Annotated in this window: 58 protein-coding genes and 1 tRNA gene (2 of these 59 only partly in view); 39 read left to right on the top strand and 20 right to left on the bottom strand. The window is 69.8% G+C overall.

Going from position 1 to position 54,412, the window contains the following annotated elements:
* Positions 1–260: the beginning of an ATP-binding protein gene (locus AMK58_RS01605; protein ID WP_059398519.1), read on the bottom strand. Its footprint begins 1,120 nt before the window's first position; the window shows 260 of its 1,380 coding nt (coding positions 1–260); it begins with the start codon at positions 258–260; its stop codon lies off the left edge, out of view.
* 2 nt (positions 261–262) lie between these two features.
* Positions 263–988 carry a response regulator gene (locus AMK58_RS01600; RefSeq protein ID WP_035669580.1) on the bottom strand — a complete coding sequence of 242 codons (726 nt, stop codon included), beginning with the start codon at positions 986–988 and terminating at the stop codon, positions 263–265.
* 186 nt (positions 989–1,174) lie between these two features.
* On the opposite strand from AMK58_RS01600, the gene AMK58_RS01595 reads away from it, so the two are divergent.
* Entirely contained in the window at positions 1,175–1,747 is a 573-nt protein-coding gene (locus tag AMK58_RS01595; protein ID WP_035669583.1) for a Spy/CpxP family protein refolding chaperone, read from the top strand.
* A gap of 75 nt (positions 1,748–1,822) precedes the next feature.
* On the opposite strand, the gene AMK58_RS01590 is transcribed toward AMK58_RS01595, so the two are convergent.
* Positions 1,823–2,845, bottom strand: a complete 1,023-nt coding sequence (locus tag AMK58_RS01590; RefSeq protein WP_035669587.1) for an NAD(P)/FAD-dependent oxidoreductase — start codon at positions 2,843–2,845, stop codon at positions 1,823–1,825.
* Between the two features lie 211 nt (positions 2,846–3,056).
* Here AMK58_RS01590 and AMK58_RS01585 point away from each other — a divergent pair, with 211 nt between their 5' ends.
* The 5 genes from AMK58_RS01585 (at position 3,057) to addB (ending at position 8,897) form a co-directional block, all read left to right on the top strand.
* Complete coding sequence (locus AMK58_RS01585; RefSeq protein WP_059398518.1) at positions 3,057–3,482, top strand: hypothetical protein; 426 nt, start codon at positions 3,057–3,059, stop codon at positions 3,480–3,482.
* 32 nt (positions 3,483–3,514) lie between these two features.
* The gene (gene tsaE, locus AMK58_RS01580; RefSeq protein WP_059398517.1) at positions 3,515–4,012 is read left to right on the top strand and encodes a tRNA (adenosine(37)-N6)-threonylcarbamoyltransferase complex ATPase subunit type 1 TsaE; all 498 of its coding nucleotides are present in this window, start codon (positions 3,515–3,517) and stop codon (positions 4,010–4,012) included.
* On the top strand, positions 4,009–5,022 hold the full coding sequence (locus tag AMK58_RS01575) for an aminoglycoside phosphotransferase family protein (protein WP_035669609.1): 1,014 nt from the start codon (positions 4,009–4,011) through the stop codon (positions 5,020–5,022). The genes tsaE and AMK58_RS01575 overlap by 4 nt, the downstream gene beginning before the upstream one ends.
* Positions 5,023–5,024: 2 nt before the next feature.
* A complete protein-coding gene (locus tag AMK58_RS01570) occupies positions 5,025–5,804 on the top strand; it encodes a nucleotidyltransferase family protein (RefSeq protein ID WP_035669612.1) in 780 nt (259 codons plus the stop codon).
* Between the two features lie 114 nt (positions 5,805–5,918).
* Complete coding sequence (addB, locus tag AMK58_RS01565; protein ID WP_059398516.1) at positions 5,919–8,897, top strand: double-strand break repair protein AddB; 2,979 nt, start codon at positions 5,919–5,921, stop codon at positions 8,895–8,897.
* 39 nt (positions 8,898–8,936) lie between these two features.
* Here addB and AMK58_RS01560 read toward each other — a convergent pair whose 3' ends face one another.
* Positions 8,937–9,752 (bottom strand): hypothetical protein, encoded by an 816-nt coding sequence (locus tag AMK58_RS01560; protein WP_035675581.1) that lies wholly within the window; start codon positions 9,750–9,752, stop codon positions 8,937–8,939.
* A 266-nt stretch (positions 9,753–10,018) separates the two neighbouring features.
* Here AMK58_RS01560 and addA point away from each other — a divergent pair, with 266 nt between their 5' ends.
* Both addA and trxA read left to right on the top strand, forming a co-directional pair.
* Positions 10,019–13,489, top strand: a complete 3,471-nt coding sequence (gene addA, locus AMK58_RS01555) for a double-strand break repair helicase AddA (RefSeq protein ID WP_059398515.1) — start codon at positions 10,019–10,021, stop codon at positions 13,487–13,489.
* A 211-nt stretch (positions 13,490–13,700) separates the two neighbouring features.
* Complete coding sequence (trxA, locus tag AMK58_RS01550; protein ID WP_035669691.1) at positions 13,701–14,024, top strand: thioredoxin TrxA; 324 nt, start codon at positions 13,701–13,703, stop codon at positions 14,022–14,024.
* 185 nt (positions 14,025–14,209) lie between these two features.
* On the opposite strand, the gene ccmB is transcribed toward trxA, so the two are convergent.
* Together ccmB and ccmA are read right to left on the bottom strand one after the other, a co-directional pair.
* Positions 14,210–14,875 (bottom strand): heme exporter protein CcmB, encoded by a 666-nt coding sequence (ccmB, locus tag AMK58_RS01545; protein ID WP_014238686.1) that lies wholly within the window; start codon positions 14,873–14,875, stop codon positions 14,210–14,212.
* A complete protein-coding gene (gene ccmA / locus AMK58_RS01540) occupies positions 14,872–15,561 on the bottom strand; it encodes a heme ABC exporter ATP-binding protein CcmA (RefSeq protein ID WP_035669693.1) in 690 nt (229 codons plus the stop codon). The genes ccmB and ccmA overlap by 4 nt, the downstream gene beginning before the upstream one ends.
* 410 nt (positions 15,562–15,971) lie before the next feature.
* On the opposite strand from ccmA, the gene AMK58_RS01535 reads away from it, so the two are divergent.
* From AMK58_RS01535 to AMK58_RS01505, 7 genes are all read left to right on the top strand, one after another.
* A complete protein-coding gene (locus AMK58_RS01535) occupies positions 15,972–17,651 on the top strand; it encodes a putative transporter (protein ID WP_035669696.1) in 1,680 nt (559 codons plus the stop codon).
* Between the two features lie 71 nt (positions 17,652–17,722).
* Positions 17,723–19,402, top strand: coding sequence for a putative transporter (locus tag AMK58_RS01530; RefSeq protein ID WP_104675362.1), 1,680 nt, complete (start codon positions 17,723–17,725; stop codon positions 19,400–19,402).
* Positions 19,403–19,565: 163 nt separating this feature from the next.
* Positions 19,566–20,372 (top strand): ABC transporter ATP-binding protein, encoded by an 807-nt coding sequence (locus AMK58_RS01525; protein ID WP_035669699.1) that lies wholly within the window; start codon positions 19,566–19,568, stop codon positions 20,370–20,372.
* 121 nt (positions 20,373–20,493) lie between these two features.
* Positions 20,494–21,327: a transporter substrate-binding domain-containing protein gene (locus AMK58_RS01520; RefSeq protein ID WP_035669702.1), complete on the top strand. Its 834-nt coding sequence runs from the start codon at positions 20,494–20,496 to the stop codon at positions 21,325–21,327.
* A 68-nt stretch (positions 21,328–21,395) separates the two neighbouring features.
* A complete protein-coding gene (locus AMK58_RS01515; RefSeq protein WP_035669705.1) occupies positions 21,396–22,100 on the top strand; it encodes an ABC transporter permease in 705 nt (234 codons plus the stop codon).
* A gap of 3 nt (positions 22,101–22,103) precedes the next feature.
* Positions 22,104–22,793, top strand: a complete 690-nt coding sequence (locus tag AMK58_RS01510; RefSeq protein ID WP_035669708.1) for an ABC transporter permease — start codon at positions 22,104–22,106, stop codon at positions 22,791–22,793.
* Positions 22,794–22,876: 83 nt separating this feature from the next.
* Entirely contained in the window at positions 22,877–23,914 is a 1,038-nt protein-coding gene (locus AMK58_RS01505; RefSeq protein WP_035669711.1) for a DMT family transporter, read from the top strand.
* A 141-nt stretch (positions 23,915–24,055) separates the two neighbouring features.
* Here the strand turns inward: AMK58_RS01505 and AMK58_RS01500 are convergent.
* A tRNA-Ala gene (locus tag AMK58_RS01500) sits at positions 24,056–24,131 on the bottom strand.
* 206 nt (positions 24,132–24,337) lie between these two features.
* Between AMK58_RS01500 and AMK58_RS01495 the strand changes: the two genes are divergently transcribed.
* Genes AMK58_RS01495 through modD form a run of 5 tightly spaced genes read left to right on the top strand, consistent with a single transcriptional unit; the run spans position 24,338 to position 27,715 of the window.
* Entirely contained in the window at positions 24,338–24,622 is a 285-nt protein-coding gene (locus AMK58_RS01495; RefSeq protein ID WP_014238675.1) for a YggT family protein, read from the top strand.
* Complete coding sequence (locus tag AMK58_RS01490; RefSeq protein ID WP_035669713.1) at positions 24,622–24,981, top strand: DUF167 domain-containing protein; 360 nt, start codon at positions 24,622–24,624, stop codon at positions 24,979–24,981. Before AMK58_RS01495 ends, AMK58_RS01490 begins: the two co-directional genes overlap by 1 nt.
* Positions 24,974–25,882 (top strand): bifunctional methylenetetrahydrofolate dehydrogenase/methenyltetrahydrofolate cyclohydrolase FolD, encoded by a 909-nt coding sequence (gene folD / locus AMK58_RS01485; RefSeq protein ID WP_035669716.1) that lies wholly within the window; start codon positions 24,974–24,976, stop codon positions 25,880–25,882. Before AMK58_RS01490 ends, folD begins: the two co-directional genes overlap by 8 nt.
* Positions 25,879–26,868: a magnesium transporter CorA family protein gene (locus AMK58_RS01480; protein WP_035669719.1), complete on the top strand. Its 990-nt coding sequence runs from the start codon at positions 25,879–25,881 to the stop codon at positions 26,866–26,868. The genes folD and AMK58_RS01480 overlap by 4 nt, the downstream gene beginning before the upstream one ends.
* A gap of 19 nt (positions 26,869–26,887) precedes the next feature.
* Positions 26,888–27,715 (top strand): ModD protein, encoded by an 828-nt coding sequence (modD, locus tag AMK58_RS01475; RefSeq protein ID WP_035669722.1) that lies wholly within the window; start codon positions 26,888–26,890, stop codon positions 27,713–27,715.
* Between the two features lie 21 nt (positions 27,716–27,736).
* On the opposite strand, the gene AMK58_RS01470 is transcribed toward modD, so the two are convergent.
* Positions 27,737–28,039, bottom strand: coding sequence for a 4a-hydroxytetrahydrobiopterin dehydratase (locus AMK58_RS01470; RefSeq protein ID WP_014238670.1), 303 nt, complete (start codon positions 28,037–28,039; stop codon positions 27,737–27,739).
* Between the two features lie 224 nt (positions 28,040–28,263).
* On the opposite strand from AMK58_RS01470, the gene AMK58_RS01465 reads away from it, so the two are divergent.
* Positions 28,264–28,617, top strand: a complete 354-nt coding sequence (locus tag AMK58_RS01465; protein WP_014238669.1) for a metallopeptidase family protein — start codon at positions 28,264–28,266, stop codon at positions 28,615–28,617.
* A gap of 1 nt (position 28,618) precedes the next feature.
* Here the strand turns inward: AMK58_RS01465 and AMK58_RS01460 are convergent, their stop codons facing one another.
* Positions 28,619–29,218, bottom strand: coding sequence for a uracil-DNA glycosylase family protein (locus AMK58_RS01460; protein ID WP_035669730.1), 600 nt, complete (start codon positions 29,216–29,218; stop codon positions 28,619–28,621).
* Positions 29,215–29,946 carry a Sir2 family NAD+-dependent deacetylase gene (cobB, locus tag AMK58_RS01455; RefSeq protein ID WP_051140001.1) on the bottom strand — a complete coding sequence of 244 codons (732 nt, stop codon included), beginning with the start codon at positions 29,944–29,946 and terminating at the stop codon, positions 29,215–29,217. The genes AMK58_RS01460 and cobB overlap by 4 nt, the downstream gene beginning before the upstream one ends.
* An 82-nt stretch (positions 29,947–30,028) precedes the next feature.
* Between cobB and AMK58_RS01450 the strand changes: the two genes are divergently transcribed.
* Positions 30,029–30,502: a low molecular weight protein-tyrosine-phosphatase gene (locus AMK58_RS01450; RefSeq protein WP_035669855.1), complete on the top strand. Its 474-nt coding sequence runs from the start codon at positions 30,029–30,031 to the stop codon at positions 30,500–30,502.
* 10 nt (positions 30,503–30,512) lie between these two features.
* On the opposite strand, the gene AMK58_RS01445 is transcribed toward AMK58_RS01450, so the two are convergent.
* The gene (locus AMK58_RS01445; RefSeq protein WP_035669733.1) at positions 30,513–30,707 is read right to left on the bottom strand and encodes a DUF1127 domain-containing protein; all 195 of its coding nucleotides are present in this window, start codon (positions 30,705–30,707) and stop codon (positions 30,513–30,515) included.
* A 107-nt stretch (positions 30,708–30,814) separates the two neighbouring features.
* Positions 30,815–31,711: a transcriptional regulator GcvA gene (gene gcvA, locus AMK58_RS01440; protein WP_035669736.1), complete on the bottom strand. Its 897-nt coding sequence runs from the start codon at positions 31,709–31,711 to the stop codon at positions 30,815–30,817.
* 310 nt (positions 31,712–32,021) lie between these two features.
* On the opposite strand from gcvA, the gene AMK58_RS01435 reads away from it, so the two are divergent.
* The 8 genes from AMK58_RS01435 to AMK58_RS01400 all read left to right on the top strand — a co-directional run bounded on the left by AMK58_RS01435 (position 32,022) and on the right by AMK58_RS01400 (position 39,028).
* Positions 32,022–32,741 carry a heme ABC transporter permease gene (locus AMK58_RS01435; RefSeq protein WP_014238690.1) on the top strand — a complete coding sequence of 240 codons (720 nt, stop codon included), beginning with the start codon at positions 32,022–32,024 and terminating at the stop codon, positions 32,739–32,741.
* A gap of 31 nt (positions 32,742–32,772) precedes the next feature.
* Positions 32,773–32,991 (top strand): heme exporter protein CcmD, encoded by a 219-nt coding sequence (ccmD, locus tag AMK58_RS01430; protein ID WP_035669739.1) that lies wholly within the window; start codon positions 32,773–32,775, stop codon positions 32,989–32,991.
* Entirely contained in the window at positions 32,988–33,443 is a 456-nt protein-coding gene (gene ccmE / locus AMK58_RS01425) for a cytochrome c maturation protein CcmE (protein ID WP_035669742.1), read from the top strand. The genes ccmD and ccmE overlap by 4 nt, the downstream gene beginning before the upstream one ends.
* Positions 33,444–33,498: 55 nt before the next feature.
* Positions 33,499–35,490, top strand: a complete 1,992-nt coding sequence (locus tag AMK58_RS01420; RefSeq protein ID WP_035669744.1) for a heme lyase CcmF/NrfE family subunit — start codon at positions 33,499–33,501, stop codon at positions 35,488–35,490.
* A 13-nt stretch (positions 35,491–35,503) separates the two neighbouring features.
* Positions 35,504–36,040 carry a DsbE family thiol:disulfide interchange protein gene (locus tag AMK58_RS01415; protein WP_014238694.1) on the top strand — a complete coding sequence of 179 codons (537 nt, stop codon included), beginning with the start codon at positions 35,504–35,506 and terminating at the stop codon, positions 36,038–36,040.
* Positions 36,037–36,525: a cytochrome c-type biogenesis protein gene (locus AMK58_RS01410; RefSeq protein ID WP_059398514.1), complete on the top strand. Its 489-nt coding sequence runs from the start codon at positions 36,037–36,039 to the stop codon at positions 36,523–36,525. The genes AMK58_RS01415 and AMK58_RS01410 overlap by 4 nt, the downstream gene beginning before the upstream one ends.
* Positions 36,525–37,973 carry a c-type cytochrome biogenesis protein CcmI gene (ccmI, locus tag AMK58_RS01405; protein WP_035669858.1) on the top strand — a complete coding sequence of 483 codons (1,449 nt, stop codon included), beginning with the start codon at positions 36,525–36,527 and terminating at the stop codon, positions 37,971–37,973. The genes AMK58_RS01410 and ccmI overlap by 1 nt, the downstream gene beginning before the upstream one ends.
* A gap of 203 nt (positions 37,974–38,176) precedes the next feature.
* Positions 38,177–39,028 carry a DMT family transporter gene (locus tag AMK58_RS01400; protein ID WP_236778156.1) on the top strand — a complete coding sequence of 284 codons (852 nt, stop codon included), beginning with the start codon at positions 38,177–38,179 and terminating at the stop codon, positions 39,026–39,028.
* Positions 39,029–39,032: 4 nt separating this feature from the next.
* On the opposite strand, the gene AMK58_RS01395 is transcribed toward AMK58_RS01400, so the two are convergent.
* Complete coding sequence (locus tag AMK58_RS01395; RefSeq protein ID WP_035669748.1) at positions 39,033–39,476, bottom strand: YkvA family protein; 444 nt, start codon at positions 39,474–39,476, stop codon at positions 39,033–39,035.
* Between the two features lie 156 nt (positions 39,477–39,632).
* On the opposite strand from AMK58_RS01395, the gene AMK58_RS01390 reads away from it, so the two are divergent.
* From AMK58_RS01390 to AMK58_RS01380, 3 genes are all read left to right on the top strand, one after another.
* Positions 39,633–40,037 (top strand): rhodanese-like domain-containing protein, encoded by a 405-nt coding sequence (locus tag AMK58_RS01390; protein WP_196813082.1) that lies wholly within the window; start codon positions 39,633–39,635, stop codon positions 40,035–40,037.
* Between the two features lies 1 nt (position 40,038).
* Entirely contained in the window at positions 40,039–40,473 is a 435-nt protein-coding gene (locus AMK58_RS01385; protein ID WP_035669751.1) for a VOC family protein, read from the top strand.
* A gap of 184 nt (positions 40,474–40,657) precedes the next feature.
* The gene (locus AMK58_RS01380) at positions 40,658–42,364 is read left to right on the top strand and encodes a methyl-accepting chemotaxis protein (RefSeq protein ID WP_079285293.1); all 1,707 of its coding nucleotides are present in this window, start codon (positions 40,658–40,660) and stop codon (positions 42,362–42,364) included.
* A 78-nt stretch (positions 42,365–42,442) separates the two neighbouring features.
* Here AMK58_RS01380 and AMK58_RS01375 read toward each other — a convergent pair whose 3' ends face one another.
* From AMK58_RS01375 to AMK58_RS01355, 5 genes are all read right to left on the bottom strand, one after another.
* Positions 42,443–43,678: an argininosuccinate synthase gene (locus AMK58_RS01375; RefSeq protein WP_035669763.1), complete on the bottom strand. Its 1,236-nt coding sequence runs from the start codon at positions 43,676–43,678 to the stop codon at positions 42,443–42,445.
* A gap of 119 nt (positions 43,679–43,797) precedes the next feature.
* The gene (locus AMK58_RS01370; RefSeq protein WP_035669765.1) at positions 43,798–44,109 is read right to left on the bottom strand and encodes a hypothetical protein; all 312 of its coding nucleotides are present in this window, start codon (positions 44,107–44,109) and stop codon (positions 43,798–43,800) included.
* A complete protein-coding gene (locus tag AMK58_RS01365) occupies positions 44,109–44,345 on the bottom strand; it encodes a DUF805 domain-containing protein (RefSeq protein ID WP_035669769.1) in 237 nt (78 codons plus the stop codon). The genes AMK58_RS01370 and AMK58_RS01365 overlap by 1 nt, the downstream gene beginning before the upstream one ends.
* Positions 44,346–44,372: 27 nt before the next feature.
* Positions 44,373–45,542: a dual-specificity RNA methyltransferase RlmN gene (gene rlmN / locus AMK58_RS01360; protein WP_035669772.1), complete on the bottom strand. Its 1,170-nt coding sequence runs from the start codon at positions 45,540–45,542 to the stop codon at positions 44,373–44,375.
* 78 nt (positions 45,543–45,620) lie between these two features.
* A complete protein-coding gene (locus AMK58_RS01355; protein ID WP_035669774.1) occupies positions 45,621–46,184 on the bottom strand; it encodes an invasion associated locus B family protein in 564 nt (187 codons plus the stop codon).
* Positions 46,185–46,599: 415 nt separating this feature from the next.
* Between AMK58_RS01355 and AMK58_RS01350 the strand changes: the two genes are divergently transcribed.
* The gene (locus tag AMK58_RS01350) at positions 46,600–47,175 is read left to right on the top strand and encodes a sigma-70 family RNA polymerase sigma factor (protein ID WP_035669778.1); all 576 of its coding nucleotides are present in this window, start codon (positions 46,600–46,602) and stop codon (positions 47,173–47,175) included.
* A complete protein-coding gene (locus tag AMK58_RS01345) occupies positions 47,172–47,858 on the top strand; it encodes a ChrR family anti-sigma-E factor (RefSeq protein WP_035669780.1) in 687 nt (228 codons plus the stop codon). Before AMK58_RS01350 ends, AMK58_RS01345 begins: the two co-directional genes overlap by 4 nt.
* Positions 47,859–47,886: 28 nt before the next feature.
* On the opposite strand, the gene AMK58_RS01340 is transcribed toward AMK58_RS01345, so the two are convergent.
* Complete coding sequence (locus tag AMK58_RS01340; RefSeq protein WP_035669783.1) at positions 47,887–48,471, bottom strand: RNA methyltransferase; 585 nt, start codon at positions 48,469–48,471, stop codon at positions 47,887–47,889.
* 128 nt (positions 48,472–48,599) lie between these two features.
* Here AMK58_RS01340 and AMK58_RS01335 point away from each other — a divergent pair, with 128 nt between their 5' ends.
* The 3 genes from AMK58_RS01335 to AMK58_RS01325 all read left to right on the top strand — a co-directional run bounded on the left by AMK58_RS01335 (position 48,600) and on the right by AMK58_RS01325 (position 51,933).
* Positions 48,600–49,700 (top strand): asparaginase, encoded by a 1,101-nt coding sequence (locus tag AMK58_RS01335; protein ID WP_059398512.1) that lies wholly within the window; start codon positions 48,600–48,602, stop codon positions 49,698–49,700.
* A 56-nt stretch (positions 49,701–49,756) separates the two neighbouring features.
* Complete coding sequence (locus AMK58_RS01330) at positions 49,757–50,608, top strand: AraC family transcriptional regulator (RefSeq protein ID WP_051140003.1); 852 nt, start codon at positions 49,757–49,759, stop codon at positions 50,606–50,608.
* Positions 50,609–50,694: 86 nt separating this feature from the next.
* Complete coding sequence (locus AMK58_RS01325) at positions 50,695–51,933, top strand: class I SAM-dependent methyltransferase (RefSeq protein WP_059398511.1); 1,239 nt, start codon at positions 50,695–50,697, stop codon at positions 51,931–51,933.
* Between the two features lie 90 nt (positions 51,934–52,023).
* On the opposite strand, the gene AMK58_RS01320 is transcribed toward AMK58_RS01325, so the two are convergent.
* Positions 52,024–53,340 (bottom strand): ammonium transporter, encoded by a 1,317-nt coding sequence (locus tag AMK58_RS01320; RefSeq protein WP_035669790.1) that lies wholly within the window; start codon positions 53,338–53,340, stop codon positions 52,024–52,026.
* Positions 53,341–53,888: 548 nt separating this feature from the next.
* On the opposite strand from AMK58_RS01320, the gene glgC reads away from it, so the two are divergent.
* Positions 53,889–54,412 carry the 5' portion of a glucose-1-phosphate adenylyltransferase gene (glgC, locus tag AMK58_RS01315; protein ID WP_035669793.1) on the top strand. 748 nt of this gene lie beyond the right edge of the window, so 524 of the gene's 1,272 nt are visible here — the first part of the coding sequence; it begins with the start codon at positions 53,889–53,891; its stop codon lies off the right edge, out of view.

Genomic DNA, 54,412 nt, shown 5'->3' with positions numbered 1-54,412 from the left:
TCGTCGATCGCCTTGACCAGCCGCCGCCGCTCCGGCGGCGGGGTGCTCTCCACGAGCTGGACGATGGCCGTCACACGCTGGACGAGGACGCGCATGCTGTGAGCCGGCGGTCCCGGAGGGCGGTCGGTCAGATAGACCAGCGCGCTGACCGCCTGGGTCAGCAGAAGCGCCAGCACCACGGTCAGCACCAGCCGCGAGGCAATGCTGTCCGGCAGCCAGCGCCGGGCCACCAGCAGGCGGCTCTTGCGGGCGGTCTCCATCTTCACGCCCCCGTCACCGCCGGGGTGAACAGATAGCCGCCGCCGCGCACCGTCTTGATCATGGTGGGGTCGGCGGGGTCGGGCTCGATCTTGCGGCGCAGCCGGCTGACCTGCACGTCGATGGAGCGATCGAAGGGCACCGCCGAGCGCCCGCGCGCCAGATCGAGAAGCTGGTCGCGGGTCAGCACCCGCTGCGGATGCTCCACGAAGGCGACCAGCAGGTCGTATTCCCCGGCGGAGAGCTGCACCAGCACCCCGTCGGGCGAGCGCAGCTCCCGCTTGGCGAGGTCGAGCGTCCAGCCCTCGAAGCCCAGCGTCTTGCCCACCGCACCGCCGGCCACCGGTGGGCCGGAGGCGCGGCGCAGCACGGCCTTGACGCGGGCCAGCAGCTCGCGCGGGCTGAAGGGCTTCGCCAGATAGTCATCGGCCCCCATCTCCAGCCCGACGATGCGGTCCGTCTCCTCGCCCATCGCGGTCAGCATGATGACCGGCGTCTGCGCCGTCTCCGGGGCGGCGCGCAGGCGGCGGCACAGGCTCAGCCCGTCCTCCCCCGGCATCATCAGGTCGAGCACGATCAGGTCCACGCGCGCGCTGTCCAGCGTGCGCATCATCTCCACCCCGTCCTTGGCCCCGGTGACGCGGAAGCCGTGCCGCGTCAGGAACTGCGACAGGAGGGTGCGGATTTCGCGGTCGTCGTCGACCACCAGCAGGTGAGGGGTGCGGTCCATGGAACGCATGATCCGACGCGCGGGCGCCGGGGTGAAGAAGAAATGTGTAACGCCACGTTACGGGGGGGCCGGCTGTTACACAGCGTTACCAATTCACGGAAGGCCGGACATCAACCGGATACGTTGCCGGCCCATCATCGGGGTCATCGGGAACGCAAGACCCCGTCGATAACAAGGAGCATCCCCATGAAACGCGCTATGATGACCACCGCCGCGCTGGTTCTCGGTCTCGGCCTCGCCGTGCCGGTCTTCGCCCAGCAGCAGCCGGGTCCCGGCGCCGGCCCTGGCCCCGGTCCGGACGGCGGCCGGCATTTCTCCCGGATGTGCGAGGATCAGGACGCCCGGCTGGCCGGCATGCTGGCCTACGCCGAGAAGAAGCTGAACATCACCGACCAGCAGCGCGCCGCCTGGACCAAGTTCGCCGACGCCGCGAAGGCGAGCCAGAAGCCCACCCAGGACCTCTGCGCCAAGTACAAGGACCAGCCGATGCCCGCCGCCGCTCCGGCCCGGCTTGAGCGCATGGAGGCCATGATGTCGGCCCGCCTCGCCCAGCTTCAGCAGGTGCGCCCGGCGCTGACCGACCTCTACGCCCAGCTCACCCCGGACCAGCAGAAGCAGGCCGACCGCTTCCTCGACCGCGCCGGGCACGGCATGATGGGCGGCGGCATGGGCGGCCCGGGCATGCGCCATCACGGCCCCGGCCCCATGCACGGCCATGGCCCCGGTCCGGGTCCCGACAAGGGCCCCCGCGGCGGCTGATCCCTTGCCTCCCGTCAGCCGTTGACGGAGCGGGCCGCCGGTACCCCCGGCGGCCCGTTTCCGTTTTCGGGACGGTCACTCGGCGCCCGGAACGCCCTTGGAGGTCGAGTATTCGAAGTGCAGCGCCTCGCCCGGATGGACCAGCGGGTGGATGGCGTGGGCCGCCTGCGCCGCCTCGGAGAAGCCGCAGAGGATCAGCTTCAGCTTGCCGGGATAGGTCGCGATGTCGCCGATGGCGTAGACGCCGGGGGCGCTGGTGGCGCAGCCGGGAAGGCTGACGCCGATATGGCTGCGCTCCAGGTTCAGGCCCCACTCGGCGATCGGCCCCAGATTCATCGACAGGCCGAAGAAGGCGAGCAGCGCGTCGGCCGGCAGGTCCTTCTCCTCGCCGTCCAGCGTGGCGACGCGCACGGCGGAGAGCTGGCCGTTCTCGCCGACCAGACCGGAGAGCTGGTAGGGCACCACCATCTCCACCTTGCCCTCGCGGACCAGGACGTCCATGCGGGCGACGCTTTCCGGGGCGGCGCGGAACTTGGGCCGGCGGTGGACGACATAGACCTTCTCCGCCACGTCGGCCAGCGACAGCGTCCAGTCCACGGCGGAATCGCCGCCGCCGGCGATGACCACGCGCTTGCCGGCGAAGTCCTGCTTGCGGCGGACCATGTAGAAGACCGACGTGCCCTCATACTGCTCCAGCCCGTCCAGCGGCGGGCGGTTGGGGCCGAAGGCGCCGCAGCCGGCGGCGATGATCACCGCCTGGGTGTCGATCCGCGTGCCGATGCTGGTCTCCACCAGCCAGCGCCCTTCGTCCGTCCGGGTCAGCTTCTCGACCTGCTGGCCCAGATGATAGGTCGGGTTGAAGGGGGCGGCCTGCTCCGCCAGCCGGTCGATCAGGTCGGCGGCCTCGATGGCCGGGTGGGCCGGGATGTCGTAGATCGGCTTTTCCGGGTACAGCGCGGTGCACTGCCCGCCCACCATGTCCAGCGCGTCCACCACATGGCATCGCATCTTCAGCATGCCGCATTCGAACACGGCGAAGAGACCGACGGGGCCGGCGCCGACGATGACGACGTCGGTGCGATGGACGGTGTGCGACATGGGACGCGCTGCCTTGTGCAAACGGGGGGAACGATGACGCCTTCAATTGTCCGGTTTCGCGCCCCCGGTCAACCCCGCCCTGCACGGGGAGGGCGAACGGCGCGCGCAAAATGGGTGCTGCACTGCCGATTTCCTTCTGGGCGTGCGGTCGCGGTGGGGTAGGATTTGCCCGTTTCCCCCGTGCCGGAGCGGCCGCAATGAAGGACTGGCGATGAAGGAGCTGCGCTGCCTCGTGTTCACCGACCAGGAGGTCGTGAAGGCCGTGCTCGACCGCCGCCGCCGGATGAAGGAGCCGCTGCCCAGCGGCACCGTCGGCAAGGTCACCTACCGCCCCGGCCAGCCCGGCGGCGGCGGGGTGGAGACGCTGATCCAGGTCACCGGGGACGAGGGCGACGACCGCAGCATGACCCTGCACGAGTCCGAGGTCGCCGCGGCGCTGGTGTCCTATTGCATGGGCCGCAAGATTCCCCTGCCCGTCGAGTCCGACAAGATGATCCATCTGATCAACGGCGCCCTGACGCTGATGATCACCATGAACTTCAAGAAGCCGCCGCGTCTGGTGGAAGACCGCGTCGAGGCGACGGAGCCGCCCCCCGCTCCTCCCCCGGTGCCGCGCAAGGCCGCCTCCCGCCGTTGATTGCCGCCGTTGATTTGACCGCATCCCGTGACATGATCCAGACTGATTCCCCCAACACGCGCGCCGTCACGCTGCCGAGCGAGGAGGCGACCGCCGCGCTGGCCCGCCGTCTGGCCGCGGCGCTGGCGCCCGGCGACCTCGTGGCCCTGCGCGGCGACCTCGGCGCCGGCAAGTCCGCCCTGTGCCGCGCCCTGATCCGCGCCGTGACGGAGGAGGACGCCGAGGTGCCGTCCCCGACCTTCACGCTGGTGCAGACCTACGACACGGACATCGGCCCGGTCTGGCATTTCGATCTCTACCGCCTGTCCGGCCCCGACGAGGTGACCGAACTGGGCTGGGACGAGGCCCGCGCCGAGGCCGTCCTGCTGGTGGAATGGCCGGACCGGCTGGGTCCGCTGCTGCCCGCCGACCGTCTCGACGTCACGATGAGCTTCGCCGGGCCGACCGAACGCCGCGCCACCCTGACCGGCCACGGCGCCTGGGAGTCGCGCCTGACCACCCTCGACCTTTCCGCACTGGAGCGGCCGTGACCGACCGCGCTTCGCAGATCGCCGCCTTCCTCGCCCGCCACGGGCTGGAGGGGGCCAAGCGGGAGCCGCTGGCCGGCGACGCCTCGGCACGCCGCTACGAGCGCCTGACGACGCCGGACGGCGGCACGCTGATCCTCGTCGACACCCCCGCCCCGGCGGAGGATCTGGTGCCTTTCATCGCCATCGGCGCCGCCCTGGACCGGCTGGGCTTCTCGGTCCCCGCCATCCTGGCGGCGGAGGTGGAGGCGGGGCTCGCCATCCAGGAGGATTTCGGCGACGGCACCCTGACCCGCCTGCTGAACGCGGGGGAGGAGCCGCGCCCGCTCTACGAGCTGGCGACCGATGTTCTGATCGAACTGCACCGCCGCTTCCCCGTGGAGGAGGCAGCCTGCCTGAACCTGCCGCTCTACGACGCGGCCCTGTTCACGCAGCAGGTGGCGCTGTTCGCCGACGTCTACATGCCCGCGGCGACGGGCAAGCCCCTGTCCGACAAGGCCCGGTCCGACTTCGATGCGGCCTGGGCCGCCGTCGTTCCGGGGGCCTGCGCCGGGCCGCAGTCGCTTCTGCTGCGCGATTACCATGTGGACAATGTGATGCGGCTGCCCCGGCCCGGACTGCGGGCGGCGGGGCTGATCGACTACCAGAGCGCCGGGCTCGGCCCCGTCGCCTACGATCTGGTGTCGCTGCTGGAGGACGCCCGCCGCGACCTGCCCGCCGGGCTGGAGGGCGTTCTGCTCGACCGCTACCGGACGGCCTTCCCCGATCGGGACTGGGACGCCTTCCGCCGCTCCTACGCGGTGCTGGGCGCGATCCGGCACACCCGCATCGTCGCCATCTTCGTGCGTCTGGCGTTGCAGCGCCGACGCGGCTATCTCCTTCACCTGCCGCGCGTCTGGCGGCTTCTGGAAGGCCAGCTCGCCAAGCCCGAACTGGCCCCGGTCGCCGACTGGTTCGCCCGTCATCTGCCGCCGGGTACCCGCGCGGAGCTTGTCGTTCCGGAGCCGGATTGATTATGTCGCCTGTCTCGAAGAAGACCCGTACCAAGACGCCGCCTGTGGCGACCGCCCCCGCCAAGGCCATGGTGATGGCCGCCGGGCTGGGCCTGCGCATGCGCCCGCTGACCCTGGAGCGCCCGAAGCCCCTGATCCCGGTGATGGGCAAGCCGATGCTCGACCACGCGCTCGACCGGCTGGAGGAGGCCGGCGTGACCGCCGCCGTGGTCAACAGCCATTACAAGGGCGAAATGATCGCCGCCCATCTGGCGGGGCGGACCACCCCGGCCATCACCCTGTCGCCGGAGGACACGCTGCTGGAGACCGGCGGCGGCGTGAAGAAGGCGCTGCCGCTGCTCGGTACCGACCCGGTCTATGTGGTCAACGCCGACATCCTGTGGCTCGACGGCCCCTCCCCCACGCTGGCGCGGCTGGCCCGCCACTGGAACCCGGACGAGATGGACGCGCTCCTGCTGCTGATGGCGACCACCAAGGCGGTGGGGTACGAGGGGCGCGGCGATTACCACATGGACCCGCTGGGCCGGCTGACCCGGCGCGGCGAGATGGAGATCGCCCCCTTCGTCTACGCTGGCGTCCAGATCGTGAAGCCGGCGCTGTTCGGGCAGGACACCCCCGACGGCGCTTTCTCCACCAACCGCGTCTGGGATCGCGCGCAGGAGGCAGGCCGCCTCTTCGGCCTCGCCCATGACGGGCTGTGGTTCCACATCGGCACCCCCGACGCGCTGGCCGAAACGGAGGAAATGTTGTCGATGAGCGACGTCTCGGTGGTCACCACCTGACCGGCCACCGGACCGCTGCTTTGTGAGAATTTTTGTATTCCTTGACGCTTTGTGGTCTCATTGCCCCACATCTAGTATCCTCGCGCGTCTGACGATACAGCTTCCGGGGCAGGCATGAGCGGCAGGGCGGAGCCCAAGGTCTATTCGATTCCCACCGGCGTGTCCTTCGTGGACCAGCTCGCCGCGGGCATCCTGGACCGCGTGGGGAACGACCCGCTGGCGCTCGCCGGGGTGACCGTCCTGCTGCCGACGCGCCGCTCCTGCCGCTCGCTGCGCGAGGCGTTCCTGCGCCGCTCCGGCGGGCAGCCGATGCTGCTGCCGCGGATGAGCCCGCTGGGCGAGCTGGACGCCGCCTCGCTCAGCCTGACCTCGGCGGAGGAGCTGCCCGGCGTGCCGCTGGAGCTGCCCGACCCGATCAGCGGGCTGAAGCGCCAGATGATGCTGGCCCGGCTGATCCTCCAGGCGACCGGCGTGTCGGCCACCACCGCGCAGGCGGTGCGGTTGGGCGCCGACCTGGGGCGGCTGATCGACGCGGTGTGGACGGAGAACGTCGCCTTCGACCGGCTGGCCTCGCTGGTGCCGGAGGATTACGCCCAGCACTGGCAGGTGACGCTGGAGTTCCTGAAGATCGTCACGGAGCACTGGCCGGCCATCCTCGGCGCCAGCGCGCTGACCGACCCGGCGCAGCGCCGCAACCTCGTGCTCCAGACCCAGGCCGCGCTCTGGCGGGCGGAGCCGCCGCAGGGGCTGGTCATCGCCGCCGGCTCCACCGGCTCCATCCCGGCGTCGGCCGACCTGCTGGCGGTGGTCGCCGCCCTGCCGCAGGGCGCCGTCGTGCTGCCCGGCCTCGACCTGGAGGCCGACGAGGCGAGCTGGGACGCCATCCGCGCCGACGAGGCGCACCCGCAACACGGCCTCGCCCACCTGCTCGACCGGCTGTCGGTCGGCCGCGCCGCCGTGCGCCGCTGGAACGACGCGGAGGAGCCGCGGGCCGCCCGCGCCCGCCTGCTGGCCGAGGCCATGCGCCCCGCCGCCACCACGGAAAGCTGGCGGGAGCTGGAGGGGCTGGACGCCGCGGCCCTGGACGGGCTGACCCGCATCGACGCCCCGACCGCGGAGGAGGAGGCGTCGGTCATCGCCCTCCTGCTGCGCCACGCGCTGGAGACGCCGGGCAAGACGGCGGCGCTGGTCTCCCCCGACCGCAACCTCGCGCGCCGGGTCGCCATGGCACTGACCCGCTGGGGCATCGCGGTCAACGACTCGGCGGGCCAGCCGCTGGTCCACACCGCGGTCGGCACCTATCTGCGGCTGACCGCCGAGCTGGCCGCCAGCCGCGCCCATCCGCTGGCCCTGCTGGCGCTCGCCAAGCACCCGCTGGCCGCCGGTGGGCACGACCCGGCGGAGTTCCGCCGCTCCGCCCGCGCGCTGGAGCGCACCGTGCTGCGCGGCCCTCGCCCGGCGGAGGGCTTCGCCGGGCTGATCGCCGCGCTGAAGGCCGCCGACCGCTTCGACCACCCGGACCAGCAGGCCGCCCTGCTCGGCTGGCTGGAAAATCTCGAAACGCTCGCCGCCCCCTTCATGGAGGCTCTGTTCAGCGAGGCCCCGCTCAGCGACCTCGTCCGCGCGCACGTCGCCTTCGCGGAGGCGCTGGCCTCGCGCACCGACGCGCCGGGGTCGGAATTCCTCTGGCGGCAGGACGACGGCGAGGAGGCCGCGACCTTCGTCCATGAACTGCTGGAGGCGGCGGACGGCTTCCCCGCCGTTCCCGGCAAGGATTATCCGGCGCTGCTCGACGCGCTGATGGCGATGCGCCCGGTGCGCCCGCGCTTCGGCCTGCACCCGCGCCTCTACATCCTCGGCCCCATGGAGGCCCGCCTTCAGCATTTCGACCTGCTGGTCCTCGGCGGGCTGAACGAGGGGACCTGGCCGCCCGACCCCGACGCCGATCCCTGGATGTCGCGCCCGATGCGCCGCGACTTCGGCCTGCCCAGCCCGGAACGCATGGTCGGCCTGTCCGCCCACGACTTCACCCACGCCTGCGGCGCCGAAGAGGTCGTGCTGACCCGCGCGGAGCGGGTGGACGGCACGCCGACCGTCCCCTCGCGCTGGCTGCTGCGGCTGGAGACGGTGCTGCGCGCGCTGGGTCTGGACGGCCGGATCGAGCTGGCCGGGGAGCCCTGGCTGGCCTGGGCGCGCGGGCTGGACGAGCCGGACGCCGTGCGCCCCGTCCTCCCGCCGGAGCCGCGCCCGCCGGTGTCCGCCCGCCCGCGCAAGCTGTCGGTCACCAAGATCGAGAAGTGGATGCGCGACCCCTACGCCATCTACGCCGAGCATGTGCTGAAACTCCGCAAGCTTGATCCCATCGCCGCCGATCCCGGCGCCGCCGACCGCGGCCAGTTCATCCACGCGGCCCTCGACGCCTTCGTGAAGGCCCATCCGGGCCAACTGCCCGACGACGCGCTGCACCGGCTGCTGGCGATGGGGCGCGAGTCCTTCGGCCCGCTGCTGCACAGCCATCCCGACGTCTGGGCCTTCTGGTGGCCGCGCTTCGAGCGCATCGCCGAGTGGTTCGTCGGGCTGGAGCGCGACCGCCGCCGCACCCTGAAGCCGCTCGCCACCGAAGTGTCGGGCGAGCTCGCGCTGAGCGGCCCCGCCGGCCCCTTCCTGCTGACCGCCAAGGCCGACCGCATCGATTCGGGCGGCGAGGGGCTGGTCCTGATCGACTACAAGACCGGCACCCCGCCCTCGACCCGCGAGATCGAGCTGGGCTTCGCCCCGCAGCTCCCGCTGGAGGCCGCCATGGCCGAGGCCGGCGGTTTCGCCGGGGTGGCCAGGAACCGGGTGGCGGAGCTGGCCTTCTGGCGCCTGTCCGGCGGCGACCCGCCGGGCGAGGAGAAGGCGGTGAAGGGCGACCCGGCGACTTTGGCCGCCGAGGCCCGCGCCGGGCTGGAGGAGCTGATCCGCCATTTCGACGACCCCGCCACCCCCTACCGCTCCTGCCCCCGCCCGGCCATGGCCCCGCGCTACACCGACTACGCCCACCTCGCGCGGGTGCAGGAGTGGTCGGCGGGCGGCGATGGGGGTGAGGGGTGATGCGCCTTCAGACCGGCGCCACGTCTGTCGCCGTTCTGCCTACACCAGCACGTTCAGCGACTTCGCCGAAAAAAGGCTGGCCGGCGACTCGTGCGGTGCGCCCCCTTCGAGGCGCCGGTTGAGCGCCGCGATGAGGCGCTGGGTTGCCGAGTCGGTCGCCGACAGGTCGCCCTTGAGTTTCTTCAGCGTGTCGGCCGGCATCCCTTTGAGAAGTTCGGCCAGTTCCCGATCGTCACCATCGTGCATGAACTTTGAGAGCGCCTTGTTGGCCTTGGCGTAGAATTCCGACTCCTCCTCGGGGTTCTTGAAGCCCATCCGTTTGGTGAGCTTGGCCGCGGCGTCGGTGGCGGCCTCCTCGACGCGGTTGTAGGCGCGGTACTCCTCACGCGAGGTCACGTACTTACCGTCGCCAACCCCCCATTGCCTTATGTGGGCGGCGCGTTCGTCCTGGGTTTCGAACGTCGAGGCGACCATGTCCCTCTCAAAGGCTTCGATATCATCAAAGCTGGTGATGGCTTCGGTGCTGGCGCTGCCGGCGATCCCCCCGTAGCGGGTGTCCGCCGGCAGCGCCAATCCGGTCGCGTCGTTGGTGCCACCGGACAGAGTCCGGCCCAGCAGAGCACCCTTCGCGCCACCGATCCCGTATGTCAGTTCCAAAACCTCGCGTCCGTCATCGAGCTTGCGCCCGCTGAGGCTGATCGTGACATCACCATCCTCGGACCTGAATGTTCGTTGCGTCCCGGCAAGCTGGCCCGTCTCCTGATAGGCCTTCTTCACAGCCGCGAATTCGCTCTGGAACTGGCTGCGAAGGGACGCGATCAGCGTGCTTCCCGAACCGGGTGCGGTGATGGACATGATGGTTCCCCCGGGGTGGCGGTCAGACTTCCTCTCGGCATCGCTCGTCCGCAATCATGCCAACAAAAACAACCATTCAGCCTTTTTTTCCTATACAATAACACCTTTAAGGAGAAAAATAAAATGTTTCACATCCCATCGCCAAGCCGTTTCAGCCGGTCGCGGTGGCGATTCGCTCCTCCCGCTTGCACCGGATGCGCAAGCCCAGCGCAAGGATCAACGTTTGGCTCTTGCTTGGCCGTCCCGCGGCAGTCAAGCATGGGCGCATGACCGTCCTCGACTTCCCCATCCGCGACCTGCCGCTGGACCCCAACGTCGCGCAGCGGCTCGCCTCCGACCCGCTGTCGTCGGTGTGGGTGGGCGCCTCCGCCGGGTCCGGCAAGACGAAGGTGCTGACCGACCGCGTGCTGCGGCTGATGCTGTCCGGCACCGCGCCGGCGCGCATCCTCTGCCTGACCTTCACCAAGGCGGCGGCGGCGGAGATGTCCATCCGCATCAACCGCACGCTGGGCATCTGGGCGACTCTGCCCGACGAAGGGCTGGAGGACCGGCTCGCCGACCTCTGCGGCGAGCGGCCGAGCGCCGAGACCCGCACCATCGCCCGCCGGCTGTTCGCCCAGGTGGTGGATTGCCCGGGCGGCATGAAGATCCAGACCATCCACGCCTTCTGCCAGTCGCTGCTGCGCCGCTTCCCGCTGGAGGCCGGACTCGCCCCGCATTTCGAGGTGATGGACGAGCGCACCGCCGCCGGCCTGCTGACCGAGGCGCGGGACGAGGTGCTGCACGCCGGACGCGCCGCCCCCGACAGCCCGCTTGGCAAGGCGATGGCCCGCCTGACCGCCGAGCTGAACGCCGAGGAGTTCGCCGGCATCCTGGCCGAGCTGGCCAGCGAGCGCGGGCGAATCCAGCGCCTGTTCGAGAGCTTCCATGGTCTGGACGGCGCGGTGGACGCGGTTCACGAGGCGCTGGGCGTGCCGCCGGGCATCACCGAGGCGGCCATCCTGCGCGAGGCCTGCGCCGACCACGCCTTCGACGGGACGGGGCTGCGCGACGCCTGCCGGGCGCTGTCCACCGGCAGCAAGACCGATGAGGAGCGCGGAGTCGGCATCCAGAGCTGGCTCGACGCCGCGGAAAACCGCGTGCGCGCCTTCCAGATCTACGCCCGCCATTTCCTGACGGCGGAGGGCGGTGCCCGCAAGACCCTCATCACCAAGAAGCCGGCGACATCCTTCCCCGCCGCCCTGACGGCGCTGGAGCGTGAGGCGGAGCGGCTCGTTTCGCTGATGAAACGGGTTCGCTCGGCCGGAGTCGCCGCCTCCACCACCGCCCTGCTGACGCTGGCCGAGTCGCTTCTGAGCGCCTATGAGGCGAAGAAGAAGGCCAAGGCGCTGCTCGATTACGACGACCTGATCCTGTCGGCCAACGCGCTGCTGCGCGGCAAGGACGGCGTGCCCGCCGTGCCCTGGGTGCTGTTCAAGCTGGACGGCGGGCTGGACCACATCCTGATCGACGAGGCGCAGGACACCAATCCGGAGCAATGGCAGGTCGTCGGCTCCATCGCCGAGGAGTTCTTCGCCGGACTCAGCGCGCGGGACGGCGGCGAGACGACGCGCACCGTCTTCGCCGTGGGCGACGAGAAGCAGTCGATCTTCAGCTTCCAGCGCGCCGACCCCGCCGAATTCGCCCGGATGCGCCGCCATTTCCAGACCCGCGCCAAGGCCGCCGAGCGCGACTGGCACGCGGTGGCGCTGGACATCTCCTTCCGGTCCACCGCCACAGTGCTGCAAACGGTGGACGCGGTGTTCGGGCTGGACGGCGCCAAGGATGGTGTCGCGTCCGAAACGAACCCGGTGATCCGTCACCGCGCCTTCCGCCGGGGTCACGCCGGTCTGGTCGAGCTGTGGCCCCCGGTGAAGCCGGCGGAGGCCGCCGACCCGCCCGCCTGGGCGCCCCCGGTGGAGCGCGAGGCCGCCGATTCGCCGTCGGCCCGGCTGGCCGCGGTCATCGCCGACACCATCCGCGACTGGACCCAGCGCGGCGAGTCGCTCGAGTCGCGCGGTCGGCCGATCCAGCCCGGCGACGTGATGGTGCTGGTCCGCCGCCGCACCGCCTTCGTGACGGAGCTGGTGCGCGCGCTGAAGGACCGCGCCGTTCCGGTGGCCGGTGTCGACCGCATGGTGCTGACCGAGCAGCTGGCGGTCATGGACCTGATGGCGCTGTGCGAGTTCCTGCTGCTGCCGGAGGACGACCTGACGCTGGCCACCGTCCTCAAGGGGCCGCTGATCGGGCTGAGCGAGGACCAGCTCTTCGACCTCGCCCACGGGCGGCGCGGCACGCTGTGGCGGGCGCTGGTGGCCAAGGCGGAGGACGACCCGGCCTATCGCCCGGCCCGCCGCTATCTGGGCGCGCAGTTGGCCCGCACCGACTTCCTGGCGCCCTACGAGCTGTTCGCCGGGCTGCTGGCCGCCCCCTGCCCCGCCGATCCGGACGGGTCGGGCCGCCGCGCCCTCCTGAAACGGCTCGGCCCCGACGCGCAGGACCCGCTGGACGAGTTCCTGGCCGTATGCCTGGCCTTCGAGAAGACCGAGCCGCCCTCCCTCCAGAACTTCCTCGCCTGGCTGGCGGCCAGCGAAGCGGAGATCAAGCGCGAGCTGGAGCAGGGTGGCGGACGCGTACGCATCATGACGGTGCACGGCTCCAAGGGGCTCCAGGCGCCCATCGTCTTTCTGCCCGACACGCTGGGCACGCCGACCCAGAGCCCGCCGATTCTCTGGCCCGACGAGGGCTGCGCCGTGCCGCTCTTCGCCGCCCGCCGCTCGCAGGAAGACGCGCTGTGCGCCGAGGCCCGCGCCCGCGCCAACCGCCGCCGCGACCAGGAGTACAGGCGCCTGCTGTACGTCGCCCTGACCCGCGCAGAGGACCGGCTGTACGTCTGCGGCTATCAGGGCAGGAAGGAGCCGTCCGACGTCTGCTGGTACAAGCTGGTCGAGGCCGCGATGGGCGAGATCGGCGTGCCGCACCCCTTCGACTTCTCCACCCTCTGCCCGGACGGCTGGAGCGGCGAGGGGTGGCGGCTGGCCGACCCGCAGACCGCCGTGCCCAAGCCGGACGGCGCCGGGGCCGGCCGCGTGCTGACGGCGCAGGAAGCCCCGCCCTGGCTGACCGCCGCCGCGCCGGAGGAGCCGGAGCCGTCCCGCCCCCTCACCCCCTCCCGCCCGGATGGCGACGAGCCGGCGATGCGCTCGCCGCTCGGCGAGGACGACGGGGCGCGCTTCAAGCGCGGCCTGCTGATCCACCGGCTGATGCAGACCCTGCCCGACCTGCCGCCCGACGCGCGGGAGGGTGCCGCCCGCCGCTACCTCGCCCGCCCCGGGCATGAGCTGACGGCGGAGCGCCAGGATGAAATCGCATGCGAAACGATGCGCGTCCTGACCGACCCGCGCTTTTCCCGGCTGTTCGGCCCCAATTCCCGCGCCGAGGTGGAGGTGGTCGGTCTGGTCACCGGGCGCGCCCTGTCGGGCCGGGTCGACCGGTTGGTGATCGAGGACGACGCGGTGTGGATCGTCGACTACAAGACCAACCGCCCGCCACCCGTCCGGGCGGAGGATGTGCCGCCGGTCTATGTCCGCCAGATGGAGGCCTACCGCGCGGCGCTGCGCGCCATCTACCCGAACAAGGCGGTGCGCTGCGTCCTGCTGTGGACCGATACCCCCGCTTTGATGGAGTTGCCGGAGTGAGGCGCGCGTGATAGTCCGCCCATGGAACTTTTCACCCCCGGCCGCGTTGCACGGGACGGCGGATTGGGTTGACGAGACCGCATTCGCGCCCCGGCTTGACCAGCAAGGGGGGTCGGTCATACATTTTGGCAAATTCCACCGATGAGGGATGGGTCCGCCGCCGGTGGAAAATCGGCGCGGCGGTGCCCCTGAACCCAGGCATAGAGGTCACATGAGCGATCCCATCAAGGTCACCGACGACAGCTTCGAGCAGGACGTGCTGAAGGCCGACGGTCCGGTCCTGGTCGATTTCTGGGCGGAGTGGTGCGGCCCCTGCAAGATGATTGCTCCCGCGCTCGACGACCTCGCCAAGGAGTATGGCGGCAAGGTCACCGTCGCCAAGCTGAACATCGACGACAACCCCGGCACCCCGACCAAGTACGGCGTGCGCGGCATCCCGACGCTGATGCTGTTCAAGAACGGCAACGTCGCCGCCACCAAGATCGGCGCCCTGCCGAAGACCGCCCTGTTCTCGTGGGTCGACGAGGCTCTCTGAGCCCCGCTCCCCGGACGATCGAAAAGCCCCGCCCCTCCGGCGGGGCTTTTTGTTTGGCACGATACACGTACAGAAGGCACGGTCCCCTCTGTCGAGCCGCTTGTCGGAAAAGCGGCTCATCATCGACATCGGCTTTGCAGTCGCGGGCTGTGCAGTCGCGGGCTGTGCAGTCGTGCCGCCGCTGCTTATTCCACCGCTTGACGCAGGGCGGCGGCGCTGGCCCAGGGAGCGAGCGGCAGGGCGCCGGCCAGAAGGCCGCCCAAAAGCAGCAGATGCGGGCGCGGGGTCAGGCCGTTCAGCGCGGCGTCGATGGCCCCGGCGCCGAAGATCAGCACGGGGATGTAGAGCGGCAGGATCAGCAGCGACAGCAGCACGCCGCCGCGCCGGGCGCCCAGAGTCAGCGCGGCGCCGATGCTGCCGATCAGGCTGAGGATCGGCGTGCCGACCAGCAGGGTCAGCACCAGCACCCCGAACCCCTCCGCGTCCATGTTCAGCAGCAGCGCCAAAAGCGGGGCGGCGGCGATCAGCGGCAGGCCGGTCACCAGCCAGTGGGCCAGCGTCTTGGCCAGAACCACCGCCTCCATCGGCAGGGTGGACAGCGACAGCAGCTCCAGCGAGCCGTCCTCGTAGTCGTTCTGGAACAGCCGCTCCAGCGACAGCAGCGAGGCGAGCAGGGCCGCCACCCAGATCACCCCGGCGGCGATGCGGGCGAGGATGTTCGGCTCCGGCCCGACGCCGAAGGGGAACAGCACCACGCAGAGAACGAAGAACATCACGGCGATGCTGGCGTCAGACCCCTGGCGCAGCGCCAGCCGCAGGTCGCGCCCGATCAGGCGCAGGAAGCGGGTCACGCCGCGTCCTCCTCTTCCAAAACGTCGTCGTCCCCGCCCCCGTCGTCCCCGTCGTGAGGGACGGGGGTGAACTCATCGAGGTGCAGCTCGCCGGCGCCGGGCATGGCGATGTCCACATGGGTGGAGACGGCGACCATGCCGCCGCCGGCCCGGTGCTCCGCGATGATCTCCTCGAACAGGGCGATCGCCGCGCGGTCGAGCGCCACGGTCGGCTCGTCGAGCAGCCACAGGGCGGCGGGGGCGGCGATGATGCGGGCGAGGTTCAGGCGCCGCTTCTGCCCCGCCGACAGGTAGCGCCCCGGCACGTTGGCGATGTGCGGCACGCCCAGCCGGTCCAGCGCCTTCAGCGCGTTGCCCCGCGGGTCGGCGGCGCCGCCCAGCGTGGCCCAGAAGGACAGATTCTCCACCGCGCTCAGCACCGGCTTCACCGCGTCGAGATGGCCGACGTAATGGATGCGGCCGCGGTGGGCGTCGGGATCGTCGGTCACCGGAACGCCGTCCCAGGACAGCTGGCCGCGGATCGGCTTCAGCAGCCCGGCCATGACGCGCAGCAGGCTGGACTTGCCGCTGCCGTTGGGGCCGAGCAGGAACAGCGCCTCGCCCGGCGCGATCCGGAAGTCCAGCCCGGTGAAGACCAGCCGGTCGCCACGGAGGCAGGTCAGCGCGGAACCGGCGAAAACGGGCATGGCGTCGGGCGGGCTCTTGCGGTGGACGGGGCGGGGGGAGCTATAGCACAGCCCGTCCGGGTGCCAAAAAGAAACGGCCTCACAAAAGGTCGGGCCAAACAGAAACGGCCCCAAAAAGAAACGGCCATCGCAAGGGGGTTCTTGCGATGGCCGCCGATCCAGCCGGGGCCTGGCTGGGGGCGCCGGAAAACCGGAGCCCTGATCGTCGCTTAGGGGCCGGGCCGCAGGGGTTCACGGGTCCGGCCAGCCACTTGATGCCGTAAGGCTTCGTCCGGTTTAGGGCCAGAAAGTGGCGAAATTTTGATCCGCGGAATGTCCCTTTCCATTCCAGGGCATTGCCGAGGCGAAGCGGAGCGGGCATTCATAGGCGCCTTCGCCCCCTCAATGCTCAACCGGACCGGGTGCCTGCCATGACCGTGCTGATCGACCTGTTCAACGGCCTTCCCGACATCGCCCGCATCATGCTGATGCTCAGCGTGGTGGCGGCGTCGGGGCTGGCGCTGGGACAGATCAAGCTGCGCGGCGTGGGGCTGGGCATCGGTGGGGTGCTGTTCGCCGGCATCGCCGCGGGGCACGTCGCCAAGGCGCTGGGCCTGACCTTCGACCATCACGTCCTGCATTTCATGCGGGAGTTCGGCCTGATCCTGTTCGTCTACACCATCGGCGTGCAGGTCGGCCCCGGCTTCTTCGCCGCCCTGAAGAAGTCCGGCCTGACGCTGAACCTGCTGGCCGCCTCGCTGGTCGGGCTGGGGGTGCTGGTGGCGGTGGCGATCCACGAGATCGGCGGGGTGCCGTTGCCGGCGGTGCTGGGCATCTTCTCCGGCGCCGTCACCAACACGCCGTCGCTGGGCGCCGCACAGGAGATGCTGCGCGAGGTCGGGGCCTCGGCGGCGGAGATCAACACGCCCAGCCTCGGTTACGCCGTCGCCTACCCCTTCGGCATCGTCGGCATCCTCATCACCATGGGGCTGATCCGCGTCGTCTTCCGCATCGACCCGGCGGCGGAGGCCGAAGCCTTCGAGCGCAAGCGCCGCGCCCAGGTGGAAACCTTGGAGACGCTGGATGTCGCCGTGCGCAACCGGTCGGCGATGGGGCTGCCGCTGCGCGACATGGAGCTCTTCGGCGACCAGGGGGTGATGATCTCCCGCCTGCTGCGCGAGGGGCGGCTCCAGGTGCCGCACCCCGACACCTGCCTGCGCGCCGGCGACGTCGTGCATCTGGTCGGGCCGCGGGTGAAGCTGGAGGCGACGAAGCGGCTGCTCGGCGAAGCGGCGGAGGTCACCCTGACCACCAAGGGCACCGCCATGCGCTGGGACCGGCTGGTCGTCACCAACGAGCATGTTCTGGGCAAGGCCATCGGCCAGCTCGATCTCGCCGACGCCTACGACGTGGTGGTCAGCCGGGTCAACCGGGCGGGCGTGGAGCTGGTGCCGAGCCCGGCGCTGCACCTCCAGTTCGGCGACATCCTGACCGCCATCGGCAAGCCGTCGGACCTCCAGCGGGTGGCGGCGCTGATGGGCAACTCGGCGCGGCGGCTCCAGCAGGTGGAGTTCGTCCCGGTCTTCATCGGCATCCTGCTGGGCGTGCTGCTCGGCTCCATCCCCTTCTACATTCCGGGGATGCCGGCGCCGCTGAAGCTTGGTCTGGCCGGCGGGCCGCTGGTGGCGGCGATCCTGCTGGCGCGCATCGGCCACATCGGGCCGCTGGTCTGGTTCATGCCGCCCGCCGCCAACATGGCGCTGCGCGAGATCGGCATCGTCCTGTTCCTGGCGGTGGTCGGGCTGATGTCCGGCGACCGCTTCGTCGAGACGCTGGTGCACGGCGACGGGCTGCTGTGGATCGGGTGCGGCGTGCTGGTGACGCTGATCCCGCTGCTCGTCGTCGGCGTCGTCGCGCGGGCCTTCACCCGGCAGAATTACCTGACGATCTGCGGCCTGCTGTCCGGCAGCATGACGGACCCACCCGCGCTTGCCTTTGCAAACGCAATGAGCGCATCGGAGGCTCCCGCCCTCGCCTATGCCACTGTTTACCCTATGGTTATGTTTCTGCGTATCCTTGCGCCGCAGTTGATCGTCCTGTTCCTCTGGTAAGGGAGCGACCCAGCGGGGACGCTTCCCACGGGATCGGCGGGCGGTCTGTCCTCGCGTGAGGAGACGCGGCCATGCACGCGCTCATCGACCTCTTCCTGGCCATGCCGCCGATCGCGCGCGTGGTGTTCATGCTGGGCATCACCTCGGCCCTCGGGCTGGCGCTCGGCCACATAAAGCTGCGCGGCGTGGGGCTGGGCATCGGCGGCGTGCTGTTCGCGGGGATCGCGGTCGGCCATTTCGCCAAGCAGGCGGGAGTGACGCTGAACGCCGAGATGATGGAGTTCATCCGCGACTTCGGCCTGATCCTGTTCGTCTACACCATCGGCATCCAGGTCGGCCCCGGTTTCTTCGCGGCGCTGAAGAAGTCCGGGCTGGCGCTGAACGGTCTGGCGCTGCTGATGGTCGGGTCGAGCATCCTGCTGACCGCGGTTCTGGTGCTGTTCGACCTCGTGCCGCTGGGCTCCGGCCTTGGCGTCTTCGCGGGCGGGGTGACCAACGCCCCGGCGCTGGCCGCCTCGCAGCAGGTGCTGAAGGAGGTCGGGGCCGACGCCGCGGTGATGGCCCTGCCCGGCCTGGCCTTCGCCGTCACCTATCCCTTCGGCATCGCCGGCAACCTGCTGGCCATGGCGGCGGTGCGGATCGTCTTCCGCATCGACCCGCAGGAGGAGGCCAGGGCCTTCGAGGCCGCCCGGCGCGCCGAGGTCGCGGCGCTCGACACCATGGACATCGCCGTCACCAACCCGGCCCTGCGCGGGGTGCGGCTGGGCGACCTGACCCTGCTGCCGAGCCTGGGGGTCTGCGCGTCGCGGCTGCTGCGCGGCGGCCAACTCCGCGTGCCCGGCGAAGACACGCGGCTGGAGGAGGGCGACGTGCTGCACGTCGTCGGCCCGCGCCCGAGGCTGGAGCAGGTCCGCCTGCTGATGGGGCGGGAGGCCGACGTCCGGCTGACCACCAAGGGCAGCGACCTGCGGTGGGAGCGCATCGTCGTCACCGCCAACCCGGTGCTGGGCAAGTCCATCGCCGCGCTGAACCTGAAGGGGGCGTGCGACGTGGTGGTCAGCCGCGTCAACCGCGCCGGCGTGGAGCTGGTGCCCAACGCCGCGCTGAAGCTGCAGTTCGGCGACATCCTGACGGTGATCGGCAAGCCCGACGACCTCAAGGCGGCCGCCTGCATCATCGGCAACTCGGAACGGCGGCTGCAGACGGTGGAGATGATCCCGGTCTTCGTCGGCATCACGCTGGGGGCGCTGCTGGGCGCCATCCCGCTGTTCCTGCCGGGCATGCCGGCGCCCTTGCGGCTGGGCATGGCCGGCGGGCCGCTGATCGTCGCCATCGTGCTGGCGCGCATCGGCCACATCGGGCCGCTGGTCTGGTTCATGCCGCCCGCCGCCAACCTCGCCCTGCGCGAGATCGGCATCGTCCTGTTCCTCGCCGTGCTGGGCATCGCGTCGGGCGACCGCTTCGTGGAGACGATGGCGAGCGGCGCCGGGCTGCCCTGGATGGCCTGGGGCGTGCTGGTCACGCTGGTGCCGCTGTTGCTGACCGGGCTGCTGGCGCGCGGAATGATGAAGCTGAACTTCCTCAGCATCTGCGGCGTGCTGGCCGGGGCGCAGACCAACCCGCCGGGCCTTGCCTACGCCAACGCCGTGGTCGCGTCGGAGGCGCCGGCGCTGGCCTACGCCACCGTCTACCCGCTGGCCATGTGCCTGCGCATCCTGGCGCCGCAGCTTCTGGTGCTGATGCTGTGGTGAAAAACCCGCTGGCTTACCCCGTCGCGCGGTTGCCCCAAACCTGTAAAATCCGCGTTGCGGGAGTTTGTCCGGCGGTCTAGCCTAGCGGCACCGTCCAGGGTTGGGCGGTCCAGACCGTTCCCCGCCCCGCTCCCCGCCCCCGCTCGCCGCCGACAAGCCCCGCATGCACCGACACCCGCCCACGAATCCCAACGCCCCCGAAGCCGTCCTCGTCGAGAATGTCCACAAGCGCTTCGGTCCGCTGGAGGTGCTGAAGGGCGTCTCCCTGACCGCGCGCGAAGGCGACGTCATCACGCTGATCGGCTCCTCCGGCTCCGGCAAGAGCACGCTTCTGCGCTGCATCAACATGCTGGAGGTGCCGGACGAGGGGCGGATCGTCATCGGCGGCGAGGCCATCGGCCTGAAAAAGGCGCGCGGCGGCCAGACCGTCCCCGCCGACTCCCGTCAGGTGGACCGCATCCGCACCCGGCTCGGCATGGTGTTCCAGAGCTTCAACCTCTGGACCCACATGACCATCCTGGAGAACGTCATCGAGGCGCCGGTCCATGTGCTGGGCGTCCCGAAGGCGGAGGCGGTGGACCGCGCCCGCAAGCTGCTGGACAAGGTCGGCATCCTGGCCAAGGCCGAGTCCTACCCGGTGCAGCTGTCCGGCGGGCAGCAGCAGCGCGCCGCGATCGCCCGCGCGCTGGCCATGCAGCCCAAGGTGATGCTGTTCGATGAGCCGACCTCCGCGCTCGACCCTGAATTGGTGGGCGAGGTGCTGCTGGTCATCCGCCAGCTCGCCGAAGAGGGCAACACCATGATTCTGGTGACGCACGAGATGGGCTTCGCCCGCGAGGTCGCGTCGGAGGTGGTGTTCCTCCACCAGGGCCGCATCGAGGAGCGGGGGCCGCCCGACCGGGTTCTGGTCAATCCGGAAACGGACCGCGTGCGACAGTTCCTGTCGCGCCACCTGTCCGGCGGCGGCTGAATCGGTCGCGCGGGGACGGCCCGATCAATTCCCTTGACTGGCGCTGTAAAACCGTAAACCTCAGAGCCTGCCCGAGCATAAGAGCCATCCATAAGGGCATCAGAACAGAGGAGGTTTTCCCGTGAAGAAGATCGTTGCGGCGCTGGCGCTCGGCGCCATCGTGGCGGTCGCCGGCACCGCCGCCGAGGCCAAGGACTGGAAGAAGATCCGCATCGCCACCGAGGGCGCCTACGCCCCCTGGAACGCGACGGACCCGTCGGGCAAGCTGGTCGGCTTCGAGCCGGACCTCGCCATGGAACTCTGCAAGAAGATGAAGGCCGAGTGCGAGATCGTCGCCCAGGATTGGGACGGCATGATCCCGGCCATCCAGCAGGGCAAGTACGACGCCATCATGGCGGCGATGTCGATCACCGACGAGCGTGAGAAGGTCATCGCCTTCGCCGGGCCCTACGGCACCGAGCCGTCGATGTTCGGCACCATGAAGGCCTCGCCGCTGACCAAGGTCACGTTCCCCGGCGAGCGCTACGACCTGTCCAAGGACGACCCGAAGGCCGCCATCGCCGCCTTGGCCGACGCGCTGAAGGGCAAGACGGTGGGCGTCCAGACCTCGACCATCCAGGCGAATTTCATGGAGCAGCTTCTGCCGCAGGTGTCGGTCCGCACCTACGACAAGCTGGACAACGCCGGCATCGACATGGCCGCCGGCCGCGTCGACGCCATCTTCGGCGACCGTTCCGCGGTGGACGCCATCATCAAGACGGATGCCGGCAACATGACCCTGTTCGGCCCGGCCTTCGCGCGCGGCGTGCTGGGCAAGGGCGTGGGCGTGGGCCTGCGCAAGGCCGACGGCGACCTGAAGGAACTGTTCAACAAGGCCATCGCCGAGGCCAACCAGGACGGCACCATCACGAAGCTGAGCACCCAGCACTTCGGCTACGACATCTCGATCAAGTAAAGCCCATCACTTAATGGGATGTCCCCCTCTCCTCCGTCGCGGGGGGAGGGGAACCCGGTTCGGAGCCCATGTTCGAACTTCTCTCCTTCGGCCCGAACGGGTGGGGCGGCCAGCTTCTCGGCGGGGCCGCGATGACGGTCGCCGTGTCGGTGTCGGCCTTCGTCCTCGGCCTCGTCTTCGGCTCGCTCGGCGCGTCGGCGAAGCTCAGCCGCAACCTCGCCCTCACCGGCATCGCAGAGGTCTACACCACCGTCGTCCGCGGCGTCCCCGAACTGCTGGTCATCTACCTGCTGTTCTTCGGCGGCAGCGGCGCGGTCATGGCCGTCGGCCGGGTCTTCGGCTACGAGGGCTACATCGAGCTGAACGCCTTCTCCATCGGCGTGCTGGCGGTCGGGCTGATCTCCGGCGCCTATTCGACGGAGGTGATCCGCGGCGCGGTCCAGGCGGTGCCCCACGGCCAGATCGAGGCGGCGCGCGCCTGCGGCATGTCGCGCTGGCTGATCCTGCGCCGCATCCTGGTGCCGCAGACGCTGCGCTACGCCCTGCCGGGGCTGGGCAACGTCTGGCAGCTCACCCTGAAGGACACGGCGCTGATCTCCGTGACGGCGCTGGCCGAGATCATGCGCGTGTCGCATGTGGCGGCGGGGTCGACCCGCCAGCCGTTCCTGTTCTACACCACCGCGGCGGTGCTCTACCTCCTGCTCACCACCGTCTCCACGGTGGCGTTCGAGCGGGCGGAGCGCTACGCCAATCGCGGCGTGCGGAGGGCCTGACCCATGAACTGGGAACTGATGTGGGACAGCGTGCCCACCCTCCTGCGCGGCGTTCCGGTGACCCTGCAGCTGGTCGGGCTGGCGCTGCTGTTCGGCGCGGGCGTTGCCTTCGCGGTGGCGCTGCTGCGGCTCTACGGCAACCGCGTCACCGAGCGGCTGATGGCCGCCTACGTCTTCGTCTTCCGCGGCACGCCGCTGCTCGTGCAGATCTTCCTGATCTATTACGGCATGGGCCAGTTCGAGCTGGTGCGCAGCAGCTTCCTCTGGATCTACCTGCGCGAGCCCTTCTGGTGCGCGATCCTGGCGCTGACGCTGAACACCGGCGCCTACACCAGCGAGATCCTGCGCGGCGCCATCCTGTCGGTGCCGCAGGGGCAGATCGAGGCGGCGCGGGCCTGCGGCATGTCGCGCACGCTGCTGTTCCGCCGGATCGTGATGCCGGTGGCGATCCGCCAGATGCTGCCGGCCTACGGCAACGAGGTGATCCTGATGGTCAAGGCCAGCTCGCTCGCCAGCACCATCACGCTGCTGGAGATCACCGGCATTGCCCGCAAGATCATCGCGCAGAGCTTCGCGGTGTTCGAGGTGTTCATCGTGGCGGGCAGCATCTATCTGCTGCTGAACTTCATCGCCTCGCGCCTGATCCGCTACGCGGAGTGGCGCATGACCCCCTACCTGCGGGCGCGGGGGTAGCCTTCATCCCCTCCCCTGCGAGAGCGGGGGAGGGTTAGGGTGGGGGCAAGGTTTGCCCCACTCAACAGGCGTGCGAGGCTCCCATGCCCCGAACCGGCGCGACGACCGCCATCCTGGCCGCGGTCCTTTTCGGCCTCAGCACGCCGCTGGCGAAGCTGCTGGTCCACGACCTGTCTCCCTGGATGCTGGCGGGCCTGCTCTATCTCGGCTCCGGCATCGGGCTGGGGCTGGTCCGTCTGCTGACAGGGTCGCGAAAACGTGGCGAACGCGGCCTCCGCGGCGCCGAGTGGCTCTGGCTGCTGGCCGCCGTCGCTGCCGGGGGAGTCGCCGGGCCGGTGCTGCTGATGGCCGGCCTGACCGCGACGCCGGCATCGACCGCCTCGCTGCTGCTCAATCTGGAGGGAGTGTTCACCGCCCTGCTGGCCTGGTTCGTCTTCCGCGAGGGCGTCGACCGGCGGCTCGTCGCGGGCATGATCGCCATCGTGGCGGGGGCGGTCGTGCTGTCCTGGGGCGGACCGGTCAGCCTGGACGGCGGTTGGGGACCGGCCGCGGTCGCCGCCGCCTGTCTGATGTGGGCGGTGGACAACAACCTGACCCGAAAGGTGTCGCTGGCCGACCCGGCGGACATCGCCACGATCAAGGGGCTGGTGGCCGGCACCGTCAATGTCGGGATCGCCCTGGCGCTCGGCGATGGTCTGCCTGCCGCGCCGACCGCGGCGGCGGCGATGCTGGTCGGGCTGCTCGGCTACGGCGTCAGCCTCGTGCTGTTCGTGGTCGCCCTGCGCCACATCGGCGCCGCCCGCACCGGGGCCTATTTCTCGACGGCCCCCTTCGTCGGGGGCATCGCCTCCCTGGCGATCTTCGGAGAGCCGCTGACGGTCGGGCTGGCCGTGGCAGCGACCCTGATGGGACTCGGCGTTTGGCTGCACCTGACCGAGGACCACGACCACGAACACGACCATGACGAGATGGAGCACGACCATCCGCATGTTCATGATGAGCATCACCGGCACCATCACGATGGCCCGGTGACCGAGCCGCACACCCACCGGCATCGTCACGTGCGCCTGCGGCACCGGCATGCCCATTTTCCGGATGCCCACCACGTGCACAGGCACTGAGGCTTGGGCCGGATCGACGGACGTTTTAAAAAGAATGGGATGATTCGGCCGACGCCGCGTGCGACAGGGCGGTGTCACACCGCGGGGAATTCCGCCGCTTCCGGGCGAATTTCTGTGTCGCAACACTGTCTTGGGAGTGATTGGTGGAGCCGAGGAGGATCGAACTCCCGACCTACGCATTGCGAACGCGTCGCTCTCCCAGCTGAGCTACGGCCCCACACACCGTCACCGGCGTGCGGCGGATAATGGTGATGCGGAGGGAGCCTGTCAAGCCCTCTGAACGCGCCCGATGGCGGGCATCGGCGGTTGCGCGCAAGGGCATGGCAGGGGGATGGTGGCGGCCCGCCGCGCGGCACTGGACAGCACTCGCCGCTTGTGCTTAGGGTGCCCCGCAAAATCGGACAATAAAGGGACGGGCCGGGCATGATTGCGCTCTACCTGCTGATCGACACCGTTCTCAGCCTCTATGTGTGGCTGCTCATCGCTTCGGCGGTGCTGAGCTGGCTGGTGGCCTTCAACGTCGTCAACACCCGCAACCGCGCGGTCTATGTCATCGGCGACTTCCTCTACCGCATCACGGAACCGGTCCTGCGCCCGATCCGCCGCGTCCTGCCGAACATGGGCGGCCTGGACCTGTCGCCGATCGCGCTGATCCTGCTGATCTTCTTCATCCGTAACCTGATGGCGGAATACTGGCCGCGCTTCTGATGCCGGGACCTTCGGAAGCCGCTCCCTTCGAAGCCGTGGCGGATGGTGTCCGGCTGGCGCTGCGGGTGACGCCCAAGGCGTCGCGCAACGCCATCGCCGGGCTGGCCGCCACCGCGTCCGGAGGAACGGCCCTGAAGGTGACCGTCACCGCCGTGCCGGAGAACGGCAAGGCGAACGAGGCGGTGGTGAAGCTGCTGGCCAAGGCGTGGAAACTGCCCAAGACCAGCCTGACGGTGGTGGCCGGCGCCACCGACCGGAACAAGATTGTCCATGTGGCCGGCGATCCGGCCGACCTGATGCGCCGGTTGACGGCGCTGGTGGAAACAGCAAAGCCTGATACGGGGAAGAGCGATGGCTGAGGCGAAGATCATCGACGGCAAGGCGTTCGCCGCGGGGCTGCGCGCCCGCGTGGCGGAGGGTGTGGCCGCGCTCAAGGCCAGCCACGGCGTCACCCCCGGTCTCGCCGTCGTGCTGGTGGGCGAGGACCCGGCGAGCCAGGTCTATGTCCGGTCCAAGGAGAAGGCCCTGGCCGATCTCGGCATGAACAGCTTCGACCACCACATGCCGGCTGACCTCGGCGAGGCGGAGCTGCTGGCCCTGATCGACCGGCTGAACGCCGACCCGGCGGTGCACGGCATCCTGGTCCAGCTTCCCCTGCCCAAGCACATCGACACCCAGAAGGTTCTGGCCCGCATCGTCCCGGAAAAGGATGCGGACGGCTTCCACGTCGTCAACGCCGGCCTGCTGGCGACCGGCAGCCCCGGCGCCATCGTGCCCTGCACCCCGCTGGGCAGCCTGCTGCTGCTCCGCGACACGCTGGGCGCCGACCTGAAGGGCAAGCGGGCGCTGGTGCTGGGCCGCTCCAACATCGTCGGCAAGCCGATGGCACAGCTTCTGCTCCAGCAGGACTGCACGGTCACCGTCGCCCATTCCCGCACCCAGGACCTGCCCGGCGAATGCCGCTGCGCCGACATCCTGGTCGCCGCGGTGGGCCGTCCGGAGATGGTGCGCGGCGACTGGATCAAGCCGGGCGCCGTGGTCATCGACGTCGGCATCAACCGCGTGCCGCACCCGACCGAGCCGGGCAAGACGAAGCTGGTCGGCGACGTCGCCTACGACGAGGCGGTCAAGGTCGCCGGCGCCATCACCCCGGTGCCGGGCGGCGTCGGGCCGATGACCATCGCCTGCCTGATGCTGAACACGCTGGCCGCCGCCTGCCGCGCCGCCGGCGCTCCGGTCCCCGCCGAGGCCCTTGCATGATCACGGTCCACGCCCGGGTGGGCGGCCGCGTGGTCGAGCAGCCGCTCGCCCTCGGAGAGCCGCTGCCGCCCAACACGGTGTGGATCGATCTTCTCCGTCCCGACGAGGCGGAGCGCGCGCATGTCGGCGCCGTCACCGGCTGCGATCTGCCGACGCGCGAGGAAATGAAGGAAATCGAGGCGTCGAGCCAGCTCTACACCGAGGGGGAGGCCGTCTACCTCACCTCCTCGGTGATCGCGCGGGCCGATTCGCCGATGCCGGAGCAGGGCGAGGTCACCTTCGTCCTGACCCCCCGGCACATGATCACGGTGCGCTTCACCGAGCCGCGCTCCGTCGCCACCTTCGCCGCGCGGACCAGCCGCCAGCCGGAGCTTCTGGCCAGCGCCGAGGACGCGCTGCTGGGCATCCTGGACGCGGTGATCGACCGGGTGGCCGACGTGCTGGAGCTGATCGGCGCCCGCATCGACGGGCTGTCCGCGCGCATCTTCACCGACTCGCTGAACAGCAAGGGGGTCGGAAGCTCCAAGAAGCCGGACGAGCTGCAGGACGTGCTGCGCGGCATCGGGCGGGCCGGCGACCTGACGCACAAGGTGCGTGACAGCCTCGCCGGGCTGGACCGGCTGGTCGCCTTCCTCTCCTCCGTCGCCGCCGGGCGGCTGACCAAGGAGCAGAAGGCCGCGCTGAAGACGCTGACGCGCGACCTGCGGTCCCTGAACGAGCACGCCGGCTTCCTGGCGCACGAGGCGAACTTCCTGCTCGACGCCACGCTCGGCCTGATCAACATCGAGCAGAACGCGATCATCAAGATCTTCTCGGTCGTGTCCGTGGCGCTGATGCCGCCGACCCTGATCGCGTCGGCCTACGGCATGAACTTCCACCACATGCCCGAGCTGGACTGGGACTTCGGCTATCCCATGGCCATCGTGATGATGGTGCTCTCCGCCGTCGTGCCGCTCTGGTACTTCCGCCGCCGCGGGTGGCTTTAACCGGAAAAGGGAACCGCCGATGCTCGTCCTGTCCGATGCCGCGCTCGACGCGCTTCTCGCCCAGGACGTTCCCTACGGCGACCTGACCACCGACTCGCTGGGCATCGCCGCCGCCCCGGCGCGCATCCGGTTCACGGCGCGCGGCGCCATGGTGCTGGCCGGGACGGAGGAAGCCGCCCGCCTGATCGAGAAGGCCGGCGGCACGGTGACGTCCGTCCGGCCCAGCGGCACGGCGGTGGAGGCCGGGGTCCCCTTTCTGGAGGGGCACGGCCCGGCGGGTGCCCTGCACCGCGGCTGGAAGGTGGCGCAGACGCTGGTCGAATACGCCTCCGGCATCGCCTCCCGCGCCCGCCGCATCGTGGAGGCCGCCCCCGGCGTGACCGTCGCCTGCACCCGCAAGAACTTCCCCGGCGCCAAGGACCTGTCGGTCAAGGCGGTGCTGGCCGGCGGAGCGGTGATGCACCGGCTGGGCCTGTCGGAAACGATCCTGGTCTTCCCCGAACACCGCGCCTTCCTGTCCGGATCGCCGGAGACCTGGATTGCCGACCTGCGCCGCCGGGCGCCGGAAAAGAAGATCGTGGTGGAGGTCGACACGGTGGCGGACGCCATCGCCTTCGCCCAGGCCGGGGCCGACGTGCTGCAACTGGAGAAGCGCCCGCCGGAGGAGGCCCGCGCCGTGGTCGAGGCGACGCGCGGCCTGCCGCACCCGCCGGTCGTCGCGGCGGCGGGTGGGGTGACGGAGGACAACGCGGCGGCCTACGCCGCCGCCGGCTGCCCGCTGCTGGTCACCACCGCCCCCTTCTTCGGGCGCCCGGCGGATGTGAAGGTGGTTCTGGAACCGGCGTGACGCCCTCCAGGCGCGCGAGGATCAGCGGTCGCGGTTCGGGGCGATCTGGTCCACCCGGTGGGCGAAATCGACGTCGGCCTGGGTCAGGCCGTCGGCGCTGCGGGTGCACAGGATGATCTCCACCCGGCCCATGTCGTTGAACCATTCCGGATGGTGGTTCGTCCGCTCCGCCAGCAGGGCGACTTGGCTCATGAAGCCCCAGGCGGCGGGGAAGTCGGGAAAATGGTAGGTCTTGCGGATCGCGTCGCGCTCCAGCACCTCCGCCCAGCCATGCAGTTCCTTCAGCGCGGTCTGCCGCTTGGCACCCACCAGCTTGTCCGACATTCCTTCCCCCGTTGTTGGTTGGCCTGAACTTGGTTGGCCTGAACTTGGTTGGCCTGTGCAGGCGTAACGGACACGGATCGATTGTGGATCAAATCGGTGTTCCGGTCCGCCTTCCGGTTTAGCGCCGCTTGGCCTGGGCGGCAAGCAACGCTACCTTCACCGGTATGATGCGCAAACCGGCACACACCCATACCGTTCCCCCCTCCACCCCCGACCTCGAGCGGATGGCCGAGGACGCGCTGGAGACGATTCCGCGGGAACTCCTGGCTCCCATCGCCAATCTGTCGATCCATGTCGAGGATTTCCCCGACGAGGAGACCGAGCGCGAGATGGAGCTGGAAAGCCCCTTCGATCTGCTCGGCCTCTATCGGGGCGTCGATATGACGCGGCAGAGCGTCGCCGACCTGCGCAGCGGGCCGGACATGATCTTCCTCTACCGCCGCCCGATCCTGGACTACTGGTGCGAGACGGGCGAGGACCTGTTCGCCATCGTCCGCCACGTCCTGATCCACGAGATCGGCCACCATTTCGGCCTGTCGGACGAGGATATGGAGCGCATCGAGGCCATGGAGGGGTGAGTCAGCCGTCCAGGGCGCCCAGGGCGCCCGCCACGCGGCGGCGGAGCGCGGGCACCAGCTCCGCGTCGAACCAGGGGTTCTTCTTCAGCCAGGCGGTGTTGCGCCAGCTCGGGTGTGGCAGGGGCAGGTACTCCGGCAGGTAATCCCGCCACGCCGCCACCGTGTCGGTCATCGTCCGCCGGCGGCGGTTTCCCAGATAATGGGCCTGGGCGTAGCTGCCGACCAGCAGGGTCAGCCGCACCCCGGTCAGGGCGGCGCGCAGCGGCGGGTGCCAGAGCGGAGCGCATTCCGGGCGCGGCGGGTAATCGCCGCCCTTCGGCGCCGTGCCGGGGTAGCAGAGCCCCATGGGGACGATGGCGATCCGGCTCTCGTCGTAGAAGGCCGCGCGGTCCATGGCCAGCCACTGGCGCAGCCGGTCGCCGGACGGGTCGTTCCAGGGAATGCCGCTGGCGTGCACCCGCGCGCCCGGCGCCTGCCCGACGATCAGCAGGCGGGCGGACTGGCTGCCGCGCAGCACCGGACGGCAGCCGTGCGGCAACACCCCCGCGCACAGCCGGCAGGCGCGGGCCTGTTCGAACAGGCTCTCCAGGTCACCGCTCAAAGGCTCAACAGCTCGCTCACGAAGGCCGGGACCAGCTCGGTCGCCGGGCCGTTGACGGAGTCCGCGAACAGGCTGGCGCCTGCCGACGGTTCCAGGTTCAGCTCCACCGTCATGGCGCCGGCGTTGCGCGCCTCGGCCACGAAGCCGGCGGCGGGGTAGACGTTGCCGGAGGTGCCGATGGACACGAACAGGTCGCAGGCGCCCAGCGCGCGGTAGATCCGCTCCATCTGGTAGGGCATCTCGCCGAACCACACCACGTCGGGGCGCATGCCGCCCTTGCGGGCGCAGGACGGGCAAACGTCCTCCACCGACAGGTCGTGGGTCCAGTTCTCCACCTTGCTGCGGCAGTGGCGGCAGAAGACCGCGTTCAGCTCCCCATGCATGTGGATCAGCGTGTGCGACCCGGCGCGCTCGTGCAGGTCGTCGATGTTCTGGGTGACCAGCAGCAGGTCGCCTTTCCAGCGACGCTCCAGCTCGGCCAACGCCCGATGGGCGGCGTTCGGCTGCACCGCGGGGTCGCGCAGGCCCCGCCGCCGGTCGTTGTAGAAGCGGTGGACCAGCACCGGGTCGCGGGCAAAGCCCTCCGGCGTGGCGACGTCCTCCAGATCGACCTTGGCCCAGATGCCGTCGGCGCAGCGGAAGGTGTCCAGGCCGGATTCCTTGGAAATGCCGGCCCCGGTCAGGATGACGATGGAGTCGGTCGGTTTGAGATGATTGGCGATGGTCATGGCGGCTTGGCGGGCTCAGGGAACGGCTGCTAGATCTCGGTTGCGGAAAACAATGACCCAAACCAAAGAGGAGGAGACCGGGATGGTCAAGGTCCTGTTCGTGTGCACGGGCAACATCTGCCGGTCGCCCACCGCGGAAGGTGTGTTCCGCGACCGGGTTCGGCAAGCCGGTTTGGCGGGCCGCATCGGCACCGATTCGGCGGGCACCCACAGCTATCATGTGGGGGAGGCGCCCGACCCGCGCAGCCGGCGCGCCGCCAAGGACCGCGGGGTGGATCTGTCGGACCTGCGCGCCCGCAAGGTGACCACGGCGGACTTCGCCGACTTCGATTACATCCTGGCGATGGACGGCGGGCATCTGGCGCAGTTGCGGCGCATGGCCCCGGCGGACAGCCGGGCGACGGTTGCCCTGTTCCTCGACTATGCCCCCGACGCGCCGAAGCGCGAGGTGCCCGATCCCTATTACGGCGAGGGGCTGCACTTCACCGAGGTGCTGGACCTCTGCGAGGCCGGGGCGAAGGGGCTGCTGGAGGCGATCCGGCGGGACCATCTGTAAACCGCGAGCTTCACCGCCATAGCCCTTTGCGCGCCTCGGTGAGGGCGTCGTAGCGGGTGATGCCGATGTCCCGCAACTCGTGATCGGACAGGGACAGCAGTTCGGCGCGCTGGCGGCGCTCCTCCCGGGTGCGGGCGATCCAGGCCAGCAGGGTGCGGAGGCGGGCCTGTGGCGGCCCGGTGCGGGGGAAGACGTGCAGTGTCATGGTTGGCCTCCAGCGGGTGCGAAGAGGCACCAGCATCAGGCCGTCCCCGCCGCTCCGGCAAACGGGACCTTTTCATTGTCGGGTGAGCGGATTTCACCCGAAGCGGCTCATTGCCCCTGGGCGAACTCCGCCCGCATCCACGCCCGGAAGGCGGCGACCTCCGGGCGGCGCAGGCTGTCCTGGGCGGTGACCAGCCAATAGGCGCTTTTCGCGCGCAGACGCGGCCCCATCACCTCGACCAGCTGGCCGGACGCCAGTTCCGGGTCGACGGTCGGGCGCCGTCCGATGATGACGCCCAGCCCACGCACCGCAGCGTCCACCGCCATGTGGATGGCGTCCAGCCGCAACCCGCGCTTCAGCCCGTCGTCCAGCGCCGACGGGGGCAAGCCCGCGGCCGCGGCCCAGGCGGTCCAGTCCTCCGAAACATCGGCGACGTGGAGCAGCGGGACGGTGGCGAGGTCGGCGGGGCAGGCGATGCGCGCCGCCAGGGCGGGTGCGGCCACCGGAACAAGGTCCTCCTCCATCAGCTTCAGCGCGGCCAGACCGGGCCAGTCGCCGCGGCCCAGCCGGATGCCGGCGTCGATGCCGTCGCGGGGGAACTCGACCACCCGGTGGGCGGTGTCCAGCGCCACCGTGATCGCGGGGTGACGCTCCTGGAAGGCGGGCAGGCGGGGAATCAGCCAGCGCAGGGCGAAGGTCGGGGCGGCGCTGACCGACAGCCTTCCGCTGGGCGCGCGGCCCGGCACGCTCTCCGTCGCCAGCGCCAGCGATTGCAGCGCTTCACGGACTCGGGGCAGATAGGCGTGGCCGGCGGGGGTCAGCGACAGGCTGCGGTTGCCGCGCAGGAACAGCTCCACCCCCAGCCACTCCTCCAGCGTCTGGATGCCGTGGCTGACCGCGCTGGGAGTCAGGTGCAGTTCCTCCGCCGCCGCCTTGAAGCTCTGGTGGCGGCCGGCGGCTTCGAACAGGCGCAGGGTGTTCAGGGGTGGCAGTCGGTAGGCCATGGCCCGCGCAGTCTGCGGTGCTTGCGGATGGGCCGCAAGTGGATGTCCAACCGTTGGTGCCGATGGGCCCTCGCCCCTCCCCTCCCCCGGCTTCCCGGTCCGCACGGACTTTTTCACCCGCCCTGCACCAACGTAGCATGGAAAGGCCGCGTCAACCCGTCGTACCGTCAGTGCGACAGGCCGCCGCACCGTCCTGAAAACACCACGGTGTGCGGCCATGTTTCCTGACCAAGATCAAGGCGAAACCCCTCGCGCTGGGGCATCACTGAGCTTATATCGTCCGCAGCACGACCAGAGGCCCATAGGTCCTATGCATCGATTTGCAAATCCTGCCCGCTTCCAGCGCCTGTCGGCGGCGATCCTGCCCTGGACGGCGGGGGCGACCGTGATCCTGCTGATCGTCGGGCTCTACGTCGCGCTGATCGGCTCGCCCCGCGACTATCAGCAGGGCGACACCGTGCGGATCATGTACATCCATGTGCCCGCCGCCTGGATGAGCCTGTTCGTCTACGTCAACATGGCCATCGCCGCCGCCTGCGGGCTGGTGTGGAAGCACCCGTTGGCCGACCTGTTCGCCAAGGCGGCCGCCCCGGTCGGCGCCGGCTTCACCTTCATCTGCCTCGTCACCGGCTCGCTGTGGGGCGCGCCGATGTGGGGGACGTGGTGGGTGTGGGACGCGCGGCTGACCAGCGTGCTGATCCTGTTCTTCCTCTATCTCGGCTACATGGCGCTGGTGAACGCCTTCGACGACCCGCAGCGCGGGACGCGGGCGGGCAACGTGCTGCTTCTCGTCGGCATCGTGAACGTGCCGATCATCAAATTCTCGGTGGACTGGTGGAACACCCTGCACCAGCCGGCCAGCGTCATCCGCATGGGCGGGCCGACCATCGACGGGTCCATGCTGGTCCCGCTGCTGGTCATGGCGCTGGGCTTCACCGCCTACTTCATCACGGTGGTCCTGCTGCGCCTGCGGGCGGAGATCGTGCAACGCAAGATCCAGACGATGCGCCTGACCGAGGCGCAGGGCTGAGGCACGGGAACAGGCGGGGCCGGAGGCAAGGATGGCAGAGTTTTTCGCGATGGGCGGCTACGCCGCGTATGTCTGGTCGTCCTACGCGCTGGCGGCGCTGGTGATGGTCGGCCTGCTGGTCGCCACGCTGAAGGCGCTGCGCGGCGCCGAGACGACCCTGAAGGCGCTGGAAGGCAGCCGCCCGCCGCGGCGGCGCCGGGCGCGCAACGGAGCCGCGGCGTCGCCCGCGGCGGAGGTTGGTGAAGGATGACCCGCAAGAAACGGCGCCTCTACATGCTGGGCCTCGCCCTGCTGGGCCTTGGCGCGGCCACCGCCCTGACGCTGACGGCGTTCGAGGACAACATCGTCTTCTTCTTCAGCCCCACGCAGTTGCAGACCCAGGACATCGGCGACCGCAACTTCCGCCTGGGCGGCCTCGTCGAGGAGGGCAGCGTCAGCAAGATGCCCGACGGGGTGACGACGCGGTTCCGCGTCACCGACACGGTGCACACCGTCGCCGTCAGCTACCGCGGCCAGCTTCCCGACCTGTTCCGCGAGGGTCAGGGCGTCATCACGGAAGGCCGCATGATCAACGGCGTCTTCCAGGCGCGCGAGGTGCTGGCCAAGCACGACGAGAACTACATGCCGCCGGAGGTCGCCGCCGCGTTGAAGGAGGCGGAGCACTTCAAGGCGAACTCGAAGGAGCAGAAGCCCAGCTCGTGACGCTGGCGGCTTCTCCACTCCTCCTCATTCCGTTCTTTTAGGGAGCATCGGGCCCGTGATTCCCGAACTCGGCCATTACGCGCTGGTGCTGGCGCTGTTCGTGGCGCTGGTGCAGTCCGGCGTCCCCCTGGTGGGTGCCGCCACCGGCAACGCCGCCTGGATGGGCGTCGCCCGCCCCGCCGCCATCGCGCAGTTGCTGCTGGTGCTGGTCGCCTACGGCGCCCTGACCTGGGCCCATGTGGTGTCGGACTTCAGCGTGTCGAACGTGGTCCAGAACAGCCACTCGATGAAGCCGATGCTCTACAAGGTGTCGGGCGTGTGGGGGAACCACGAAGGCTCGATGATGCTGTGGGTCGTCATGCTGACGGCGTTCGGCGCGGCCGTCGGCATCTTCGGGCGCAACCTGCCGCCCTCGCTGAAGGCCCGCGTCATCTCCGTCCAGGGCATGATCGGCGTCGGCTTCCTGCTGTTCATCCTGATCACGTCGAACCCCTTCCTGCGCGTGGTGCCGGCGCCGCTCGACGGCAACGACCTGAACCCGCTGTTGCAGGACCCCGGCCTCGCCTTCCACCCGCCCTTCCTCTACGCGGGCTATGTCGGTTTCTCCATCGCCTTCTCCTTCGCGGTCGCCGCCCTGATCGAGGGGCGCGTCGACCCGGCCTGGGCGCGCTGGGTGCGGCCCTGGACGCTGGCCGCCTGGTCGACGCTGACCGCCGGCATCGCGCTCGGCTCCTGGTGGGCCTATTACGAGCTGGGCTGGGGCGGCTGGTGGTACTGGGACCCGGTCGAGAACGCCTCCTTCATGCCCTGGCTGGCCGGCACCGCGCTGCTGCACTCCGCCATCGTGGTGGAGAAGCGCGACGCGCTGAAGACCTGGACCATCCTGCTGGCGATCATCACCTTCTCGCTGTCGCTGATGGGCACCTTCCTGGTGCGCTCGGGCATCCTGACCTCGGTCCACGCCTTCGCGGTGGACCCGGCGCGCGGCGTCTTCATCCTGGTCCTGCTGGCGATCGCCACCGGCGGCTCGCTGCTGCTCTACTCCGTGCGGGCGCCCAGCCTGAAGACCGGCGGCCTGTTCGCCCCGGTCAGCCGCGAGGGCTCGCTGGTGCTGAACAACCTGCTGCTGTCCACCGCGACGGCGACGGTGTTCATCGGCACGCTCTACCCGCTGTTCCTCGACGTGCTCGACCTCGGCAAGGTGTCGGTCGGCCCGCCCTTCTTCAACGCCACCTTCATCCCGGTCGCCATCCCGATGGTGATCGCCATGGTGATCGGTCCCTTCCTGGCCTGGAAGCGCGCCGACCTGCTGGGCGCCCTGACCCGGCTGTGGACGGCCGGCGTGGCGACCGTGGCCTGCGTCGCCATCGCCGCCTACGTCACCAACGGCGGCGGGCCGCTGCTGGCGCTGGTCGGGGTCGCGCTCGCCGCCTGGGCCTTCTTCGGCTCGATCGCCGAGTTCGCCGAGCGCATCCGCCTGTTCCGCATCCCGGTCAAGGACAGCTGGAACCGCGCGGTCAACCTGCCGCGCAGCGCCTGGGGGATGACCATCGCCCACGCCTCCATGGGCATCGCCATCGCCGGCATGACCGGCACCTCGGCCTGGCAGAGCGAGACGATCAAGGCGATGAAGCCGGGCGACAACGCCACGGTCGGCGCCTACGCCGTTCACTTCGATCGCGTCGGCGCGGTGCAGGGGCCGAACTACAGCGCCGAGCAGGGCGTCTTCACCGTCACCCGCGACGGCAAGACCATCGCCACCCTGACGCCGCAGCGCCGCAGCTACCCGGTCACCCGCATGACGACGACCGAGGCGGCGATCCACACCACCTGGCTGTCCGACGTCTACGTGGCGCTGGGCGACCCGACGCAGAACGGCACGGCCTGGACCGTGCGGCTGTACCATCACCCGCTGGTGCCGTGGATCTGGATCGGCTCGCTGGGGATGATGCTGGGCGGGCTGGTCAGCCTGTCCGACCGCCGCTTCCGCGTCGGCGCCCCGGAGCGCCGCCGCGCCGCCAAGGGCAATCTTCAGCCCGCCGAGTAAGGACACGCTTCCGATGCGCCGCCTGATCTATCTGTTGCCGCTGCTGCTGTTCGTCGGTGTCGGCGTGGCCTTCCTGCGCGGGTTCGACCGCGACCCGCGCGACATTCCCTCCGCCCTGATCGACAAGCCGGCGCCGGAATTCTCGCTGCCGCCGCTGCCGGGCCACAAGGAAGGGCTGTCCAACGCGACGCTGAAGGGCGACGTCACGCTGGTGAACGTCTTCGCCTCCTGGTGCATCCCCTGCAAGGCCGAGCACCCGATCATCACCCGGCTCGCCCGCGAGCAGGGCGTGACGGTGCGCGGCATCAACCACAAGGACAAGGCGGAGGACGCCATCGCCTGGCTGAACCGCAACGGCGATCCCTACGCCAGCATCGGCGTCGACCTGGACGGCCGCGTGTCCATCGACTGGGGCGTCTACGGCGTGCCGGAGACCTTCCTGCTCGACCGCCAGGGCCGCATCCGCTTCAAGCATGTCGGCCCCCTGACCCCGCAGGTGGTCGAGGAGCAGATCCTGCCCATGGTCAAGCATCTGCGGAGCGCGTCGTGAGAGCCCTCCTTCTCGCCGTCCTGCTGGCGTTGACCCCGGTCGCCGCCTCCGCCGTCCAGCCCGACGAGGTGCTGAAGGACCCGGCGCTGGAGGGCCGTGCGCGGGAGATCAGCAAGGACCTGCGCTGCCTCGTCTGCCAGAACCAGTCGATCGACGATTCCAACGCGCCGCTCGCCCGCGACCTGCGCGTGCTGGTCCGCGAGCGGCTGACCGCCGGCGACAGCAACCAGCAGGTGCTGAGCTTCGTCACCGACCGCTACGGCGACTATGTGCTGCTGCGCCCGCCCTTCAAGGCGACGACGCTGTTCCTGTGGATCGGCCCCTTCGTGATCCTGGCCATCGGCGGCGTCGTGACGGCCCTGTACCTGCGCGGGCGGAAGGGGGCTGCCGCCGATGGCCCGATGACCGCGGGCGGCGACACCGCCCCGCTGACCGAGGACGAGCGGCGGCGCCTGGACGCCCTGCTCCGCAAGGACAAAGCCTGATGCTGTTCTGGATCGTCGCCGCCGCCCTGACGGCGGCCGTGGTGCTGCTGATCGTGCCGCCGCTGCTGAGGAAGCCCGAGGGCGCCGCCGAGGAGCGCGCCGCCTACGACCTGGAGGTCTACCGCGACCAGCTGGGCGAGCTGGAGCGCGACCAGGGCCGCGGCCTGATCAGCGAGGCGCAGGCCGCCGCCGCCCGCGCCGAGATCGGCCGCCGCATGCTGGCCATCGCCGACCGCGGCAAGGGCCCAGTGAAGAATGGGGCGAAGGACGCGAAGAAGGGCAAGCCCACCGCCGCCCGCACCCCGCGCAGCGCCATGGCGCTGGCCGCCCTGCTGGCCGTCCTGCTGCCGCTCGGCACGCTGGCCGTCTATGGCAAGCTGGGCCGTCCCGAGCTGCCGGCCCAGCCGCTGGCCTCGCGCAATCTCGACCATGAGCGCGGCGGGCCGCCGAAGAACGTGCTGGCGGCGATGGACAAGCTGAAGGCCCAGCTCGCCGAGACCCCCGACGACCCGCAGGGCTGGGCCATCCTCGGCCAGGCCTACGCCAAGATGGGCCGCCTGCCCGAGGCCGCCGACGCGCTGGGCAAGGCGGTGGCCCTGGCCGGCGACGATCTGGAGCTTCTCGGCAGCTATGGCGAGGTTCTGATCTCGGCCAACGGCGGCACCGTGCCGGACGAGGCCCGCAAGACCTTCGACCGCGTGCTGGCGAAGGACCCGACGGAGCCGCGCGCCCGCTTCTACGCCGCGCTGGCCCGCTTCCAGGCCGGCGACAGCAAGGACGCGCTGGAGCGCTGGAGCGCCCTGCTCGCCGAGTCCCACGCCGACGCGCCCTGGGTGCCGATCGTCCGGACGCAGATCGCGGAGGCCGCCAAGGCGCTGAACCTCGACCCGGCCAAGGTGACGCCGGAACCGCTGCCCGCCCAGCAACAGCCGCCGGTCGCCCAAAACCAGGGTCAGGGCCAGGGTCAGGCGCAGGGCCAGACCGAGGGCGAGGACCAGCAGCAGATGATCCGCGGCATGGTCGACGGTCTGGCCGCCCGGCTGGAGGCCAACCCGGACGACGTGGACGGCTGGCTGCGGCTGTCGCGCTCCTACGGCGTGATGGGCGAGTCGGCGAAGGCCATCGACGCCGCCCGCAAGGCGCGGGAACGCGCCCCCCAGCGGCCCGACGTGCTGGTCGCCTACGCCTCCGCCCTGCTGTCGGCGGAGCCGCGGAGCAGCAAGCCCGGCCCGATGCCGGAGGAGGCCGTCGCCTCGCTCCGTCAGGCGCTGGCGGCCGAGCCCGACAACCGCGACGCGCTCTGGCTGCTCGGCCTGAACGCCGCGGGCATCGGCCAGACCACGGAGGCCACCGATCTGTGGACCCGCCTGCTGGCCCAGTTCAAGCCGGAGGAGCCGGAATACACGCTGATTCGCGCCCGCCTCGACTCGCTGAAGGCCGGGGGCTGAGCGTCTTTCGAATGTCTCTTGCAACCCGGTGCGCCTGAAGAGCAGGATGGCGTTGCACGCTGGGGTGGCGCGCCCGAACGGAACGCGCCACCCGCAAGCCGATCCGCCAGGGACGCAACCGATTGCCCACCCACGCGCTTACCGCCAAAGGTCCCGCCACAGGCCCCGGCATGGCGGGAAAGCCGCTGGAGGCGGCATTCTGGATGCTCGGGGCCGCCCTGTTCATCGCCATCGGCAACGCGATGATCCGCCATGTCAGCGGTGAGCTTCATCCCTTCGAGATTGTCTTCTTCCGCAACCTGTTCAGCCTGATGTTCATGCTGCCCTGGCTCGCGGCGGTCGGGCTGGGACGGCTGCGCACCGGGCGGGCCGGGCTCTACGCCTCCCGCTCGGCGACCAGCCTGGTGGCGATGCTGTGCTGGTTCTACAGCGTCACCCATATGCCGCTGCCGGACGCCACGGCGCTCAGCTTCACCATCCCCCTCTTCGTCACCGCCGGGGCCGCGCTGTTCCTGAACGAGACGGTGCGGGCGCGGCGCTGGGCCGCCGTCCTGGTCGGGCTGGCCGGGGTGATGATCGTGGTCCGCCCCGGCGACACCACCCTGGACCCGGCGATCCTGGTCATGCTTCTGCATTGCGTCGCCGCCGCCGCCACCACGCTGCAGGTGCGGGCGCTGGCGACGTCCGACGGGGTGATGGTGGTGGTCGCCTACATGGGGCTGTTCCTGACCCCGATGGCACTGGTGCCGGCCCTGTTCGTGTGGGAGTGGCCGAGCTGGACGGCGCTCGGCTGGCTCGTCCTGCTGGGCGGCGTGCTGACGCTGGGGCAGTTGGCGATGACCCGCGCCTTCAAGCTGGCGCCGGCCTCGGCGATGATGCCCTACGACTACGCCCGCCTGCCCTTCACCGCCCTGCTCGCCTGGCCGCTGTTCGGCGAGGCCATGGACCTGTGGGGCTGGGTCGGCGCCGGGGTGATCGCGGCCTCCGCGCTCTACACCGCGCACCGCGACGCCGCGCAGTCCCGCGCCGAGCGGACGGCCTCCGCCAAGGCGTGAGCCGTCAGCTGTTTCCGGCGGGCTTCATCCCGGAAGCGTCACCCGCGGCAGGCTTCATCTGTTGCTCCTTGCGCAGGGCGGCGCGGGCGCGGTCCTCATGCTCGGGCTTCAGATTGCTGCGCACCGCATGGACGGCCGTGGCCAGCACCGCCGCGTCGTCCACGAAACCGACCGCGATCAGCCAGTCCGGGATCGAGTCGGCGGGCAGCACGAAATAGGCCAGCGCCGCCATCAGGATCGCCTTCGCCTTGAAGGGCGTCTGCGGGTCGGTCGCGCAGAAGAAGGCGGCCAGCGCCTGCTCCAGGAAGGGAATGCGGTGCAGGTTGGCGCGCAGCGTGTTCCAGAAGCGGCGGCGGACGTAGCGCTCGTTCCGCTCCACGCGGACGGGATCGATGACGGCGGGCAAAGCGGCGGCGGCTTCGGTGGGTCCGTCGGTGGCAGTCTGCATGGCTTTCCCTGGGCTCCCCCTGGCCTTACCGCCCTTCCCGGTGGACCGGGCGGGGCGGCCTGTTGCACAGTTGCGTGGAGTGACAACAGCGCAGACGCGCCAATGGTCCCGCCAAGGGTTCGACTACGGCCAAAGGGTCAGAAGGAGGAAAGCGCCATGCCGATGAAGAAGGGCTACAAGGAACTGCTGGCCGAAGCGAACGCCCGCATCCAGGCGATCACGCCACAGGAGGCGCTGTCCCTGCACGGCGACCCCGACGTGGTCTTCGTGGACATCCGCGACCCGCGCGAGCTGACGCGCGACGGCATGATCCCCGGCGCCTTCCCGGCCACCCGCGGCATGCTGGAATTCTGGGTGGACCCGGACAGCCCCTATCACAAGCCGGTCTTCGCGTCGGGCAAGCGCTTCGTCTTCTACTGCGCCAGCGGCTGGCGCTCGGCGCTCGCCACAGACACGGTGCAGTCGATGGGGCTGGAGAACGTCTGCCACCTCGAAGGCGGTTTCAAAGGCTGGAAGGAGGCCGGGCTGCCCATCGCCACGGTCGAACGCAAGGACGGCTGAGATGGAACAGAGAGTCAGCCTGATCACGTTGGGCGTCGCCGACCTCGCGCGCAGCCGCCGCTTCTACGAGGAAGGGCTGGGCTGGACCCCCTCCCCGGTCAGCCAGGACGCCATCACCTTCTACCAGCTGGGCGGCGTGGCGCTCGCCCTGTTCGGGCGGGAGGCGCTGGCCGAGGACGCGCATCTGGCGGAGTCCGGCCCGACCTCGGGTTTCGGCGGCATCACGCTGGCCCACAACCTGCGCAGCAAGGCGGAGGTTGACGCCGTGATGGCCCAGGCCGAACGGGCCGGCGGGCGCATCCTGAAGCCGGCGCAGGACGTCTTCTGGGGCGGCTACAGCGGCTATTTCGCCGACCCGGACGGTCACCCCTGGGAGGTCGCCTGGAACCCCTTCGCCGCGCTGGGCGAGGATGGAAGCTTCAAGCTGGAGGGGTGAGCGGCACATCGCCCACTTGCAATCTTTGCTCGAAGATGTGGTGGAAGCGTTTGCCACCGTCCGGAGCAAGACACCGTCGTGACCCCCATGACAGCGTTGCTCGAAAACGAGGAATGTTACTTTTTGACGAAATATATTTTCGTTAAAATGTAGCTTAATATTAATATGTATCATCCACGATGCGATGACCTGCAACGTCAACGCATCGTGGAACGAGCCGATGTCTACGGTCAAAGCACGCCTTTTGGTTGCCCTCTCTGTTCTGTGCTTCTTTCTTTTCGCGATTGCGGCCACCGGCTGGCTGGCCTTGGGGCAGGCACACCGGGGCATGGAGACGGTGTTCAAGGACCGCGTCGTCCCGTTGCGTGACCTGAAGGTCGTCTCCGACATGTTCGCCGTCAACATCGTCGACACCACGCACAAGGTGCGCGGCGGCGCCGAGACCTGGGAGGGCGGTCTCAAATCCATCGATGCCGCACTGGGCGAGATTGCGACGCGCTGGTCGGCCTTCACGGCCACCTCGATGAACGCCCGCGAAAAGGATCTGGCGAACGAGGCCGAGCGCCACATGGGCAAGGCGCGCGCCGCCGCGACGACCGCGCGCGCGCTGATGCAGGCCAAGGATCAGGCCGCGCTCGACGCCTTCGCGGTGTCCACGCTCTATCCCAGCATCGATCCGGTGGCGGCAGCCGTCGGAAAGCTGGTCGACCTGCAGTTGAAGGAGGCTGAGGCCGAGTATGGGCGGACCAACGCCGCTTACGACACCTCCCGCTGGATTTTGGGGATCGCGGTGCTGCTCGGCGTGCTGGCCGCCGCCTTTGCGGTGACGACGACGCTGTTCCGCGTGGTCGGCCCGCTGCGCGCCATGGCCGAACTCATGCAGCGCCTTGCCAAGGGCGATCTCGGCATCACCGTCAACGGCACGGACCGGAAGGACGAGGTGGGCACGCTCGCCCGTTCGCTGGCCGTGTTCAAGGATTCCGCCGTCGCGAACCGCCGCATGGAGGAGGAGCAGCGCCAGGAACAGGCCCGCAAGGAAGCCCGGCAGGCGCTCGTGGAAAACTACATCGTCGGCTTCGACAGCACGGTGCACGCGACGCTGAAGATGCTGGCCTCCGCCGCCACCGAGATGCGCGCCACCGCAAAGTCCATGTCGTCCACCGCCGAGGAGACCAGCCGGCAGGCGTCGACGGTCGCCGCCGCGTCGGAGCAGGCGACCACCAACGTCCAGGCGGTCGCCGGGGCCACCGAGGAGTTGTCCGCCTCCATCACCGAGATCGGCCGCCACGTCGCGACCTCCACCACCATCGCCGGCAACGCCGTGGATGAGGCGGCCCGCACCGACCGGACGGTCCAGGGGCTGGCGGAGGCCGGTCAGAAGATCGGCGAGGTGGTCGGGCTCATCAAGGCCATCGCCGACCAGACCAACCTTCTGGCGCTCAACGCCACCATCGAGGCCGCGCGCGCCGGGGAGGCCGGCAAGGGCTTCGCCGTGGTGGCCTCGGAGGTCAAGTCGCTGGCCAACCAGACGGCCAGGGCGACCGAGGAAATCGCCACCCAGATCCAGACGATCCAGGGGGTGACCACCGAAACCGTCCGCGCCATCAAGACCATCGGCGGGACGATCGGAGAGATCAACGGCATCGCCACCACCATCGCCGCCGCGGTGGAGGAGCAGGGCGCGGCCACCGGCGAGATCGCCCGCAACGTCCAGCAGGCCGCCCACGGCACGACGGAAGTGTCGGGCAGCATCGTCCAGGTCCATCAGGCCGCGGTGGAGACCGGGTCGGCCGCCTCCCAGGTGCTGTCCTCGGCCGAGGAGCTGAGCCGGCAGGCGGAAACGCTCCGCCTGGAGGTCGAGCGCTTCCTCGTCAACATCCGGGCGGCGTGAGCGCCGCCCCACGGCCATTCCCAAAACGAAACGAGGGGGCCGAAGCCCCCTCGTTCCACATCCGGAATGGTCGCGCGCTTACTTGACGTTGGCGCGGGCCATGGCGCCCAGGCGCAGGCGGAGCGCGTTCAGCTTGATGAAGCCTTCCGCGTCCTTCTGGTTGTAGACGCTGTCTTCCTCGAACGTCACATAGTCCATGCGGTAGAGGCTGTTCGGCGACTTGCGGCCGACGACCGTGACGTTGCCCTTGAACAGCTTCAGGCGGACCACGCCGTTCACCGGCTCCTGGGTCTGGTCGATCAGCGCCTGGAGCGCCAGACGCTCCGGGCTGAACCAGTAGCCGCAGTAGATCAGCTCGGCGTAGCGCGGCATCAGCTCATCCTTCAGATGGCCGGCGCCGCGGTCGAGCGTGATGCTCTCCATCGCGCGGTGGGCGGCCAGCAGGATGGTGCCGCCCGGCGTCTCGTACACGCCGCGCGACTTCATGCCGACATAACGGTTCTCGACGAGGTCGAGGCGGCCGATGCCGTTCTCGCCGCCCAGGCGGTTCAGCTCGGTCAGCAGGGCCGCCGGGGACAGGGCCTTGCCGTCGATCGCCACGGCGTCGCCGCGCTTGAACTCGACCTCGACGTAGGTCGGGGTGTCCGGGGCCTTCTCCGGGGCGACGGAGCGGGTGTACATGTCCTCGAACGGCTCGACCCACGGGTCCTCCAGCGCCTTCCCCTCGTAGGAGATGTGCAGGAGGTTGGCGTCGGTCGAGTACGGGGCCTCGCCGCGCTTGTCCTTGGCGATCGGGATCTGGTTCTTCTCGGCGTAGTCGATCAGCCGGGTGCGGCTGTTCAGGTCCCACTCGCGCCACGGGGCGATGATCTTGATGTCCGGGCGGAGCGCGTAGTAGCCCAGCTCGAAGCGGACCTGATCGTTGCCCTTGCCGGTGGCGCCGTGGGCCACGGCGTCGGCGCCGACCTGGTTGGCGATCTCGATCTGGCGCTTGGCGATCAGCGGCCGGGCGATCGAGGTGCCGAGCAGGTAAGTGCCCTCATAGAGGGTGTTGGCGCGGAACATCGGGAACACGAAGTCCCGCACGAACTCTTCGCGCAGGTCGTCGATGAAGATGTTTTCCGGCTTGATGCCCAGAAGCTCGGCCTTCTTGCGTGCCGGCTCCAGCTCCTCGCCCTGGCCGAGGTCGGCGGTGAAGGTCACCACCTCGCATTGATAGGTTTCCTGAAGCCACTTCAGGATCACCGAGGTGTCGAGGCCGCCCGAATAGGCGAGCACCACTTTCTTGATCTGTTTGCCGGACGCACCGCTCATGGGACTACTCACGCGGGTGGGGAAAAATATCGGTGGCGGACAGTAGCCCTACGACCGATGCGAATCAATCGGTCCCGCTCATAAGTCACCTCTCCCCAGAGGGGAGAGGGTTGGAGCGCTCAATCCGTCCCGGCGTCGGCCGCGACGGTGTTCTCCGCGGCGGGGCGGGCGGGCGCCCGGTCCACGAAGGGCCAGCGGATGTAGGCGTAGAGCCACATCGCCAGGATGTCCGCCCCGTTGATCAGCAGGACCAGCGCCCACAGCGGGCTGCGCCCGCCCTTGGCCAGCACCCAGCCGCCGAAGATCAGCTTCAGCATCAGCAGGATCGCCATGACGAGGTTCGCCGTCCACGGGTCGGTGGACATGATGGCCGCCCAGGGCTGCCAGTAGACGGCGTTGAGCAGGGCGACGATGGACTCGAGCATCTCCATCACGCGGCCCTCCGCGCCTTGCGCGTCCGCGCCGGCCCGTCGACCAGGACGCGCGCCGGCCAGCGCCGCACCGTCAGCAGCCCCAGCACGCCGACCAGCCCGATCACCGGCACGAAGATCACCAACGCCCACCACGGCGAGAAGCCCGCCCGGCGGAAGATGCGCATCAGCGGCCAGACCGCCGCGGCGTTGAACAGGAACAGGATCAGGCCGGGATCGACGGCAAACTCAGGCACGGAGCACTCCCAGGGATAGGTCCGGCCTTATCCGGCCAGCGCCGCGTCCTTCTCGGCCAGCACCTTCTCGATGGCGGCACGGTCGGCGGCGGACAGGCGGACGGACGCGCTCTTCAACTGGCCGCAGGCGGCCATGATGTCCTCGCCGCGGGTGGTGCGGACGGGGCTGGCGTAGCCGGCGTTGTTGACGATGTCGCCGAAGACCTGGATCGCCCGGTCGGTCGAACGCTCGTAGGGGGCGCCCGGCCAGGGGTTGAAGGGGATCAGGTTGATCTTCGACGGGATGCCCTCCAGCAACTTGACCAGGGCGCGGGCGTCCGCCGGGCTGTCGTTGACGCCCTTCAGCATCACGTATTCGAAGGTGATGCGCCGCGCGTTGTTCAGGCCGGGGTAGGTGCGGCAGGCGTCCATCAGCTCCTTCAACGGGTATTTCCGGTTGATGGGCATGATGATGTCGCGCAGTTCGTCGGTCACGGCGTGCAGGCTGACCGCGAGGTTGACGTTCAGCTCCTCGCCGCAGCGCTTCATGGCCGGGACGACGCCGGAGGTCGAGAGCGTGATGCGGCGCTTCGAGATCGATATCCCGTCGCCGTCCATGACGATCTTCAGCGCCTTGGCGACGTTCTCGTAGTTAAAGAGCGGCTCCCCCATCCCCATCATGACGATGTTGGAGATCATCCGCCCGTCCGGCGGCGCCGGCCATTCGCCGAGCGCGTCGCGGGCCAGCATGACCTGCGCCACGATCTCCGAGGCGTCGAGGTTGCGCACCAAACGCTGCGTGCCGGTGTGGCAGAAGCGGCAGGTCAGCGTGCAGCCGACCTGCGAGGAGACGCAGAGCGTGCCGCGGTCCTCCTCGGGGATGTGGACGCTCTCCACCTCCTGCCCGTCGGGCATGCGCAGCAGCCACTTGCGCGTGCCGTCCACCGACTTCAGGTCGCGCACGACCGTCGGGCGGGCCACGGCGTAGCTCTCCGCCAGCGTCTCGCGCACCGGCTTGGCAAGCGTGGTCATCACCGCGAAGTCGGTGGCTCCGCGGTGGTAGATCCAGTGCCAAAGCTGGCGGGCCCGGAATTTCTCCAGGCCGACGGACAGCATTTCGGCTTCCAGCTCGTCGCGGGACAGGCCGACAAGGTTTTTGCGCCCGTCGGCGTCAACAGCCGGCAGGGCAAAGGCAGCAGCATGGTTGGAGGCGCTCATGGCCCCCTAAATAGGGCCACGAGCGTCCGGAGTCAAAAGACGAAACGAGGAGCGACCAAGTGAAAAGAGCAGCGCTGCTCAGCGCTTCACGCCGCAGGCCTGGTTGATCGCGTCGTAAGCCTGGGCGAAGCCGTCGGTGCCGTAGGTGTCGGTGGTCTTCGTGCCGCGGGCCGAAACACCCTTCACCACCATGGACTTGCCCTTGGCGTCGCGCATCGCGGCGGTGACGGCCTTGTCGGTGTCGGCGTCGCGCGCCCAGGCGGTCTCGCCGTCGGTGAACAGCTTGAAGGACTTGCCCCCCACGTCCACCGTGGACTCGCTGTCCTTCTTCAGGGGATAGCCGACGACGACGCTGACGACGTCCAGCGCCTTCTCCGCCGGGCGGTGGGTCACCAGCACATAGATGTCCCCGCGCTTGGCCGCGGCGGGTTCCTTCTTCTTGGGCTGACTGGACAGGTAGCAGACCTTGTGCCCGCCCTCGTCGAAGGCGAAGGCGTTCCAGTCCTTGAAGGTCCCCAGCAGGCGCGGGTCGGCGGCGGCGGCCGTGGTGACGGTGCCCATGGTGACGGCGGCGGCGAGGATCGGACCGGCCAGAAGCAGAGCGGCGCCGGCGGTGCGACGGATGGTGCGGATGGGCAACATCGGTTGGCGAAGGCTCGAATGGTTTCGCGGACGGGTTCGGGAGTGGGGCGGACCCTACCCCAATTCGGTGAAGCTTTCCAGGGCCGCCGCCCTGTCCCGGCGGCGAAGTCACGGGTTGTCCCAACGGCCGGTCCTGCAATCGATCGCTCGATTTCGTATCGAAAGCCGGTGATCCGATGGCCCGCGGGGTGCGTAGAAGACCCATCGAACCTCAAGTCCAACGCCCGACGGAACGTCGCAGCCCCCCATGACACCCTTGGCCGCCCGAGCAGACGACTGCGCACAGGACACGGGGGAGCGCCAAACACGCTTTGCAGCGGGGCGCTCCGCGCACCATGTGTTGCGGGGCTTGCCATCTTGCGCAACGCCCATGCGCGCAGAGACGGCGCCCCCGAAGACGTGCCCGAAGACGTGGATGCAGGATCTTGGTTCCCCAGCCGCCGGCGCCGACCGGACCTTCGAAGAGCTGCTGACCGCGGTCGGGCGGGACCGCGACCGCGCGGCCTTCGCGGCGCTGTTCGGCCATTTCGCCCCGCGGCTGAAGGCCTATCTGCGCCGCCAGGGCTGCGACGCGGGCGGTGCGGAGGAGTTGGTGCAGGACGTGATGCTGTTGGTGTGGCGCCGCGCGGAAACCTATGACCCGACCCAGGCGTCCGCCGGCACCTGGGTGTTCACCATCGCCCGCAACCGGCGGATCGACGCGCTGCGGCGGGAACAGCGGCCCGAGATCGACCCCGCCGACCCCACGCTGGTGCCCGACCCGATGGAGAGCGCCGACGACGGGGTGGCGGCGCGGGAGACCGCCGGACGGCTGCGGGCCGCGCTGAAGACCCTGCCGCCGGAACAGGCCGACCTGCTGCGTCTGGCCTATTTCGAGGACAAGCCGCACAGCCTGATCTCCGCCGAACAGGGCATTCCGCTGGGCACCGTCAAGTCGCGCCTGCGGCTGGCCATGGAACGGCTGCGCAAGGCCATGAGGGACTCCCGATGACCGTGCCCACCCACCATCCCGGCGACACCCTGCTGATCGACTATGCCGGCGGCGCTCTGGGCGAGGCGGCGTCGCTGATCGTGGCGACCCATCTGGCGCTGTGCCCCTGCTGCCGCCTGAACGTCGCCGAGATGGAGGCGGTCGGCGGCGCCCTGCTGGAGAGCATCGAGCCGGAGGAGGTCGATCCCGCCTGCCTGGAGACGGTGCTGGCCCGGCTGGACGACCTGCCGCCCCTGCCCCGCGCACCCCGGCCGAAGCTGGTCTGCCAGCCGGCCGAGGTGCCGCTGCTGCCCGAACCGCTGCGCCGCTACGTCGGCAGCGACCTGTCGCGCCTGCCCTGGAAGCGGCTGATGCGCGGCATGGACTGCTACGACATCCCTCTGGGGTCCGGCTCCGGCTACGATTCCGAACGCCGCGGCAAGGCCCGGCTGATGCGGCTGGCCAGCGGCGTCGGACCGCCCCACCACACCCACCGGGGGATTGAGCTGACGCTGGTGCTCGACGGCGGCTTCACCGACGATCTCGGCCAATTCGCCCGCGGCGACCTGTCCGTCGCCGACGACTCCGTGCGCCACCGCCCGGTGGCCGACGAGGAGGGCTGCCTGTGTCTGGCGGTGACCGACGCGCCACTTCATTTCACCGGCGCGCTGGGGCTAATCCTCAACCCGTTTGTGAAGTTCTGAGCCGGATCACCCCTCGTCGCGGACGGCGTCAGTCATCGTCGCTGACGATCACGGGCTTCTGGATGCCGCGCATGCGGCGGCGGCGCTCCGGGTTGCGCATGATCTGGCGGCCGTGCTGGTGATCGCGCAGCGGCTCGGTCGGGCCGCCGACGCGCACCGGGCGTTCGGCGAAGCGGCCCAGGCTGATCATCCGGTCGTACATCACCAGCGCGCCGGCCACCCCGACGTTGATGCAAAACTTCATCGGGATCTTCACCGTGAAGTCGCAGCGCTCCAGCAGCGGCTCGGACAGGCTGCCGCGCTCCGGCCCCAGCACATAGGCGGCGCGGGTCGGGTGGCGGAAGCTGGGCAGTTCCACCGCGTCCTCGGTCAGCTCCACCCCGACGAGCTGGCAGTCCTTGGGCAGGGCCAGATCGGCCACCCGGTCGTAGACGTAGAGCGGCAGATGCTCCGTGGCACCCGAGGTGTCGACGATGTGGGCCTCGTGCAGGTCGGGTTCCGGGTCGATGGCGAAGAAGAAGGAGGCGCCGAAGGCGTGGGCGGAGCGCATCAGGTTGCCGACGTTGCCCGGCTTGCTGATCCGCTCCACCCCGATGGCGAAGTATCCACGCATGGCTTGCACAATCACTCGTAGTTTCGGCCCGCATACACGGCGGATCGGCCGCGAATCGGCCATGATCCGGCGGGTCCGACGGTGCGACACCTTGCCTCGCGACCCGGAGAGAGGCAAGCTCTCCACCCATGAGCCACGACCATTCCTCCTGCTGCGGCGGCCACGGTGACCACCACGGCCACGCCGACCATAACCACCCCGCCGAGGGGCACGCCGACCTGTCCGGACCGCCGGAGGCGCCGATCCTCGTCGAGGTGACGCGCGGCGGCATGGTGGAATCCGTCCATCGCGGGCGCGCCTGCATCGTCGATTCCGACGGGCGTGTGCTGGCCCAGTGGGGCGACATCCAGGCGCCGGTCTACCCGCGCTCCGCCATCAAGGCGATCCAGGCGATCCCGCTGGTCGAGACGGGCGCGCTCGACGCCTACGAGCTGGGCGACCAGGAGCTGGCGCTGGCCTGTTCCTCCCACCACGGGGAGATCCGCCACACCCGCATCGCGGAGGCCTGGATCAAGCGCATCGGCCTGACCGTGGGCGATTACGAGTGCGGGGCGCATCTGCCGACCGACACCGAGACCGCCCACGAGATGATCCGCCACGGCGAGACGCCGACCGCCTTCCACAACAACTGCTCCGGCAAGCACGCCGGCTTCCTGACCACCGCCCTGCACAAGGGCGAGCCGACCAAGGGCTATGTCCGCTTCGACCATCCGGTGCAGCAGCGCATCCTCGGCGTGATGGAGCAGATGACCGGCCAGGACCTGTCGCAGGCCCCCTGGGGCGTCGACGGCTGCGCCATCCCGACCATCGGCATCCCGCTGGGCGCCATCGCCTACGCCATGGCCCGCATCGGCGACCCCAAGGACCTGCCCGATTCCCGCGCCGAGGCGGTGGCCCGCATCCGCCGCGCCTGGCGGTCGCACCCACACCTGATCGCCGGCAAGGACAGCTTCGACACCGGCATGATGCAGGCGGCGGGCGGCTTGGTGCTGGTCAAGGGCGGGGCCGAGGGCGTAGGCTGCGCCGTCCTGCCCAAGCAGGGGCTGGGCATCGCCCTGAAGATCGACGACGGCACCCCGCGCGCCCGCGAGGTCGCCCTGGCCGCCCTGATCCGCGCCACCAAGGTCCTGTCGGACGAGCAATGGAGGCGAGCCGGCCAGCTCATCAACCAGCCGGTGACCAACCGCAACGGCCTGGAGGTCGGCGTGGTCCGCCCGGCGGAGGGCTGAAGGTCCGCAAGCGCGATCAAGCGGCCCTCGGCTAGGGTGTCGGGCATGGAGGACTCATGACCAAGCCCGACACCCTGCTGGACTACGGCCGCCGCATCGAGCGTGTCATCGACCACATCGCCGCCCATCTGGACGAGACGCTGGAGCTGGAACGGCTGGCCGCCGTCGCCTGCTTCTCGCCCCACCATTTCCACCGCATCTACCGCGCCATGGCGGGGGAAACGGCGGCGGACACGCTGCGTCGGCTGCGTCTGCACCGTGCCGCGGGGGATCTGGTGCGGGGCGGCGACGGCGTGGCGCAGGTCGCACGGCGGGCCGGCTATGGCAGCGTGGAGGCGTTCACCCGCGCCTTCGGGCAGGTCTACGGCTTGAGCCCCGGTGCCTACCGGCGGCAAGGCCGTCTGGTTCCTCCACCCGACCAACCACCGGACGAGGAGCGAAACATGCACGACGTCACCATCCGCGATCTGCCGCCGCTGCGCGTGGCCGCCATGGCTCACCAAGGCCCCTACATGGATATCGGCACGACCTTCGAGCGGCTGTACGCCTGGGCCGCAGGCCGCGGCCTCGTGGGACCGGACACGCGGTCCTTCGCCCTTTATTACGACGACCCGGAATCAGTTCCGGCGGACCGCCTCCGCTCCGAGGCCGCGTTGCTGGTCGACGGACCGATCCCCGAGGACGGAACGGTCCGCGCGCTCGACATCCCCGGCGGCCGGCACGCCGTTCTGATCCACAAGGGCCCCTACGCGGAGTTGGAACGCCCCTACCGTTGGCTCTACCGCGACTGGCTGCCGTCGAGCGGCCACGCGCCGGCCGACCGCCCCTGCGTCGAGGAGTATCTGAACGACTGCCGCAAGCTGCCCCCGGAAGAGTGGCTGACCGAGATCCGTTTGCCTTTGGCGTGAGAGGCGGTGGGGAGGCCTTCCTCCCCACCCGTCCCTGCGATGATGGTATGGTCCGGCACCCGTCCACCTGACCGGTTGCCCGATCCATGAGCATCGACACCCTGCGCGCCCAGTACGAAGCCTTCCCCTATCCCGCGCGCAACCCCGCCGACGAGAAAAAGCGCCTGATCACCGGGTCGCCCAGCCATCTGGACGAGGTGAACCACAACGTCTTCGGCGGGCGCCTCGACCACGCCAGGCCCCTCAGGGTGCTGGTGGCCGGCGGCGGGACCGGCGACGGGACGATCATGATCGCCCAGCAGATGGCCGACGCCGGCAATCCGGGCCGCGTCACCTATCTCGACCTCTCCGACGCCGCGCGGGCGGTCGCCGAGGCGCGGGCCCAGGCGCGCGGGCTGACCAACATAGACTTCCGCCGCGGCTCGCTGCTCGACCTCGGCGGGCTGCTGGAGGAAGGGGGACCGTTCGACTACATCGACTGCTGCGGCGTGCTGCACCATCTGGACGAGCCGGCGGCGGGCGTCCGCTCGCTGGCCGGGGCGCTGAAGCCGGGCGGCGGGATCGGGCTGATGGTCTACGCGCCGTACGGACGCACCGGCGTCTACCCCATGCAGGCGGCGCTGCGCACCATCACCAAGGACCTGCCGCCGAAGGAGCAGGTGGCGCTGGCCCGCCGGCTGATCGAACGCCTGCCGACGTCCAACTGGCTGCTGCGCAACCCCTTCATCAACGACCACAAACAGGCCGACGCCGACCTCTACGACCTGCTGCTGCACTCCTGCGACCGGCCCTTCACCGTACCGGAGCTGGCGGAGCTGGCCGCGGCGGGCGGGCTGGCCATCGCCGCGCTGGTCGACCCCTACCGCTACGACCCCGCCGTCTGGGTGAAGGACCCCCGCGTGCTGAAGCGGCTCGACGGGCTGTCGCGGCTGGAGCGCGCCGCCTGGGCCGAGCAGGTCACCGGCAGCATGACCAAGCACATCGCCTATCTCGTCCGCCCTGAGGACGCCGAGGGTTCGGTCGCCCGCCCCGACGGGCCGGAGGTGGTGCCGGTGCTGCGCGACCTCGACGGCGCCGCGGTGGCCAAGGGACTGCCCCCCGGCGGGGTGCTGGAGGCCGAGCTGATGGGCGCCGTCGTCCCCCTGCCCCTGCCCCGTCTGGCCGGGCCGATCCTGGCGCGGGTGGACGGGCGGGCCAGCCTGGGCGCCATCCACCAAGCGGTGACGGGAAAGGCCGGGCCGCTGGCCTGGGACGCCTTCCTGGCACAATTCGCGCAGCTTTTCGCGGCGCTGAACGGCGTCGGCAAGATGTATCTGCGCCGCTGAACCGTCCACGGTCTCCAAAATGAAAAATCCGCCGCCGGGCGACCCGGCGGCGGAAGTTCATGGAGGAAACAACCAGGCAGCAAAGGGTGCTTAGTGGATGGTCTCGCCGTGCAGGGCGAGGTCCAGGCCGTCGCGCTCGACGTCCTCGTCGACGCGCAGGCCCATCACCACGTCGATGACCTTCAGGATGATGAAGGAGCCGACCGCCGAGTAGACGATGGTGGCGAGAATGCCGTAGACCTGCGTCCAGATCTGGCCGACGTTGCCTTCCAGGGCGCCGGCGGTGCCGCCGATGGCTTCCTGGGCGAAGACGCCGGTCAGGATGGCGCCGACGATGCCGCCCACGCCGTGCACGCCGAAGGCGTCCAGCGAGTCGTCATAGCCGAGGGCGCGCTTCAGGCCGGTGGCGCCCCAGTAGCAGATCACGCCGGCGGCCAGACCGATGACCAGGGCGCCGGTCGGACCGACGAAGCCCGAGGCCGGGGTGATGGCGACCAGACCGGCGATGGCGCCGGAGATGATGCCGAGAACCGAAGGCTTGCCCTTGGTGGCCCACTCGACCAGCAGCCAGGACATGGCGGCGGTGGCGGCGGCGATCTGCGTGACCAGCATGGCCATGCCCGCACGGCCGTCGGCGGCCACGGCGGAACCCGCGTTGAAGCCGAACCAGCCGACCCACAGCATCGAGGCGCCGATCAGGCTGAGCACCAGGTTGTGCGGAGCGAAGTTCTCGTTCGGATAGCCCTTGCGCTTGCCCAGCACGATGGCGGCGACCAGACCGGCCACGCCCGCGTTGATGTGCACCACGGTGCCGCCGGCGTAGTCGAGCACGCCGTCACCCGCCAGATAGCCGCCCGGACCCCAGACCCAGTGGGTGATCGGCGCGTAGACGATCAGCGACCACAGGCCCGTGAAGACCAGCATCGAGGAGAACTTCATGCGGTCGGCGAAGGCGCCGGTGATCAGGGCCGGGGTGATGATGGCGAAGGTCATCTGGAAGACGACGAAGATCGTCTCGGGAATGACGCCCGTCAGGCTGTCCTTGGTGATGCCGGCCAGCATGAACTTGGACAGGCTGCCGAAATACGGGGTGCCTTCGGTAAAGGCGATGCTGTAACCGGCGAAGAACCACAGGATGCTGACCAGGCAGCAGATCGCAAAGCTCTGCATCACGACCGACAGCACGTTCATCTTGCGGACCATGCCGCCGTAGAACAGAGCCAGACCCGGGATGGTCATGAACAGAACCAGCGCCGTGGCGACCAGCATCCAAGCCGTGTCGCCGCTGCTCAGGGTGGGTTCGGCCGCGGCGGCGGCCGCTTCCTGGGCGAGGGCGGCGGCAGGCAGACCGGCCAAGCCCAGAATCGCCGCCATCGTCGGCGCGGCGAGGGTGAAGAGACGGCTCATCGAGGCTCCTCTTTATTCGAATGCTTCTGGCCCGTTTCGCCCCGTCCCCGGTACAGACGGGGCGGCGGGAGGGGGCCGTGTACGCCGATTTGTCTTCAAGAAGCGTGCCAACCCAAAAGGGCTAGGAATCGCGGTGGTTGCGGCCTTTCGGATGACCGCAAAGCAGCATAGGACCCGAGTCGCCGGACTGCATTGCCCAGAAAATAAGCAGAAACTCGGCCCATCCACCCCCCCGCAATACAGCGTGATTCGCCCATGGATTGTGGGCCGATTGCTGTCCGTTCGGGCGCTGCACGCTCGTTTCCCGCGCGCTTGCCTGTTTTTTATGCACAATGATGCGCCCGAATTCCGCACAGCCGTTGGGCAGCCCCCTCTATTTCCGGCCTGTTCCCCTCGGCCTATTGGCCCGCCCCCGTGAAATGTGGCACGGTCACCCTCTCTACCGGCGGAGCCGGACGGGGCCGGGGACAAGCGGTCCCCGCCCACATGGGTCCGCCGGACGCTTCCGGATGGCCGACAGCAAAAAAGAGAACCGAAAGGGGAGACACATGCTCGACAAACGGGATCTGCGGTTGGCGCCGCGCCGTGCCGTGGCCCTCGTCCTGGCCGGTGGCCGGGGCAGCCGGCTGAAGCAGCTGACCGACCGTCGCGCCAAGCCCGCCACCTATTTCGGGGGCAAGTTCCGGATCATCGACTTCGCGCTGTCGAACTGCATCAATTCGGGCTTCCGCCGCATCGGCGTGCTGACCCAGTACAAGTCGCACAGCCTGCTGCGCCACCTGCAGCGCGGCTGGAACTTCTTCCGCGGCGAGATGAACGAGTTCTGCGACCTGCTGCCGGCCCAGCAGCGCATCAGCGAGACCGCCTGGTACCAGGGCACCGCCGACGCGGTGTACCAGAACCTGGACATCCTGCGCGACCATGAGCCGGAATACATCCTGATCCTGGCCGGCGACCACATCTACAAGATGGATTACGGCGCGCTGCTGCTCGACCACATCGCCAAGAAGGCCGATGTGACGATCCCCTGCATCCAGGTGCCGCGCGCCCAGGCCACCGGCTTCGGCGTGAT

The organism is Azospirillum brasilense, assembly GCF_001315015.1.
Lineage (GTDB): Bacteria > Pseudomonadota > Alphaproteobacteria > Azospirillales > Azospirillaceae > Azospirillum > Azospirillum brasilense.
The sequence above is the reverse complement of the archived record's forward strand: the minus strand, read 5'-3'. Positions and strand labels throughout refer to the sequence as shown.

Excerpts from the sequence above, each read along its gene's own strand:
- AMK58_RS01600 (WP_035669580.1), bottom strand. The coding sequence starts at position 988 with ATGGACCGCACCCCTCACCTGCTGGTGGTCGACGACGACCGCGAAATC.
- AMK58_RS01595 (WP_035669583.1), top strand. The coding sequence starts at position 1,175 with ATGAAACGCGCTATGATGACCACCGCCGCGCTGGTTCTCGGTCTCGGC.
- AMK58_RS01590 (WP_035669587.1), bottom strand. The coding sequence starts at position 2,845 with ATGTCGCACACCGTCCATCGCACCGACGTCGTCATCGTCGGCGCCGGC.
- AMK58_RS01585 (WP_059398518.1), top strand. The coding sequence starts at position 3,057 with ATGAAGGAGCTGCGCTGCCTCGTGTTCACCGACCAGGAGGTCGTGAAG.
- tsaE (WP_059398517.1), top strand. The coding sequence starts at position 3,515 with ATGATCCAGACTGATTCCCCCAACACGCGCGCCGTCACGCTGCCGAGC.
- AMK58_RS01570 (WP_035669612.1), top strand. The coding sequence starts at position 5,025 with ATGTCGCCTGTCTCGAAGAAGACCCGTACCAAGACGCCGCCTGTGGCG.
- addB (WP_059398516.1), top strand. The coding sequence starts at position 5,919 with ATGAGCGGCAGGGCGGAGCCCAAGGTCTATTCGATTCCCACCGGCGTG.
- AMK58_RS01560 (WP_035675581.1), bottom strand. The coding sequence starts at position 9,752 with ATGTCCATCACCGCACCCGGTTCGGGAAGCACGCTGATCGCGTCCCTT.
- addA (WP_059398515.1), top strand. The coding sequence starts at position 10,019 with ATGACCGTCCTCGACTTCCCCATCCGCGACCTGCCGCTGGACCCCAAC.
- trxA (WP_035669691.1), top strand. The coding sequence starts at position 13,701 with ATGAGCGATCCCATCAAGGTCACCGACGACAGCTTCGAGCAGGACGTG.
- ccmA (WP_035669693.1), bottom strand. The coding sequence starts at position 15,561 with ATGCCCGTTTTCGCCGGTTCCGCGCTGACCTGCCTCCGTGGCGACCGG.
- AMK58_RS01535 (WP_035669696.1), top strand. The coding sequence starts at position 15,972 with ATGACCGTGCTGATCGACCTGTTCAACGGCCTTCCCGACATCGCCCGC.
- AMK58_RS01530 (WP_104675362.1), top strand. The coding sequence starts at position 17,723 with ATGCACGCGCTCATCGACCTCTTCCTGGCCATGCCGCCGATCGCGCGC.
- AMK58_RS01525 (WP_035669699.1), top strand. The coding sequence starts at position 19,566 with ATGCACCGACACCCGCCCACGAATCCCAACGCCCCCGAAGCCGTCCTC.
- AMK58_RS01515 (WP_035669705.1), top strand. The coding sequence starts at position 21,396 with ATGTTCGAACTTCTCTCCTTCGGCCCGAACGGGTGGGGCGGCCAGCTT.
- AMK58_RS01510 (WP_035669708.1), top strand. The coding sequence starts at position 22,104 with ATGAACTGGGAACTGATGTGGGACAGCGTGCCCACCCTCCTGCGCGGC.
- AMK58_RS01505 (WP_035669711.1), top strand. The coding sequence starts at position 22,877 with ATGCCCCGAACCGGCGCGACGACCGCCATCCTGGCCGCGGTCCTTTTC.
- AMK58_RS01495 (WP_014238675.1), top strand. The coding sequence starts at position 24,338 with ATGATTGCGCTCTACCTGCTGATCGACACCGTTCTCAGCCTCTATGTG.
- AMK58_RS01490 (WP_035669713.1), top strand. The coding sequence starts at position 24,622 with ATGCCGGGACCTTCGGAAGCCGCTCCCTTCGAAGCCGTGGCGGATGGT.
- folD (WP_035669716.1), top strand. The coding sequence starts at position 24,974 with ATGGCTGAGGCGAAGATCATCGACGGCAAGGCGTTCGCCGCGGGGCTG.
- AMK58_RS01480 (WP_035669719.1), top strand. The coding sequence starts at position 25,879 with ATGATCACGGTCCACGCCCGGGTGGGCGGCCGCGTGGTCGAGCAGCCG.
- modD (WP_035669722.1), top strand. The coding sequence starts at position 26,888 with ATGCTCGTCCTGTCCGATGCCGCGCTCGACGCGCTTCTCGCCCAGGAC.
- AMK58_RS01470 (WP_014238670.1), bottom strand. The coding sequence starts at position 28,039 with ATGTCGGACAAGCTGGTGGGTGCCAAGCGGCAGACCGCGCTGAAGGAA.
- AMK58_RS01465 (WP_014238669.1), top strand. The coding sequence starts at position 28,264 with ATGGCCGAGGACGCGCTGGAGACGATTCCGCGGGAACTCCTGGCTCCC.
- cobB (WP_051140001.1), bottom strand. The coding sequence starts at position 29,946 with ATGACCATCGCCAATCATCTCAAACCGACCGACTCCATCGTCATCCTG.
- AMK58_RS01450 (WP_035669855.1), top strand. The coding sequence starts at position 30,029 with ATGGTCAAGGTCCTGTTCGTGTGCACGGGCAACATCTGCCGGTCGCCC.
- AMK58_RS01445 (WP_035669733.1), bottom strand. The coding sequence starts at position 30,707 with ATGACACTGCACGTCTTCCCCCGCACCGGGCCGCCACAGGCCCGCCTC.
- gcvA (WP_035669736.1), bottom strand. The coding sequence starts at position 31,711 with ATGGCCTACCGACTGCCACCCCTGAACACCCTGCGCCTGTTCGAAGCC.
- AMK58_RS01435 (WP_014238690.1), top strand. The coding sequence starts at position 32,022 with ATGCATCGATTTGCAAATCCTGCCCGCTTCCAGCGCCTGTCGGCGGCG.
- ccmD (WP_035669739.1), top strand. The coding sequence starts at position 32,773 with ATGGCAGAGTTTTTCGCGATGGGCGGCTACGCCGCGTATGTCTGGTCG.
- ccmE (WP_035669742.1), top strand. The coding sequence starts at position 32,988 with ATGACCCGCAAGAAACGGCGCCTCTACATGCTGGGCCTCGCCCTGCTG.
- AMK58_RS01415 (WP_014238694.1), top strand. The coding sequence starts at position 35,504 with ATGCGCCGCCTGATCTATCTGTTGCCGCTGCTGCTGTTCGTCGGTGTC.
- ccmI (WP_035669858.1), top strand. The coding sequence starts at position 36,525 with ATGCTGTTCTGGATCGTCGCCGCCGCCCTGACGGCGGCCGTGGTGCTG.
- AMK58_RS01400 (WP_236778156.1), top strand. The coding sequence starts at position 38,177 with ATGCTCGGGGCCGCCCTGTTCATCGCCATCGGCAACGCGATGATCCGC.
- AMK58_RS01395 (WP_035669748.1), bottom strand. The coding sequence starts at position 39,476 with ATGCAGACTGCCACCGACGGACCCACCGAAGCCGCCGCCGCTTTGCCC.
- AMK58_RS01390 (WP_196813082.1), top strand. The coding sequence starts at position 39,633 with ATGCCGATGAAGAAGGGCTACAAGGAACTGCTGGCCGAAGCGAACGCC.
- AMK58_RS01385 (WP_035669751.1), top strand. The coding sequence starts at position 40,039 with ATGGAACAGAGAGTCAGCCTGATCACGTTGGGCGTCGCCGACCTCGCG.
- AMK58_RS01380 (WP_079285293.1), top strand. The coding sequence starts at position 40,658 with ATGACCTGCAACGTCAACGCATCGTGGAACGAGCCGATGTCTACGGTC.
- AMK58_RS01375 (WP_035669763.1), bottom strand. The coding sequence starts at position 43,678 with ATGAGCGGTGCGTCCGGCAAACAGATCAAGAAAGTGGTGCTCGCCTAT.
- AMK58_RS01370 (WP_035669765.1), bottom strand. The coding sequence starts at position 44,109 with ATGGAGATGCTCGAGTCCATCGTCGCCCTGCTCAACGCCGTCTACTGG.
- rlmN (WP_035669772.1), bottom strand. The coding sequence starts at position 45,542 with ATGAGCGCCTCCAACCATGCTGCTGCCTTTGCCCTGCCGGCTGTTGAC.
- AMK58_RS01355 (WP_035669774.1), bottom strand. The coding sequence starts at position 46,184 with ATGTTGCCCATCCGCACCATCCGTCGCACCGCCGGCGCCGCTCTGCTT.
- AMK58_RS01350 (WP_035669778.1), top strand. The coding sequence starts at position 46,600 with ATGCAGGATCTTGGTTCCCCAGCCGCCGGCGCCGACCGGACCTTCGAA.
- AMK58_RS01345 (WP_035669780.1), top strand. The coding sequence starts at position 47,172 with ATGACCGTGCCCACCCACCATCCCGGCGACACCCTGCTGATCGACTAT.
- AMK58_RS01340 (WP_035669783.1), bottom strand. The coding sequence starts at position 48,471 with ATGCGTGGATACTTCGCCATCGGGGTGGAGCGGATCAGCAAGCCGGGC.
- AMK58_RS01335 (WP_059398512.1), top strand. The coding sequence starts at position 48,600 with ATGAGCCACGACCATTCCTCCTGCTGCGGCGGCCACGGTGACCACCAC.
- AMK58_RS01330 (WP_051140003.1), top strand. The coding sequence starts at position 49,757 with ATGACCAAGCCCGACACCCTGCTGGACTACGGCCGCCGCATCGAGCGT.
- AMK58_RS01325 (WP_059398511.1), top strand. The coding sequence starts at position 50,695 with ATGAGCATCGACACCCTGCGCGCCCAGTACGAAGCCTTCCCCTATCCC.
- AMK58_RS01320 (WP_035669790.1), bottom strand. The coding sequence starts at position 53,340 with ATGAGCCGTCTCTTCACCCTCGCCGCGCCGACGATGGCGGCGATTCTG.